Genomic DNA, 43,026 nt, shown 5'->3' with positions numbered 1-43,026 from the left:
CATTACCTTTTGCCGAAAATCATCACTATAAGGTTTAGCCATTGAAATCGGGAGATGCTATGGGAACTCTTATAGTTTACGTCCTAATCTTGATGGCTATAGCTATAACTGTATTGCATGATGAGAATGGTCAATTCAGTGGTTTTGCTAAGGTGACCCGTGATATTACAGAGCGCAAAATAATTGAAGAAGAGCTAAGATTACGCGATCGCGCGATCGCTGCTAGTCAAAATGGTATTGTCATTGCGGATGTTACCAACCCAGAAGGGAGAATTATCTACGTTAATCCTGCCTTTGAGAAAATGACAGGTTACAGCGCACTAACAGCCATCAGCCAAACTTTCCCCTTACTTCCCAACGCTGATATCAATCACGCAGAATTACAAAAACTGCAAACAGCCATGGCAACTGGAAAAGACTGTACAGTTGTTTTCCGCAACTATGGACAAGATGACAGTTTATTTTGGCATGAATTAAACATTTCACCCATGTATGACCAGGATGGCTATCTGACTCACTACATTGGTATACAAACAGATATTACTGAACGCAAACGTGCCGAAACAGCACTACTCATCAGCCAAAACCATCTACAGTATCTAGTCTCCTCTAGTCCCGCTATTATTTATGCCTGTAAACCAGAAGGAGATTATGATGTCATCTTTATCAGTGACAATATTAGTTCTATTATGGGTTACGAAGCTACGGAATTAATCAGTAATCAAGGTTTTTGGGTCAATCATATCCATCCAGAAGATGCTCCCCAGGTTTTAGCCCAATTATCCAATGTCTTAGCACAAGGAAAATACTGTTTAGAATATCGCTTTTTACACCAAGATGGCACTTATCGTTGGGTCTACAATCAAGGAAAGGTAGTCAGAGACGAAACAGGCAATCCTTTAGAATTGATTGGTTATCTAGCAGATATTAGCGATCGCAAACAATTAGAACATGAACTGAGAATAGCACTGGAGAAAGAAAAAGAACTCAACGAACTCAAATCGAGATTTATTTCCATGACTTCCCACGAATTTCGTACCCCCTTGAGTACAATCCTTTCTTCCTCAGAGTTGCTACAACACTACGGCCAGCAATGGACACCTGAAAAACAACTCACCCACCTGCAACGTATTCAAACTGCCGTCAACCGTATGACCGAAATGTTAAATGATATTTTGGTAATTGGTAAAGCGGAGGTGGGAAAACTAGAGTATAAACCAATCCATTTTGATTTAGTGGAATATTGCCGTCAATTAGTGGAAGAAGTACAACTAAATTTAAAAAATCAGCAAGTATTCTCTTTTACCAGCCAATTTCCATCAATATCATGTTACATGGACGATAAATTACTGGGCTATATTCTCAGCAATTTACTCTCTAATGCCTGCAAATATTCACCAGATGGTAGTTCTGTAACTTTTACACTTTATGTACACAATGAACAAGCAGTATTTGAAATTCAAGATCAAGGGATTGGTATTCCCTCAGAGGACTTACCAAGACTGTTTGAATCATTCCATCGCGGTAGTAATGTCGGTAATATTCTCGGAACTGGATTAGGACTAGCTATTGTGAAAAAATGTATAGATATTCAACAAGGTAAAATCGACGTTGAAACCCAAATCGGAGTGGGAACAAAGTTTATTGTTCATATTCCCTTAAATATCAATAATTAAATTTAGACCCAGTAGAGGTGAATTATGCCGAAAATTTTAGTCATCGAAGACGAAGAGTCAGTACGTGAAAATTTATTAGACTTACTCGCTGCGGAAGAATTTGAAACTATTGCTGCTGCTAATGGCAAAATCGGTTTAAATTTGGCATTATCTGAAGCTCCCGATTTAATTTTATGTGACATGATGATGCCAGAAATGGATGGTTTTGGTGTTCTCAAAGCTTTAAGACAAGACCCCTTGACAGTCACCATACCCTTTATTTTTCTCACAGCCAAATCAGCCAAATCTGATTTTCGTCAAGGAATGGACATGGGTGCAGATGATTATCTGACTAAGCCATTTACACGCGCTGAATTATTAAGTGCTATCATGAATAAGCTAGAGAAATATGCGAATTTAAAAAAATATTTATCTGCACAAACAGGAGCGCAGAAATTAACTCCCAGAATGCAGTTAGTAGAAAGGGAACTCCAACTGGCAGTCAAGCAAAAATACTTCGAGGGATTTGAAATTTATTATCAACCAATTATCGATATCAAAACTAATAAAATTATTGGTGCAGAAAGTTTAATTCGCTGGCAAAACTCAGAATTAGGTCCCGTATCACCGGCAGAATTCATTCCTTTAGCTGAATCCAATGGCTTAATTATTGATATTGGACATTGGGTATTAACTCAAGTTTGTGAGCAAATCAATAATTGGCGCAAATCAGGAATTTATCCCTTAACATTTGCTGTTAATTTATCAGCCATTGAATTTAACGAGCCAGAATTAATTAATAAAATCATTCACTTATTAAATTTCTACAACATAGAACCTGGTTGTTTAGAATTAGAACTGACAGAACGCATGATTATGCAAGATGTCCACACAGCAATTTATACCATGAATAAGTTGCGTTCTCTAGGTGTAAAAATTGCTGTGGATGATTTTGGTACTGGTTACTCCGCTCTCATTTATCTCAAACAGTTTCCGATCAATACCTTGAAAATTGACCGCTATTTTGTCCAAGATGTCCCTAATGATTACCAAAAAGCTGCCATTACTACGGCCCTAATTCAAATGGGACATAATCTCAATCTTAAACTGGTGGCTGAAGGGGTAGAAACAGAAGCAGAACTAGCATTTCTACGACAACATAATTGTGATGCCATGCAAGGCTATTTGTTTAGCCGTCCTTTACCTAAGCTAGAATTTGAAAAGTTTTTAGCTTCTAACAAGTCCTTACCTGTGTAACTTCCCAACTAGTGGAGTAATCGATGGATAAATTAACCGGATTAATTAGGCAAATATATGTAAATTTAAACTTAGTCTTTAAAATCAAATAAATTTGTTGTTAATAACTTTCATATTCTGTTTTTGAATCCTTACCAACAATCTACAATCTCCAATCACAACAGGTATTAGAGATGAGTCAAAATCATAATGATAATCAAGATACAATTAATCCGGATTATTCCCATTCAGGTGAACGCTATTGGGGTTATGTAGAAGTCATAGAAGAAGGCGCAAATTACCGCATTAGTCGTGTAGAAATTAAACCTAGACATGGTATTAAACCGCAAATTCATTATCATCGACATGAACATTGGGTAGTAGTATCTGGTGTGGCTAAAGTTACTTGTGGTGATGAAGAGATATTTTTAACTCATAACCAATCAACTTATGTCCCCGCAGCAACACTACATAAAGTAGAAAATCCTGGACAAATTCCGTTAGTAATATTAGAAATTCAAAATGGAGAATATCTAGGTGAAGACGATATAGAACGGCCTTTTGATTTGAATGTGATTTGATTCTGATGGGAATGAAAAACAAACTGGGTTAATCATAGATAATTAAATTGAATTGGCACTCCCCCAACTACCAGACAAGAGAGTGCCAATATATTTATGTAGCAGAGGGAAATTGAGCCTAATATACCGGTAGACAAGGCAGTTAGGACATTAACTACAACTAAAACTTAGACACCCAAGGGTGAGCACTGTCACCTGCTCTAACTACTCAGCTACTGTTGCGGATACACCCTCAGCAGATTGTGGTACACTTGGCAACTCTAAACAGTAACCTGCGCCATATACTGTCTTGATGTAGTGGGGGTGACGAGGATCTGGTTCCAGCTTTGTTCTCAAATGGCGAATATGTACACGAATTGTTTCGATATCATCGTCGGGATCGTAACCCCAGACTTCGCGGAGAATTTCACTAGGGGAAACTGTCTGACCATGACGCTGAAGCAAACAATGTAGCAACTCAAACTCTAAATGAGTTAACTTCACTGTAGTATTAAACCAAATAGCCTCAAATCTTTCTGGAACGAGGGTGAGAGGCCCATAGTTGAGAATTTCACTATGTTTGGCGGCTTGAGGAATGCGGTCAGTGCGCCGTAGTAATGCTCTAACTCGCGCTAACATTTCCTCTACTTCAAAGGGTTTAGTTAGGTAGTCATCTGCACCAGCGTTGAATCCTTCTACCTTATCTTGAGTTTGACTTAAAGCCGTTAGCATTAATACAGGAATTTCCGCTGTGCGTTCATCCCGGCGTAAGCGTTGGCAAACAGTAAACCCATCTACTCTAGGCAACATCAAGTCGAGCATGATTAAGTCTGGTTGTAGCTGGAGGGCCAGCGCCTGACCTTTGATGCCATCTTCGGCTTGACTAACATCATAGCCAGCCATTTCCAAGTTGACGGCAACAAGTTCTGAAATCGCTGGGTCATCGTCTATGACAAGAATCCTCGGCATTCTTAAAAAATTATGACTACTTAATTAAGGATAAATAAGAACCTTTGGCATATACAAAGATTGCTGTACTAATTATAAAAAAGATTTTAAATCTAACATAATTATTAAGATTAAATGATTGTGAAATTCGGCTTAAATAACACAAAATTCAAGCGATGATGGTTGACTCAACCTACAATCCCCCTACTTTTTTGCGAAATGGCATTGCTATGACTGTTTACGCTACTTTGTGGGGGAGACGTTATTGGGAAAGCACCACACCTGATGGAGAACCTCCATATCACAAAGTGGTATTTAATGGTGGGCAAAATGTACCAATTTTTGGTTGGCTGGCCATACCCAAAAATGCCCACAGTACGATAATTGCCACTTATGGTGTGACTGGGGAGTTAGCAGACCAATGGTTTTTGCATTTATTGGGACGCAAGGCATACGCACAGGGATTTGCGGTAGTTTTATTTGATTGGCGTGGACATGGAAAAACGGCAGAGTTATCTCCTGCGATGAGTTCTGATGGTCTGTATGAAGGTGAAGATTTTGTCAAAATTGCTGCTGGTGCTGTAGCCATGGGTTGTCCTTCTAAGTGTTGGCTAGCGGGTTATTCCCTGGGAGGACAGTTGGTTTTGTGGGGAATAAAAGCCTCTGAAGATTTAGAAGTCAGAAATGTAGAGATAGCTGGTGGTGCGGTAATTTGCCCGAATATAGATTCTATGCGATCGCTCAATTATCTAGTCAGTTATCCTTTTGGTAGATATTTAGAGTCTCGCATTACCCAAAAAATACAGCAACAAGCTTGGAAAATACACCAACTGCATCCTGGTGTCCTCAACCCCGAAGCTATCAAACGAGTCAACAGCATTTGGAATTCTGACAAAGAACTGATTATTGAGTCATTAGGTTTTAGCTCAGTTGCAGAATATTATGAAGCAGTCAACGCTTTAAATCTGTTGCCGAATTTATCAAAACCCACCTTAATTATTTATGATATCGATGACCCTTTCTTCGATCCTAGTATTATACCTGACTTAAAAGCTGCGGCAGCGCAAAATTCTACTATAGATTTAATGCTCACTCGCTACGGTGGCCATGTTGGTCATATTAGTAGTAAAAAATGCCAATATCATCATCAAGATAATGACCCTTGGTGGGCTTGGAACCGAGTTTTAAATTGGATACAAACCCAGCAAGATAAAAGCTTCAACAAAATTTATTTCATCAAATAACTTCATTTTCAATTTGGAAATTGCGTGTGAATGTTTGTCATTGGTTAACACCACCCATAGATTTAAATTTACCAACAGAGCATGTGCATATATGGCGCATTCATCTTAATCAGCCAGAATCAATAGTATTGAAGTATCGAGAAACTTTATCTAGTGATGAAATTACTCGCGCTGAAAGATTTTACTTTCCTGAACATCGTCAACAGTTTATTGTTGGGCGTGGTAGCCTCAGAAATATTTTAGGACGCTATTTAGGGGTTAGTCCCTCAGCAGTAGAATTTGATTATCAACCCCGTGGCAAACCATTTTTAGCAGATAAATTTGCAGTTAGTGGCTTACGATTTAATTTATCCCATTCCCAGGATTTAGCATTGTGTGGTGTAAGTTATCAACAACCAATAGGAGTTGATTTAGAATACATGCGTCAATTATCAGATTTAGAAAGTCTCGCTAAAAGGTTTTTCTTACCAGCAGAATATGAATTAGTTGCCTCTCTTCCTCCTGAACAAAAACAACAGGTATTTTTTCGTTACTGGACTTGTAAGGAATCATATTTAAAGGCAACAGGAGATGGTTTAGTGCAGTTAGAACAAGTTGCCATATCTTTAACAAATCTAGATCCGGCTAAATTAGGCGTACCGGGAGAATGGAGTTTAGAAGAATTAGTACCAGCCGATAATTTTGCTGCCGCTGTGGCTGTGGCAGGTCAAATTATCAATTTACAATGTTGGCAGTATGAAAATATTGAGTGATAGAGAAATTATAGCCAAATTTTTCTAAAAACTTTTTCTAGGGACGATTTTCATCCTAAAAATCACAGTTCAACACTTCGTACTTTCATACAGTATAGGCAAGGTGAAATAAATATTATAAATATCCTAAAAGCTGGGTTCATCTGCTTTTTGAGTTTTTAATTTTTAATTTTTAATTCTGCCTTGGAGTCCTCGTTACCTCTATCCGCTACACTCAAAAATGCTGCGTTATTCCTAATCATGTCTGACTCCCAAGTAAGTGCTGCTGTTGCAAAACTCTACGATACTTATCCGTTTCCACCAGAACCCCTCCTTGATGAACCACCTCCTGGTTACAATTGGCGGTGGAATTGGTTAGCGGCTCATAACTTCTGCACAGGGAGAAAACCACAAAGGCAAGATATCCGCATTTTAGATGCTGGCTGTGGTTCAGGTGTGGGGACAGAATATCTAGTACATCTCAACCCCCAAGCGCAGGTAGTAGGGATTGATTTAAGTGCAGGCACACTAGAAGTTGCCAAAGAACGCTGTAAAAGATCCGGTGCTAACCGTGTTGAGTTTCATCAATTGAGTTTATATGATGTGGCTCAATTGTCAGGAGAATTTGATTTAATCAATTGTGTGGGCGTGTTGCATCATTTACCTGACCCTATCCGCGGAATTCAAGCCTTAGCCCAAAAGTTAGCACCTGGTGGCTTGATGCACATTTTTGTGTATGGAGAGTTGGGACGGTGGGAAATTCAACTGATGCAAAAAGCGATCGCCCTCCTCCAAGGTAGCAACCGAGGAGACTACCGTGATGGTGTTCACGTTGGTAGACAAATCTTCGCTTCTTTACCAGAACATAATCGTCTTCTCAAACGCGAAAAAGAGCGTTGGTCTCTGGAAAACAAACGGGATGAATGTTTTGCTGACATGTATGTCCATCCCCAGGAAATTGACTACAACATTGATACACTCTTTGAACTAATTAATGCTTCCGGCTTGGAATTCATTGGTTTTTCTAACCCTAGTTTTTGGAATCTAGATAGACTATTGGGCAAAGCCCCAGAATTAGTAGCCAGAGCCAAAGAGTTAAGCCAAAATCAAGTTTATCGCTTGATAGAATTATTAGATCCAGAAGTTACTCATTACGAATTTTTCCTAAGTCGTCCACCCATCACTAAATCTGAATGGACAGATAATAATCACTTATTAGCCGCAATTCCAGAACTAAATCCCTGCATAGAAGGCTTTCCTAGCTCCTGTGTATTTAATTACGACTATCAACTCGTCAACCTATCCCCAGCAGAAATAGACTTTCTTCAACAGTCCAATGGTCGTGCCACTGTGGCAAATATTTTAGAGCAAGTCGAGTTAAGCTTAGATGGAGTCCGACAACTACTCAAACAACAATTACTTTTATTAACACCCAGCGAGAGGGTATAAATGTTAGGGTGTGGGTTAGAGTAATTCTTTTAAAACTCACTCCTACACCCTCCCTTCTAGACCTGACGAAAACGCTCACACAACTCACTTTCATCCACATCTTCCACCAGGAAATCTCGATATACCCATATTTGAGAAGCATTGTAGAGATCACTGAGAATAGGTTTTAATACACCATTTTTATCCCAAGGTTGAAGATCGGAATCTAATTCACAGAAACCCACCCATGAAAATCCTTGTTGTTGCAAATCCTCAGCCCTAACAAGGATTGCTCCCAATACAGCCATATCATAAGGTTTTAATAAAGTATCCATTGCACCAATAGACACTTGCCTTTCTAACATAGACTCAGAAAGAGGAAAAACCTTCAAATGTAGATGCTGGGCTAATTCTCTCAGTCTTTCTGGAACTTTTGTTAATTCATTTGCAACCAATCCATCAAACTGATCAAAAACTCGAAACGCTGCATTAGCATCTTCTCTAGATATTCTCCCTTCATTCTTTGCCCATCTGACAAATTTACGTAAATCTTCAGAGCGAGAACGAGGAGTAAATCTTCGGGGTATGGTTTCCCGTGCTTCAGTTATACAGATAGCAGGTAGATGTAACTCAAACTCTCCAGCTTCGGCACGTGCAAGCAATTGAGCCGCTTGTGGACTCTGTAAATGTGCAGGTGCAACAATATCTACTACCCAGTTTGTTTCGACAAAAACCGCTTGGGGCTTCATGTTGTAACTTTACTCCACCTTGGTCCTGCTGCCCTGATTTCACCAAGTTGCAGAAGATTGATTATCCAGCCACCAAACAAATTTCTCAAATCATCTGGTAAACTGTCTATACTTGTCTCAAGTTTTAATTTCTCTAGCCATCGCTGAACTCTTGATTCAAACTCAAGGTAAGGATTTTCCTTCCATAGCTCATCTGCTGGTGGTAACAAAAAATTTGGCAGTTTAGCTTCACCAACTACGTGAATTGATGAACCATGAGAGTCATCAAAAGAATCGCGCAAAACAGTAACACGCTCTCCTGCTACCAGTAACCCAAGGGAGCAACCAAATTCAATCATTGAGCGTTTAAGCTGTTCAATAGCATTTTGATTATGGATACTGACATTATTGAGTTTTACTTCAACAATCATCAAATATTCTCCATCTGGGCTAGTGACGATAATATCTGGATGTGATGTTTTCATAGCAATACCGAACTTGTGTTCATGAAAAAATTCCATCGTGCAGCCACATTGGCCAACATTCTAGCCCAAGTCAGGCTAGACTTAAACGAAGTTAAATGACTGCTAAATCAATAAATAGTTTTATTAACAGCCAGCGAGGGGCCTTAAAGAATCGGATAACAGTTGAAGAAGCCAGGGAGCAAAGCAAGAATTGATCAAGGACAAACGAGAAATAAGCATTCCCAAAATAAGTTAATTGTTTTTTTCTAAAGTATTGTTACCAGATCGTGATATGATTCAGCTGACTGAATGTGCAGTCATCATAGTTAGCTGTACTGGTTTCAAGTCCCGTGAGCTTGTCAGACGAATCAATTGACCCCACACCGACAACACGACAAGATGCTCAACCTGGTTTTGAGGACACAGAACCAGTCAAAACTTCTATGCAGGAGTTTTATCAACTCTACCAGAAGCTTTTGGTAATCACACTTGTCTTGACGGGGATTATTTTTATCTCTGTGTGGATTGTTTATTCCTTGAACATAGCTCTTAATTATTTAATTGGGGCGTGTGCTGGTGTGGTTTACTTAAAGATGCTAGCCAAAGACGTTGAGCGGCTCGGTGGTGAGAAAAAGCGTCTGAGCAAAAATCGCTTTGCTCTGTTCATTGGGTTGATTGTTGTAGCAACTCAATGGCACGATCTACAAATTCTGCCCATATTCTTGGGATTTCTAACTTACAAAGCGACGCTCATCGTCTATATGTTGCAAACTGTCTTCATTCCTGATTCGTAAACCGTCAGGCTCACAAAGACAATCCTCCAATCCTCGCTTTTTGGGGAAAATGTTTGAAGAATGCAAATGCTTAGTTTCTTACACGCCTTTAATTCTTTTCCCCTTGCCGAATTGGAAGTAGGTCATCATTTCTACTGGCAATTGGGCAATCTGAAAATACATGGGCAAGTTTTTCTCACCTCATGGTTTGTGATTGCCATTCTAGTTTTGGCTTCACTAGCAGCGACTAAAAGCAGTCAAAGAATCCCCAGCGGCATCCAAAATTTGATGGAATATGCCCTAGAATTTATTCGGGATTTAGCTAAAAACCAGCTGGGTGAGAAAGAGTACCGCCCTTGGGTGCCATTTATCGGCACATTATTTTTGTTCATCTTCGTATCGAATTGGTCAGGCGCTCTGATTCCTTGGAAGCTGATTAAGCTCCCATCTGGCGAATTAGCAGCCCCCACTAACGACATCAATACGACTGTAGCATTGGCCTTGTTAACCTCCTTAGCGTATTTTTACGCAGGGTTTAGCAAGCGGGGGTTAGGTTACTTTAAGAAATATATAGAGCCAACACCTGTATTGTTGCCAATCGCTATTCTGGAAGACTTTACCAAGCCCCTCTCCCTAAGCTTCCGTCTATTCGGGAATATCTTGGCGGATGAATTAGTGGTAGCGGTATTGGTTCTGCTGGTTCCTCTATTTATCCCTCTCCCTGTAATGGCTTTGGGTTTATTCACTAGCGCCATTCAAGCTCTTGTGTTTGCTACCCTAGCCGGGGCATATATTCATGAGGCGATGGAGGGACATGGTGGAGAAGAGCATGAGGAGCATTAAAGCCCTCAGTTGATAGCACAGTTCCGACGAGCATCTTCGCTCACAAAGTCGCAACAGCGATCTGAGAACTCGGTGCAGCGTGAAAAACACGTCTCTAGTAGTTAACGTACAATTGTTCTTTCTGTAGTCAAAGCAAGGAAAATCATCATGGATCCATTAGTTTCTGCTGCTTCAGTTCTAGCTGCTGCTCTGGCAATTGGTTTAGCTGCAATCGGCCCTGGTATCGGTCAAGGTAATGCTGCGGGTCAAGCAGTAGAAGGTATTGCTCGCCAACCCGAAGCAGAAGGAAAAATTCGCGGCACCCTGCTGTTAACCTTAGCGTTCATGGAATCCCTGACAATTTACGGTCTAGTAATTGCTCTGGTATTACTATTTGCTAACCCCTTTTCCTAAGACCTAAAAATATTTGTTAGTGTAGAGACGTGATTGCTTGTCTAGCAGCTTATTGCTAGACATCTGCACGCCTCTACAACTAGCAATTCTTGGCATTTGGAATCGTTGTGAAGTAAGTTGACCCTGGTTGGCTATAGGGTCTCTAAAAATTATGAAGGGCTGGATAATATCGCTAGCCAAGAAAGTTGCTATTCCAGCCAAAGAGGAGAGAAATGTTTGATTTCGATGCTACCTTGCCCTTGATGGCATTGCAGTTCCTGCTATTGGCAGCTTTGTTGAATGTAATTTTCTATAAGCCTCTGACCAAGGTACTGGACGATCGCGATAATTACATCCGAACCAATAGCCTTGAAGCCCGTGAACGCCTGGCTAAAGCTGAACGTTTAGCTCAAGAATATGAGCAGCAACTGGCAGAAGCTCGCAAGCAGTCTCAAGTGCTGATGGAAAAGGCTCAGGTTGAAGCTAAGAAAATTACATCTGAGAAAATTGCCGAAGCACAAAAGGAAGCTCAAACTCAAAGAGAACAAGCTGCTCGGGAAATTGAGCAGCAAAAGCGTCAAGCAATGCAGTCCCTAGAGCAAGAAGTTGATAGCCTCAGCCGGCAAATTCTTGAGAAACTATTGGGGCTAGCTTTGGTTAAATAGAGCAACCTCATTAGTTAGCTCTACAAATTGTTTCACTCAAAGCATCAACGTCAAAAGGCATCAGCCTGGGAGCGTTGAAGGCACATTTTCCCATGTTGGGAAAAATTAACGTATTACCAAGCGAGCAGCGCACTTGTAGATGGGTATCATGGGCAACTTCTTATTACTTGCCGCAGAAGCGAACGCTGTTCACTCTGAATTGGCAGAAGGCGCAGCAGAAGGTGGTTTTGGTCTAAACCTAGACATTTTAGAAACCAATCTCATTAACCTGGCGATTCTGATTGGCATACTATTCTACTTTGGACGTAAAGTTTTAACTAACATCCTGAACGAGCGCCGCTCAAACATTGAAAGCGCCATTCAGGACGCAGAAGGTCGCTTGCGAGAGGCACAGGTAGCCTTGAATCAAGCCCAGGAGCAGCTGACCCAAGCTCAAGCAGAGGCACAGAGAATTCGCCAAGCTGCTGAAGAAAATGCCCAAGCAGCAAAAGAAGCAATTTTGGCGAAGGCGACTGCGGATGTAGAACGCTTGAAAGAAACAGCTGCTGCTGATCTAAATAACGAAAGAGAGCGAGCGATCGCCCAACTGCGGGAGCAGGTAGTAGCACTGGCATTGCAAAAAGTGGAGTCCCAACTTCAAACAGGCATTGCCGATGATGCTCAACAAATACTAATTGATCGCAGCATCGCGCAGCTGGTGGGAGGAAGCTAATGAAAAGCGACATGGCAACAGCCGAAGTAGCCCAGCCTTATGCACAGGCACTAATGTCTATCGCGCAATCCCACAACTTGACAGAAGAGTTTGGTGAGGATGCGCGGTCTTTGCTGAGTTTGCTCTCAGAAAACAGCCAATTCCAGAACTTTATCAGCAACCCCTTTATTCAGGCTGATAACAAAAAAGCAGTTATCAGACAAATACTGGGTGAAAGTTCTAACCCCTACCTACGCAATTTTCTGCTGTTGCTAGTAGACAGAAGGCGGATTGTGTTTCTGGAATCAATCTTGCAGCAGTACTTAGCCCTATTGCGGCAACTGAATCAAACCGTATTGGCAGAAGTAATTTCTGCTGTTCCCCTAACACAAGAGCAACAGCAGTCAGTCATCCAGAAGGTCATCGCACTCACCAAAGCTCGTCAGGTAGAACTAGACACAAAGATCGACCGCGAACTCATTGGTGGGGTGATTATTAAAGTAGGTTCGCAGGTAATTGATGCCAGTTTACGGGGTCAACTGCGTCGCCTTTCCTTGCGCTTAACTAGTGGCTAAAAATTTAGGAGTTAGGAGCTAGAAGTTAGGAGTTAGAAGTTAGAAGTTAAGCACAAAGTAAATTTATTTTGATTTTTAACTTTTGCATTTCTAACTGCATCATTCTTAACTTTGAATTCGTAACTCAGACCTCTTAACTCCTAACTAAATTACTCTCTTCTTCGGACTCGCAAGAAACAAGATAGACACATGAGCATTTCAATTAGACCTGACGAAATCAGCAGCATTATCCAACAACAAATCGAGCAATATGACCAACAAGTCAAAGTTGCTAACGTTGGTACTGTTTTGCAAGTAGGTGACGGTATTGCCCGGATCTATGGTCTGGAAAAGGCTATGGCTGGGGAATTGCTAGAATTTGAAGACGGTACAATCGGCATCGCCCAAAACTTGGAAGAAGACAACGTTGGTGCGGTGTTAATGGGTGAAGGCCGTGATATTCAAGAAGGTAGCAGCGTTACCGCTACCGGCAGAATCGCCCAAATTGGTGTAGGTGAAGCCCTCATCGGTCGGGTTGTGGATGCTTTAGGCCGGGCCATTGATGGTAAAGGCGAAATCAAAACCACAGAAACCCGTTTGATTGAATCCCCCGCACCTGGGATTATCGCTCGTCGGTCTGTCCATGAACCTATGCAGACTGGTATCACCGCGATTGACTCCATGATTCCCATTGGCCGTGGTCAACGGGAATTGATCATTGGTGACCGTCAAACTGGTAAGACCGCGATCGCCATCGACACCATCATCAACCAAAAAGGTGAAGATGTAGTCTGCGTCTACGTTGCCGTTGGTCAAAAAGCATCCACCGTTGCTAACGTAGTCCAAACATTACAAGAAAAAGGCGCACTGGATTACACCGTTGTCGTTGCTGCTAACGCCAGTGACCCCGCCACCTTACAATTCCTCGCTCCCTACACAGGTGCAGCTATTGCTGAATACTTCATGTACAAAGGCAAAGCTACCTTAGTAGTTTATGATGACTTGTCCAAGCAAGCACAAGCTTATCGTCAGATGTCCTTGTTGCTGCGTCGTCCACCCGGACGGGAAGCTTATCCCGGAGACGTATTCTACATCCACTCTCGTTTATTAGAACGGGCAGCTAAGTTAAGCGATGAATTGGGTAAAGGGAGCATGACTGCTCTACCTATCATCGAAACCCAAGCTGGTGACGTTTCCGCTTACATTCCTACCAACGTTATCTCCATTACCGACGGTCAGATATTCTTGTCCTCTGACCTGTTTAACTCTGGTATTCGTCCCGCTGTAAACCCCGGTATCTCTGTATCCCGTGTAGGTTCTGCGGCGCAAACCAAGGCCATGAAGAAAGTTGCAGGTAAGATTAAACTGGAACTGGCCCAATTTGACGACCTACAAGCCTTCGCTCAATTTGCTTCTGACTTAGACAAAGCCACCCAAGACCAATTGGCACGCGGTCAGCGTCTGCGGGAACTGTTGAAACAGCCCCAAAATGACCCCCTCTCTGTTGCTGAACAAGTAGCGATTCTTTACGCTGGTATTAACGGTTATTTAGACGACATTGCTGTTAACCAAGTAACTAGCTTTGTCAAAGGTCTGCGTGATTACTTAAAGACCGGCAAGAACTCCTACTACCAAGCAGTACAAGGTAGCAAAGTTCTTGGTGATGCAGAAGAAGCAGCCCTGAAAGAAGCTTTAGCTGATTTCAAGAAGACCTTCCTCGCTACAGCGTAACAATTTTGGATTTTGGATTTTGGATTTTGGAGAGGCAGGGCGGTTTTGGGGTTTTCACGCCACTTGCTGAAAGTCCGCCTCAGGCAATGGTTCTCCATCCGCAACTGCCAAACCCGAAGGGATTAAATCTAAAATCCGAAATTCCAAATCTAAAATCTAAAATCTAAAATCTGAAATCGGATCATGCCTAATCTCAAAGCAATACGCGATCGCATTCAGTCGGTCAAAAATACCAAAAAAATCACCGAAGCCATGCGGCTGGTGGCAGCAGCTAGAGTACGTCGCGCCCAAGAACAGGTAATTGCTACCCGCCCCTTTGCTGACCGCTTGGCACAAGTATTGTATGGTCTACAAACCCGTCTGCGGTTTGAAGAAGCCAACCTGCCTCTGTTGAAAAAGCGGGAAGTTAAGTCTGTAGGGCTGCTGGTAATTTCAGGCGATCGCGGTCTGTGTGGTGGTTACAACAGTAACGTCATCCGTCGCGCCGAAAACCGTGCGAAGGAATTACAAGCAGAAGGTGTAGACTACACCTTTGTCATCGTTGGACGCAAAGCCACTCAATACTTCCAACGTCGCAACCAACCTATTGATGCTACTTATAGCGGCTTAGAACAAATCCCCACCGCAGCTGAAGCAACTCAAATTGCTGACGAACTACTTTCCCTCTTCCTCTCGGAAAAAGTAGACAGAATCGAATTAATCTACACTCGATTTGTCTCTTTGGTAAGTTCTCGTCCAGTGGTACAAACTTTGCTGCCCCTTGACCCCCAAGGATTAGAATCATCTGACGATGAAATTTTCCGCCTGACAACTCGTGGTGGTCAATTCCAAGTAGAACGGGAAAAAGTGGTTAGCCAAGTTCGTCCTTTACCCCGTGACATGATTTTTGAGCAAGATCCAGTACAAATCCTGGATTCTTTATTGCCCTTGTATCTGAGCAATCAGCTGCTACGTGCCCTGCAAGAATCAGCTGCTAGTGAACTAGCAGCACGGATGACTGCAATGAGCAACGCCAGCGATAACGCCGGAGAATTGATTAAAAACCTATCATTGTCATACAACAAAGCTCGTCAAGCCGCAATTACCCAAGAACTCTTGGAAGTTGTTGGTGGTGCCGAAGCACTCAATTAAAGTGGTAGTTGGTGATTGGTAATGGCAGATTCGCAAATACACCATAGCCAATCATCAATTACTAAGGTTTAAGCTATAAATAATCTCTTAGCCAGCTAAATTTTATCATTCCCATCTAATTAGGATTTGCTGAAGACAGGGAATTGTAGACAGGGAAAAGTTTCAGCAGATTCAAAGGTAAGCTCATTTGCAGCAAAAACTCTAAAAAATCATACATTGCCAATTTTTAATTGTTTATCAGCCTCTAGAAGAGGCTTTTTTGTTGCTAATTTCCTCATGATTGTTGTAAATTGATCATTGATATTAGTTATTGAGAAATAATTGCAAATTGTTAATGACAATCGCTGTTGAAATATGACGACAACTATCCTGACAGAAGCACAAATTAATCAACTTGAACAGGATACACTGCAAAACTTTGAGGTTTTGGACAACCATCAGGGTTTTGACAGAATTGAGAGAATTCGCAATCAATTATATGAAAGTTATTATCAAGTAATTGAATTTCGTCCGGGATTAGTTCTCGAAATTTTTGATAGCCATTACTACCAGCAAGTTAACAGTAAAATCAATCACTATGGTGGTTACGCACTGACATCTAAGTTTTATTTAGCAGGTAATCATAGTGTAATTTGTCCTGGTGTTCCTGGAGTTCAGGAACAGTATCAGGAAAAAGTAGGAAATCATTACTTATTTTACTTGCCAGATATTGAAGAAATAGAACAATATTTTGCAGGCGATCGCATCTATCTCATAAGAATTTGTATAGAATTAGACTTTCTCAAATCCTTCATTCACGGAATAGACAATCTACCAACGCAGTTACAGCCTTTTTTAGCAACTGACTCTCCGCCTCTATTCCATCATCTAGTGGGGAAGATTACTATACCAATGCAGACGGTGTTACAGCAAATTATCAATGCACCATATCAAGGGATGATACAAAGAATGTATCTCGAAAGCAAGGTATTAGAATTACTAGCTTTGCAATTTGTTCAACTGATAGAAGCTGACGAAGACAAACAACCCTTAATTCATCTCAAAGCTGATGATGTAGAGAAAATTTATCAAGCTAAGGAGATTTTAACCAACAACTATGATCATCCACCCTCGTTAATAGACTTAGCAAAACAAGTTGGTATTAATGACAACAAACTCAAGTATGGTTTTCGCGAAGTATTTGGTACTACAGTATTTGGATATTTGCGTGACTATCGCTTAGAAATAGCTCGAAAGTTGTTACAGCAACAGAAACAGAATGTCAGAACTGTAGTCAATATGGTTGGTTATGCAAACCAAAGTCATTTTGCTGCTGCATTTAAACGCAAGTTTGGTATCACTCCCCAAGATTGTCGTTTAGGACGAAAATCAGTGTAATAAAAATATTTATCATTTATTCTTTGAGATTTGATTAAATTTGAGATTATTTCACTAAAATCTAGCAAGGATAAGCCCTGATGAAATTGGTTTCGTCACCTTATTTAGCTGTTATTTGCTGCTTTTTTGCAGGTCTGGCGTGCAATTCTCCGGCTATGGGTTAAAATTCTCCGCCTACTATATAGACTTTTACCGCTTAAATTACATAAACTCTTTCCACAATTAATTGCAAATATTTTGCAATATATAGCTGTTTTGTAGAGAGAAGTATGGAATTTCAATTATATGACAGAAATTTTGTCAACTCAGGACTCATCTGAGAACTCACCAACAGTGAAATTATGGTCATTAATTTGAATATTAATAGCAAATTAATAACTAATGCCAATTTTAAAAAAGAATGTGACACATAGATATCCCCTTATCCAGGGGAGTCTAGCATCAAGTGGGCTTATCTATCGTCAACATTATTTAAATTTGTATAAACTGCTGATTGTTTTACTAAATAATTTATCAAGACATAATGATTAATATATTCTCCAATAGATACATTAAATTATTTTTAATCGTGACCTTAGTTGTCATTTGTTTTCATATTTATTCTATTGTTTCATCACCAAAAATATCCTATCTAAATCAAAAAAAAATAGACTCAGAGTGTCGCATAGTTAAACATACATTAGGAGAAAGTTGTATTCCCTTTTATCCCCAGCGTATTATTGTATCTGATCAAGAAAGTTTAGAAATATTAGTAGCTTTAGGCTTAAAACCGATTGCAGCAACATCGGCAAACAGAGTAGGCAATAAGAGTCATATATTGAGAGATAAGGTAGATGGAATTATTGATTTAGGAAAGGAAAGTCAAATAAATTTTGAAAAAATTATTAAATTGAAACCAGATTTGATTTTAGGCTTTTTATGCAGCTCTTCTGATTATCAATTACTATCAAAAATAGCCCCAATTGTTTGTTTTACTTATACAGAAAAAGATTGGAAACAAACTTTAAAGGAAGTTGCTCAAGTAGTTGGTAAAGAAAAACAAGCAGAGGAATTACTGGAAAATTACCAACGAAGGATTGAAGATTTGCGATTGCAGTTTGCTCAAAAAAATCACAAACAAGAAATTGCTGTAATGAGATTTTATACAAGTATTCAATTTACACAATTTTTGAACAAATTATCTTTCCCCGTCAGTATTTTAGAAGAGTTACAACTATCTATACCTCTAGCACAACATCAGATTAGTAGTGGTACAAATATCAGTTTTTATAATGTTAGTTTAGAGCGAGTAGATTTGCTAGAGTCGGATGTGATGTTTATTGCACTAGATCCAGGTGCAGAAGAAAACTTCCAAAAATATCAACATAGTCCTTTATGGCAAACACTGAATGTAGTGAAAAATAAACGGGTATATACTGTTGATTCAAGTTACTGGATTTTTGGTAATGTCCTTTCTGCTCATGCTGTTCTCGATGACTTAGTTAAATATCTATTACCAGATTCCTGAAATTTTCTGAAATTACGTTGTCAATAATAGGATTTCCATAACAGAAAATAGAATTTTGATAATTAAAGATAAAAATATTTTCTCTGAATACAGTTGCAATTATTTTCAATAATTAAATTCAGCAATAGTAATAAAAAATACTATTAGCCAACGTTGATTAATCAAATGTCAAGACAATTACATCTTTACAGATTTATCAGAAGATGTAATGAAATTCGTTAAAAGCCAAAAGAGAATTTAATGAAAGCAACCTGTTTAAATACCTAATGAAATTTTTATGATCATTCATCAAAATAGAGACATAATTTCTCAACAAGCCACTAAAAAAATTGTGTTGAATTTCTTAGAAGAGATATTTCATCTTGCTCAAAGTGAGTTAGATCGTTTCTATACAGAACAGATAATTTTGACTCAGCCACCTGAAGACGCTGAAGTGATTTCATTAATTAATTATCTCCAACCCTATAGACTTGTTTCTCATTGGCGATTGAGGGAGGAATACCAAAAAACTCAAGATATTCGCATTGCTGCTTCTATCTGGAACAAAATATATAGTTGGACAACATTACCAGGGATTTTAGCTTTGATGACTTGGGCCGGTTTAGGTCTGGATACAAGGCTGGAAAATGTGAGTTTTGTCGTGGAAAACGGAGAACCCAAAGCGTTATGGATTCATGATTTAAGTGGTACTGTTATTTATCCTCAGCGAGTCCCTATTCCCATTCCTCAAGACTACCCAGGCAAAATTGTCAATACTGTAGAAGCTTTACATCAAACTGTCTTTACAGGTTTATTTCAGCATAATCTAGCACCAATGATAAACCGCGTGCATTGCTTAACCAAACTATCTAAAAAGACCATGTGGGGTAATGCGGTAAATGCTTCGGAAGGACAGTTTGCTGAACTTAGTAAATATACAAATTCAGAAGCTATCTACACAGATTATTCTGCATTGTATAAACAACCATACAGTTCAGTTATGCCAGGAAAAAACCCACTTTACAACTTAGTGCGTACTGAACAAATCAACGAACCTGGGTTACCAACTAATACCACAGTTCGTCTCACTTGTTGTTTATATGCTTTCATTCCTCCATGCAATCAACAATGTCCAAATTGTCCTTTATTAAAACCACAGGAAAGAATCGCCTTGATGAAGGAAGAAATGGCAGAAAGTAATTAAATAAATACTCAATGCTCATATTCAAAGGTTTTTAACTATACTCTTCATTTGCCGCACCATAACTCAAGATGTCACAACCAACAAATCCAGCCAGTATGCGTAGTTTTCTCATAGTTTGGCTTGGTCAATTAGTATCTACCATTGGTAGCGGCATGACCGCTTTTGCAATTGAAATTTGGGCATGGGAAATCACAGGTAAAGCAACAACTATAACTCTAGTAGGTTTTTTTAGCTTACTACCCAGTATTTTGATTACCCCCATCAGTGGTGTAATTGTAGATAAATTTAATCGTAAACTTTTAATGATGCTGGGGGATACAGTTGCGGTGATCAGCACCATTATTATTTTGTTATTGCATCTCACTAATAATTTACAAATTTGGCATTTTTATCTGACAGGGGCGATTGTTGGTACTTTTAATCAGTTTCAATATTTGGCTTCTTCTTCATCGGTATCACTGATGATTCCTAAGCAACACTACACTCGTGCTAGTAGTTTAGAATTTCTATCTGGTTACGGCAGTCAAATTATTGCACCTGCTTTGGCAGGATATCTCTATACAGTTATTGGTTTTGTTGGCATTTGGTTGATTGATATCTCTACTTTTGCAATTGCTATTACTAGTTTAGTATTGGTCAAAATTCCTCAACCAATACCAAAAGAAAAAACGGAAAATTTAGCCAATATAGGGCAGGATTTAGCATTAGGTTGGCATTATATTAATCATCACAAAAGTTTACTAGCGTTGTTATTCATAAATTTATTATTTTGGCTACCCCATGACATTGGTAATTCTCTATATACACCAATGATTTTATCTCGCACTAATAACGATACTGTATTGCTGGGAAGTTTGGCTGCTGCGGCTGGTTTTGGTGGAGTAATAGGGGCAATAATTGTCAGTAGTTGGGGTGGGTTTAGACAGAAAATTAAAGGTGTTTTATGGGGGATGATAGGTGCTGGTATTAGTAAAATTATATTTGGTTTAGGGAGAACACCTTGGGTGTGGATTCCAGCACAGTTTTGCTCTTCTTTAAATTTTCCTTTGAATGGCAGTTCAGATAATGCAATTTGGCTAGCGAAAGTACCTCCTGATGTGCAGGGGAGAGTCTTTGCCACGCGATCGCTATTATTACAGATTGCTTCCGCGCTAGGCCATTTAATTGCCGGCCCCTTGGCAGATCAGGTGTTTACACCAGCTTTGCAATCAAGCAGTGTTTTGGTGGCTATTTTTGGCGGATTATTTGGGACTGGTACCGGTGCAGGGATAGGATTGTTATATGTGATTTGCTCATTGTGTATGCTGCTAGCAGGTTGGCTAGGCTTTTCTATCCCCGTGCTGCGAAAAGTAGAAACGATTATACCTGACTATGATGCAGAATCTTGACAATTCCATGATTAATTTATGTTGTTTGTAATAGATACTTAAATAAATCATCAACTATGGCATTAGCGGAGAGAATACTACCAAAAATCCAGTAACTAGAATCAACACTATAAACTCGTTGATTTTGCACCACATTCAGAGTTTGCCAAAGACGAGTATGTTGATATTTTTGAAATAAATCTTTAGCACCAGGGTCTACCGCTACAAATAAAACATCAGCATCCAATAAGTCTATACGCTCTAAATTTAAAATTACCAAAGTATCATCAGGATTTTTAATTAATTTGCTTTGATTATCTGGCAGTGAAAGACCAATTTCTTGTAAAATACTACCAGGAAAGGAAAATTGAGAACGAAACTCTGGCAGTTTTACACCACCATGAAAACGGCTAACAGACACTTTTACTTTATTGCTTTTATTTTTAATTAAATCCCCCAATTTCGCTAATTTTTGTTTGTATTCATCCAGTAATTTTTCTGCTTGTTTAGTTTTATTGACAACTGTAGAAATTTGTCGAAAAGAGTTTTGCCATTCAGCATGAATATATCTAAATTTAACCGTAGGTGCTATGCGAGAAAGTAACTGATAGTTGGTTGAACTCATTCCATATAAACTAATAATTAAATCTGGCTTTAAATCTAAAATCTTTTCTAAATTAAACTGGTCTTCCTTGCCAATGTAAGGTATATCAGCTATTTGGTTTTTGAGAAAACTAGATTTACTAGCTACGTAAGTAGTGTCAGGCATTCCTATAGGTTTTAATCCTAAGGCTATAACATTTTCCAAGGCAACTTGATCTGTCACAATGATTCGCTGTGGATTTAGAGGTACACAAGTTTCCCCTAGATCATGCTTAATTAATCGACATTCAGAATTTGAGGATATTTGATCTGGTAAAATACTATGACAAGCAATGCTTGTAAAACATGAAAAAAATACTACTAAAAATAGCTGCAAGCAGTAACAAATTTTTTTCATATTATTTCTTTCATTCTCATTTATTAATTAGACAGTATATTGACCTTGCCTTTACGTCCTATAGGTACACACATTGGTGTTCCCACAACTGGGTCAGATACAATACGACAATCTAAGTCAAAAACTTCTTTGACCATTTCCTCTGTCATGACCTCCTGAGGTTCTCCAGCAGTGAAAATTCTGCCTTGTTTGACAGCAACCAAATAATCTGCATAACGACAAGCCTGATTTAAATCGTGCAGCACCATGACAATAGTTCGTTCTTGATGCTGATTCAATTCATATAACAAATCTAAAACTTCTATTTGATGGGCTAAATCTAAAAAAGTAGTTGGTTCATCTAATAATAAAATATCTGTATCTTGAGCCAATGCCATAGCAATCCAAGCACGTTGTCTTTGTCCACCAGATAAAGTATCTAATGCTCTATTTGCCAAGGCTAACAAATCTGTAATTTCTAATGCTTGTTGGACAATTATTTCATCTTGTTCTGACCACTGCTGCAACCAATTTTGATAAGGATAACGTCCTTGTCCTACCAAGTCTTTGACTGTTAATCCTTCTGGTGCCACTGGATTTTGAGGTAATATTCCTAGTTGTTGTGCGACTTGTTTAGTAGAAAGATTAAAAATAGATTGTCCATCTAGATAAATAGCACCACCATAGGGTTTAAGTAATCTGGCTAAACCTCGTAATAAAGTAGATTTACCACAACCATTGGCACCGACTAAAGCACTAATTTTTCCGGGAGGAACTGCTAAATTGAGGTCTCGGATAATTGACACACCATCGTAAGCTAAAGATAGACCTTTGGTTGATAATCCTTTCATATTTATTCCCATTTTAAATGTTGATTGTTGACTGTTGTACGGGCGGGTTTAACTGACATATTTGTTTTCTGTGTGAAAATCTCACAGAACCTGCCTCTATGTACGGGCGGGTATAACTGATATATTTGTTTTCTGTGTGAAAATCTCACAGAACCCGCCCCTACTTCTTCCGATTACGAATGAGTAAATAGAGAAAATAAGGGGCACCGACGGCAGCGGTCACCACCCCACAAGGAATTTCGATAGGTGCAAACAGAGTTCTACCCAGGAAGTCTGCCACCACAACTAGCATTCCTCCTAATAATGCAGAGGTAGGAATCAATCCTTGATGATTTGTCCCTACTAACTGTCTGCCTAAGTGGGGTGCAATTAATCCTACAAAACCAATCATGCCCGCAGTGGCGACTCCTGAACCTGCTAAGGCTACACCCACTAGCACCAGTAAACCCCGTTGCCATTCCACAGGAGTGCCTAAACTTTTGGCTACATCATCTCCCAAATTTAAGGCGTTCAAATGTCTAGCTAATAGCAAAGCCATGGGTAAAAAAATGATTAACCAAGGTAAAAAGGAAAAGACTTGTTCCCAGGTACGTCCGTAGACACTACCAGCTAACCACACCAAAGCATCACTCACACTATATATATCGCCAAAGGTAATCATCAAATTGGTGAAAGCACCAGCGATCGCAGATAACCCCACACCCATTAAAATAAACAAAACAGGGGAACTACCATTGTTCCAAGCTAAGGAGTAAATTAACCCAGCCATCAATAGAGCACCGACAAAGGCTGACACAGGCACAGTGTAAATGGGTGCTAATGGAAAGAAAACAATGACTGAAACTGCTGCTAGACTTGCTCCTGCATTGATGCCGATAATCGCAGGATCAGCTAATGGGTTGCGTGTGATGCCTTGAAATATAGTCCCAGAAACAGCCAGTGCCATTCCCACCATAAAAGCAACCAGGGTGCGGGGTAGACGCAGGTTATAAATGACAAAAGCATGGTCTGGGTTGCCTGTATTTATACCCAATACGGTTTTGACGATATCTAAAGGAGAAATCGGATATTCACCTCGACCTAAATTCATCACCATCGCTACTGCCACTGTCACCGCCAAACATAGCAGTATTGGTGGCACACGGCGGTCAATCCGCAAAGATATGTTCTCGGAACGGATTACAAGCCAATCAGCCTTCATTTTTTTACCTTTGATTTAGCCAAGTAAATAAAAAATGGTGCGCCAATTAATGCTGTCATCACTCCCACAGGTAATTCCTGGGGTTTGAGTAAGACACGTGCTGCCACATCTGCAACTAACAGTAAAGTTGCACCGACAACCGCAGAGTAAGGCAAAATCCAACGATAATCAGCTTTGATAAAAAATCTCACGAGATGGGGAACTACTAAGCCAATAAAGCCGATTGGCCCAGCTAATGAGACGGAACTTCCTGCTAGCAAAACCACGCTAATAGCTGTTGTAATTTTGACCCAAGCTGTCTGTTGACCCAAGCCTTTAGCCACATCTTCACCCAGACTCATAGTTGTGATTTGTCTACCCAAGACAAAGGCGACGACTAAACCAACAACCACAAAAGGTAATACTGGCAATAAAATGTGGAAATCCCTTCCAGCTAAAGAACCAGCTAACCAAAATCTAATATCTTCTAAGGTGCGTTGGCTGACAATGAGAATAGCTGTAGTTAGAGAAGAAATAAGCGCAGTTAAGGCTGCACCTGCAACTGTCAAATTCAGTGGGGTTGCTCCTCCTTTTCCCAGAGAACCAAGGAGATAAACTGACATAGCTGTTGCGCCTGCACCTACAAAAGCTACTGCGGTTAGCACACCTAAGGAAGAGTTACCAAATACAAAAATTGTTGTAACTACAGCTAATGCTGCTCCTGATTCAATACCTAAAATGCCTGGATCTGCTAAGGGATTGCGTGTCAAACCTTGCATTAATGAGCCAGAAACTGCCAAGCATGAGCCTACGAGTAGAGCAATGAGCGATCGCGGTAATCTCACTGTCTGGATGACTAAATGTTCATAAGCACCATCAAAGTTGATAAAGGATTCCAGAATCTTGTCTAACGGTATATCTGCTGCACCTAAGGTAATACTATACACAAAGCAAGTTAGCAAAATCAGTGTACCTAGAATCAAACCCGCTAATGGCGATATTTTGGGTATATTCCAGTTCCTTGGTGATGCTGTGGTTGCTTTTGTCATGCTCTGCTCATCAATTGAAAAATATAATCATTTAGCTAAGGTAGTTTTAGCTTGTAAGGTTCACTGGTGGAACATATTAGTTGAGAATATTTATAAGTCAAGATAGGATTGACTTACAGGAACATTCCACGATAATTTCAGGACTAGAGTCTGATATTGGCTGAAAAGCTACAAGATTATACTTTATCCTTATTAGTAAATATTTTCAACTTACTGATAAATTTTTCACGAAGGAAAAGAAATTTTTAGCAAAATAGCTAAAATCAGTGGTTAGTTGCTACTTTTATGACAAAACCTGAAGAATAAGTAAAAGTTGTAACACATCATTCTGTGTTGCCCTACTTGCTACAGCAATATTGGAACCGACTTGTAGACCATCTCCATCTGTAAAAGGGTAGAGTCATGAAGTTTGCGATCGCGCTTCTGGATAAGCTGAAAATTCTATAATTTATGCTATGATTATGGACAGCTATGCTTTTTAGTTGTCACTGCCAAAACAGGGCACTATAATAGAAGTATGAACCACATGGGTCCGTAACGGTTTCGACAGGTTGGCGAACGCTACTCTGTGATTCAGGTCGAGAGTGAGTCGTCTCTCGGAAATACAAGGCTCGAAAAAAAAGTAAATGCGAACAATATCGTAAAATTTGCTCGTAAGGAAGCCCTAGTTGCTGCCTAATAGCCTCTTATAGGTCCGAGCGCTTCTAGTCTGACTCCGTTAAAGGCTAGAGGCTAACCCCAACGGATGCTCTAACAAGTATTCTCTGGTTGACTTGTTAGCTAAGACTTAATCAGAGCATCCTACGTTCGGGACAATGAACGATTCCCGCCTTGAGGGTCAGAAAGGCTAAACCTGTGAATGAGCGGGGGGTCAATACCCAATTTGGACAGCAGTTCGACTCTGCTCGGATCCACTAAAAATAACTCCAAAAATCCACTTACAGTAATTGCTGTAAGTGGATTTTTAGTTTCCAACACCCTCTTAGTCCCTCTTTTCTTCATCACCTAACATTTTTAATAATTTTCTCGCCACTAAAACACCCACAACTCCAGCACCCACTAATTCCACCGCTTGCACCACTTTGTCACTAACATCGTGAGAATCGATATGGTGATGAAAAATTTCTTCATCTAGCCATTCCGTTGCAGCTTTAAAGTCATGAATTGGTGTTGGTAATAATGTTAAATATGTGCCTTGACGAATTAAATGTGCAGTTTCACCAGTAACCTCAAAAACATTAAATAAGTTAGCAGCCGCATCATTTAAACCCAGTTTTAAGAGAGTCCCTCGAATATTTACTTTAGTTGGTTTGGGGTCTTCTCCGAGAGCAAGTGTTTTCAAATTTTGAGCAATATTCGCTCCTTGTTGATAGGCAACTTGGGCGGTAGGTGGTAGGGAAGTATCTTGAACATCTGCACAATCGCCACCTGCAAATACTTCTGGAAAGTCGAGCAATTGCATTGTGGGAGTTACTAAGAGACGACCATGATGATCTCGATTTTCTTGGGAAATTGGTAAGTTTTTGATTAAAGGATGGGTAGAAGTACCAGCAGCCCAAATTGTTGTGTGTGTTGGTAAGATTTTAACTTCATTATTGTGTTTATATTCAATAGCGATCGCCTGAACAGCAGTAGCTTCTGCCCCTGTAATAATTTCAATTTTTACACTACGTTTTTGTAGTTCCTGTTCAGCAATTTGGCGCAGTAAATCGTTAATATCGCCTTCTAAAATTTCTTGACCATGATTGAGGAGAATCACTCTAATTTCAGCCGGATTTCCTCCTAAAGCTGTATACCAATGGGGGAGAAAGTCTGCTAGTGTAGCAGCCATTTCTACACCACTAGGTCCACCACCAACTACGACTACAGTTAATAGCTTTCGGCGTTGTTCTATATCTTCCGTTTGGACTGCTTGGTGTAAACACTCGCGTAAGTGTTTATCGAGTGCGATCGCATCAGCTTGTGTCCAAAAAGGAAAGGCGTTTTCTTTTGCACCTTTAACATGATGATAGCCAGTAACACTACCCAGGGCTAATACTAAATTACTGTATTGGTAGGCATCACCAGAACCTAATTTTACTTGCTTTTGATACAGGTCTATAGATTGCACTGTATCTTGGACAAAAATCACGCCACTACCGTGAAGTAATTCTGCAAAGCGCGGTACTACTTGAAAGCTATCCATTTCGCCATCAAAATATTCATAAAGTAATGGTTTAAAACAGAAGCGTTCATTTTTATCAATCAAAATTACTGAGCGGAGATAGTGTGCATGAGCTAAATGTAATGCTGTAAATAATCCGGTAAAACCACCACCGACAATTACAGTTTGATAAACTGGACTGTTCATAAAAACTCTATTGATTATTGGGGACTAGAGAATGAGTAACTTGTTATATAAATAAAAAGAAAGCAATAAGAATTGCACTAATAAAAAAGGCAAAGATAATCGCATATTCAACTCGGCGACTCAACAAACCTACAGCAGCAATCAAGGCGATCGCTAGCCCAAAAATGCCAATGTACTGCTCTTTTTGTAACCCACGTGCAATCAGTTGATCTTGGTTTTTGCCTGGCGCTGGAGCTTCTTCCATTGACCGCGGAGATGGTAATTCTTGCGTTAGTAAATTCATCAAATTATTCCTATTATTCCTAAAATTTATTTTTTTAATCTTTTTATGCTGTCCACAAGTAAAGCAGTGAAAACAGAAAAACCCAAACTATATCAACAAAATGCCAAAACAAAGTGGTCGCGCTTGCACCAAAATGACCTTTATCGTAATTACCTGGAATGAAAGAACGAATCAGCATAATTACCTGGAGAATTACACCAGCAAGAACGTGTAAACCGTGGAAACCTGTTAAGAGGTAGAATGTAGAACCTACTAATCCGGTACTTAACCCAAAATCTAACTTACTCCATTCAATTCCTTGACTGATTAAGAAGAAAGTTCCCATACAAATTGTTATCAACCACAGCCAGCGAAATTTATTTAATCTGCCACGCTGAAGAGCATTTTCAGCCGGTTGAATTACAAAGCTACTCGATAGTAAAACTACCGAGTTAACAATCACAAGGGTAGATAATTCCGGACTGGAAATACCAGGTGGTAGCCAATTTCCTGAGTGTGTTAATCGCAAAGCAATGTATGTAAAGATAAAACTCAAAAAAATGATGCTTTCCGATAGTAGAAATACGACAAATCCGAAAATTGCTTTGCCATGATGGTCTTCAGCTTTACCACCACTACTAGGCAAGAATCGCTTGAGCCAAGTCGGTAAATATTTCCGCCACTTTTCAAAACGGATAGGACTTTCATCTATGTAAATAGTTCGACGGTTCATATATCAGTTATTGAGTATTAATGGTGATTATCTCTCCCATATTTCTCTACGCCTTTCTTCTTCTGACTCATTAGGTTCTATGACTGAATATTTAGGATCGCCGTAGTCGTAAGGTGGTCTTTTCACTACGGGAATCTCTGCAAAATTCTCCCGTGGTGGTGGAGAAGTTGTTGTCCATTCCAGTCCGGTAGCGTGCCAGGGATTATTAACTGCTCTCTGTCCGTATAATAAAGACCCCACCATGTTGCCAATAAAGGGCAGTGTAGATACTCCCAGTAAAAATGCACCTAAACTAGCAACAATATTCCATCCTTGATACTCTGGTTCATAGGAGGAAATTCGGCGTACCATTCCCTGTAAACCGAGGGGAAGCATGGGGAAGAATGTCAGGTTCGCACCAATAAAGGTTAACCAAAAATGTAATTTTCCCCAACCTTCGGCGTACATCCGTCCGGTAATTTTGGGAAACCAGAAGTAAATGGCGGCAAAGATTGCCATTGTGATGGTATTAAAGACAATGTAGTGGAAGTGTCCCACTATAAAGTAAGTATTGTGGACGTGAATATCAAACGGTACAGCTGCCAGCATCACACCAGTGACACCACCAAGCAGAAACATGGCTGCACCTCCCAAGGCGAACAGCATGGGTGTCTCCAAGTGCAGCTTACTCTTCCAAACTGTAGCCGTCCAACCAAATGCCTTTACACCAGTGGGTACAGCAACCAACATGGAAGTAAACATAAATAATATCCGCATCCAGCTAGGGGTAGCACTGGTAAACATATGATGCACCCATACGAAAATGCTAACGATGGCGATGCCTAAAGAAGCAACAGCCAATGAGCGATAGCCAAATAAAGGATTGCGGGAAAATGCTGGCAGAACTTCGGCAAAAATACCAAATGCTGGTAATGCCATGATGTATACTGCGGGGTGGGAGTAGAACCAGAAGAGATGCTGGTAAATGATGGGGTCGCCATTCTCTAAGGGTTTAAAGAATTGTGTGCCGAAATTGAGATCAAATAACAGCAATATCAATGCACCAGTGAGAGAAGGTAAATTCACTAGCTGCAACAACTGGGCGCTGAAAACTGACCAAACAAAAACAGGCATTCGGAAGAAGGTCATACCTGGGGCGCGCATCCAAAAAATGGTAGAGACAAAGTTAACAGCCCCCATAATGGATGAGATGCCGATAATGACTAAACTCAGAATCCAAATAAATTCACCGTTAATTGGCTGACCAGGCGGAATTTGCAGACTAATTGGCGGATAAGACCACCAGCCTGATTGTGCTGTACCATTGGGAAGAAAGAAGCTAGATAGTAATAAAACACCCGCTGGTGGAATCATCCAAAAAGAGATAGCGTTGACCAGAGGAAACGCCATATCCCGCGCTCCCAACATCAATGGTACTAAGTAGTTAGCAAGACCTGCATTAAAGGGGATAATCCATAGAAAAATCATGATTGTCCCGTGCAGGGTGAATAAGCCGTTATACAGAGGACGATCTAGCAAATTTGATGGCGGTGTAATCAATTCAGCGCGGATGAGCATCGCCAAAAGTCCACCAATCAAGAAGAAAATGAAAGTCGTTACCATGTACTGCACACCGATCACCTTATGATCAGTGTTGAAGCCGAAGTAGTTTTTCCAGTTATTTTCTGGCTCGGTTTGAGGTGTTGTTTCTAAAGAGTCATGTGTCATTAGTAACTTTCCTTTGGCGGGCAATAACCTCTTGATTGGGCGCGATAGTATACCAACCACTCTTAAATAGTGTTTTTGGCGGTTGATTATATTCAGCAATTGCTTGATTTTGAATAGTTGGAGGTTCTTGTTCCGCTTGGGCAAGCCACTGGTGATATTGTTCTAGAGATTCAACCTGTACATTCGCATCCATCAAAGCAAAGTAAGTGCCGCTAAATAGAGCATCTTTGAGTGTGTATTTACCTATACGAATGGGTGTCACTACAATCTCAATGTCACGTCCAGGGACAACATACTGCTGTAAGCGAAAATCAGGGACGTAAAAACTATGAAGTACATCTTGCGCGTGCAGATTTAGGCGAGTGCGAAAATTGACAGGTAAGTGTAATTCAGGACTGATAACATTATTGGCATAGCGAAAAGACCAATCCCACTGCTTGACGAACACATCTACGGTTTCTGCCGCAGGTTTAGGTGGTTCATCAATTGATACAGCTGATACGGCATAAGCTGGTTGAGATTCCCAAGGTGTAAGCAAATGCACAATTTGTTGTAAACCCAAAATATTTAATTGCTGATAAATATTGAGTCCTTGGAAAGCTAGCCACAACACTAATACAGTTGGCGCAGCCGTCCATAAAATTTCTAACTTGATATCTCCTCTAGATGGATGTCCTTCACTGTAATCATTAGCAGGTGCGCGAAAGAATAATATTGAAAATAGCATCATCCCCACAAGCCCAAGTATAATAAACGCACCAATTGAGACTAAGAAGCTAAATAAAGCATCTACTTTTTGCGCTTCTTCTGTAGCTTCAATAGGCATCCAAGCGTAAGCCTGCTGACCAATCCAATGACTAACAACGAGCAGTACAGCAATAAAACCAGCTATTAACAAATATTCTAAAAATTTAGACATAAAATTTGCTAAATTTTCCTTTATTTAGGTAATAAATTTGGATTGGCACTATCTTGGATTAACTGAGCAGCAGTCACATGAATACCAAATTCTCCGCCTAATTGCCCTCCTAAAGTTCCGTGAATATACAAAATACCCAGCATAGCAATGCCTACCAACAAGTAGCCCCGCTGCACCTGTATGACAGTATCTTTACGCCAGTGGTAGCGTTGCAAACCTCGCCACACCGTCATAGCGACAATCGCCCCCAACAACACCACACCACCCAAGCCATGTAACAGCATTGTCCAAGAGGCATTTAAGCCCCAATCACTCTTTTGATTAATTGGTGGGTTGGCTAGTAGTAACTCGAAAAAACCAAATCCAACGGTGAAAAAAGTCACAACAGCAGCCCCTAGTAGGTTGTACCAGCCAACATCAAAGAAGCCAGAACGAATGGCAGTTAAACCCAAGAATTTAAAGATGGGTTTCTCTATGGGAAAAATAGCTCCTGCTATGTCAAATAAGATGGCAATGATAAATAAGCCTAATGTTAGATGCACCAATTTTGGGTGCATAGGGATTTCGTAGGGCAATCCATTAACGCCTAATCTCAGTCTTAATTGCTCAATTAGTTGGGAGTTCATGGTGATATGCCTTGCCTCATAGCTTCCACAACAGGCTCAACGTGCAATCCGTAGACCCAAAACAGCTTACTTCCTAGATATACTTGCAATAAAACTAGACAAACTAAGAATGTGGCAACGCCGAGGTATGCGGGAGACAGTTTGAGGGGGTTGCGATCGCGTTTCGACCGCAGTAGGCGATCGCGAATGACAAATCGCCAAGCAGTAATTGCTGCCACCATCGCTCCCAAAGACCAACCCATAACAGTGTGAAAATTCAATGTAGGCTGGACGGCTGGGTAAATGTTCGCCAGACCGGCTTCCAACTGCCCAAAAATGATCGCCACAAAAATAGCGATCGCTGCCACAAACATATTCCAAAAACCAACCTCTAACAAACGCACATTGTGAGCAAAATAACCCACTACATCACAAAAAAAAGAAAACAACACCATTGCAATTACAAAATGCACAATGATGGGATGAATTGGGTCAGGATATGGCAGATTCTCACTATTTAACTGTAGAGCCAGCATGAAGCTCTCCTAATAATAGGATTTCTTTAGGAATAAGCTAAAAGTTATAGAAAAAATCACAAACATACAAAAATACAAATTGCATGATGATTACTGGTAACTAATAAATACAAAATTAGCTATATAAAACACATCTTTCTCAAGATTGAGATTAAAATTTAGGGGTTACGCGCAAGTTACGAAATAATAAACCACGAAGGAAAGGAAGGAAAGAGAGTTTCAGAAATATTTTGCGTAAGTCCTGAAATTGTAATTACTTAGATTTATAAATATTAATAAAAATCTCGTGTTTTTTCTTAAGGAGGCGATTTGAAAACTAGACTTTACATAAACTATCAGAACTATTTAATATTGCCGCAACACAAGACTGGGGCAATACCCAGGCTAAAGCAGACATCATTGTAGGAGAAACTACCCTTTTACGCGATGTGCCTGTATCTTATCTGTTATTCTTGGAAAAACAATTGCAAGATATTAAGACTTTTATCCAAGCTTTACCTGTGCAAGATATTACAGAGGTTTGGATAGAGAATAATCAACTGGATTGTTATTCTACAGAAGCTAAATACACAACCAAAACTAAGCGAATTACTAAACCAGTTGTGTTATATGAAGCAACCAAAGAACATCCAGCACAGGTTAAGGAAGTCTCGGAAGATATCCCGGAAGGTCAGTGGAAAACTGTAAAATTCACTGGAGCTATTACACGCTCCCAGCAAAATGAATTGCTGAAAAAAGTGGATAAATTGAATCGTGCTATTATCTTTGCCCGTGAAACTGCTAACTCAATTGAAGTGGAGAAAAAAGACGTAGCAACTCCTATTTTTTCTTATCTTTTTGATATATAATGGTTTTGAATTGAGTTTAAAAACAGCGTTAAGTGTGCGGTTCAAGTCCCACCTCTCCGCTCAATAGTTACGGAGAGTAGCCCAACTGGAAGAGGCACGCTATTAGTCTAATTTTTAGCTTTAGACTATCATTCAAGCTCAAGCTAAAATAATTGCGGCTAATGTCAATCGCTTGCATCAGGACTTTGTTGCGTGGGTTCAAATCCCACTTCCGGGGCTTATCCCGGAGTCGTCTAGCGGAAGGACAACTGGTCTAAATGTGAATGTAAGCAACAGGAAATCAAAAAATTAGTTGGCAGTTTTTACCTAATTGGTAAAGATATAATACCCAGGAGATCGGCAATTTCTCCTGGGTTTAACATTGGCGTTGTATAATCAAAATATTAATTAGAGTGAAGTTAGTGGATTAAAGGTAATGGGTGAAGAGTGACCAATGACAGTGTAGCCTTTTATTGTCTCAGGATGGAAACTATCCCCTGTTTGTCAATACCCCTCACCTGAATCCTTACCCTACCCTAATATCTATGTGCAGTAATTTTCAGTTGTTTAAGCTGTGGTTGTGAAGTTTACTTGGACGATGAGGTCATTAAAATCTTTATCACCACCATTCATCATGTCTTCAAAAGCAAAGATATTATCACCCAGCATCCGCACATGATCTATACCATCAGAATTAGCTCCTAAAAATGGGAAGAATACAGCCGGATCATTATTAGGATTGTTATCAAAAAGGGCTTCAGGTTGGCTATTCACAACGATAAAGGGGACATAAATAAACCCACCTTGTAAGGTAGTGCTTAAAGACATACTACTTTGGTTGTTGACCGTTAAGTTAATATCTGCAAGACGTGAACCCACTGCTGCTTGCATATAGCCAGCTTGTCCCGGTAGCAGGTCAACTTGCCCATCATTATTAGTATCTATTCCACCTTGGGCATTGAGTACCCGATAAAATCCACCAAAATTGTTATATGAAGCTTCCCGGCTAAATGTAAATTCAGCGTTAATCTCTCCTGAAGTATTACGTAAATCAATCACTTCTCCTTCTGACTGAGTTTGCAAACCTGTTCCCAGCGGAGAAGTTTGATCAGTGGGTTCAATATTAATAGCGATATCTTGAAAATCAATATCTTGGTCAGAATTATCATCCCAAGATAGGGAAAATCCACCATTTTCTAGCTGGTTGATTTGTAGATTAGAAATGCTGGGGAAAAGGACATTGCTAATATCAATCAGTTGAGATTCTAGCGCATCTAGAGAACTACCAGGAATTAAATAAAATCTCACATAAGTGTTGGGATTAAATGCCAAGATGCGACAGAAATTTTCTAGGCTAAATCCATTAGGAACATTATTGATGGCAGAAAAAATAATTTGGGCACGTTCTAATGCTGCTTCTGCATAACCTTCTGCACCAGGAGCCATGCCATTAATATTACCATTTTGATCATCAACTATAAATAAACCAAATTCACTGACTTGATTAGAATTATTACCGGTGAGGCTAATTTTCACGGTGGCTTTATCACTACCACCGCGAATGTTAAAGACATCATTGCTGGTATTGCTGACTTGTACAGGAAATACACTATTATTTAATAGTACAGAAACGTTGTTACTGTCACCGTTAGCTGTTGCTAGGTCTGGCTTGCCATCGTCGTTAAAGTCGCCGACGGTTAAGGAATTAGCACCATTACCAATAGCAAAGTTAGCAGCATCAGCAAAATTGCCAGCACCATCACCAATTAAGACAGAGACGTTATTGCTATCGAAGTTTGTTGTTGCTAAATCAAGATTACCGTCACCATTGAAGTCACCAGTGACAATGAGGGTGGGACTAGTACCAACATTAAAATTCTTTTTAACAAAACCTGTACCTTCAGCTATGAGGACGGAAACGTTATCACTTTCACTGTTGGCTGTGGCTAAATCTAATAGTCCATCATTGTTGAAGTCACCGGCAACTACAGAGTTGGGACCAGTTTCCACGTCAAAGACAATTTCGTCGCCAAAATTTCCAGTGCCATCTCCTAGCAGAATAGAAACATCATTGCTTTCGCTGTTGGCTGTAACTATATCCAAATTGCCATCACCATCCAGGTCGGCAAGAGTGACAGATGCAGGTAAATCTCCCACAAAAAAGGCATTGGGAGGGCTAAATAAACCTGTGCCATTACCAAGTAGGACGGAAACATCACCACTGACATAGTTGGCTACTACTACATCTAGGTTGCCGTCTTTATTTAAGTCGGCTATTGCTAAGGATGAAGGTGCAACAGAAGGGTCAACATTGCCACCCAATAAAGTAAAGGTGGTAGGTAGACCAAAACTACCAGTACCATCTCCTAGTAGCAGGGTAATGCTGTTGCTATTGAAGTTAGTGACGATTAAGTCAAGGATGCCATCTTCATTGAAGTCTCCTTTAGCAATGGCTGAGGGAGTAATACCTGCGATGAAGTTGGAGGGGGAACTGAAGTTGCCTGTGCGATCGCCCAACAATATACTGATGTTATTACTACCACTGTTGGCTACGGCTAAATCTTGTTTGCCATCACCATTAAAATCACCAGCTACGACGGAAAAAGGCTTAATATCAGCGATGAAGTTTTTGACTTCGCTGAAGGAGACTAAAAGTCCCGGATAGGTGGCTTGGACAGACTCAGTGATAGCTAAAGTGCTGGAAGGAGAGCCAATTTTGGTTTCTAATTCCCAGTGACCTTGACCAATTTTGCGGGCAGAAGCAGCAATATGGGCTTTGGTGATTTGGTGTAGTTGTTGTAAAAATCCTTGACCGCGCTCTCCTAAAGCGACTTCACAACCATAAATGAGAATATCTGTGGTTTGCCACTGTTGTAGTTGCTGGCTATAGGTGTGGAGATTTTCTAAATTGAGCGTGGTGCTACCCAGTTTTAAGCTGCCGGAACTACCATGAGCAATTAACTGAATGCTACTGACAGCACGATTTTTGAGAATTTCACTAATTTGAGTAATGCCATCTTCTTGGGGATGGAGAGCGATCGCTTCTGCTGTAGGTAAAATCCCCTCTACTAGTAAATTATAGTCCTCAATTCCTGCATCGATAAATACAAGGATTTGTCCATTTGCTGTTGTAGCTGTTTCTGGCTGTAAAAGTGAGTCAAGTATAATAGTCATCGTTATTCAGGAATATTCCCTGAGGTGAAAGGTTGACAATTAATCACTGCCTTGGTAAATAGCAATATGACTCTCACTTAGCCAGCACAAATTGACTGCATTATTGAAACATGCAGTTCAACCACAGATGTGCAACGGCCGTTACAGCATTCTTATATTTCTTTCCCAAGCCTGAGACCCGTAATTTTGTTCATTCAGAACAAAATTGATTAACTCCTAACCAGAGACACCCCTAATTTGTTTGCCATCTTGGATGAGGTAAACAAACGACAACAATGAAGTGAGAGTAATGTGCCGTTACATCGGCAGCAGTAGAGGCTATGTTAACCTGACCACCCCCACTAGGTGTATGCCATTTTGGCAAATTGTTTTTTAAACTGCACTGAGCAGATGGGAAAATGGAGCTACCGAGATGGATAAATAATTAGTCCATAAAGATTATAGATATAACCTTAGTGAGCCTCAAAGTCTTAAACATCAAAGGTTCAACCCAAATTGACAGGTTAGTCTATTAAATACAGTAAGGGTTTCCATATCATTTACATTTATGAACAGCATTACTACCACTCCCAAGCGGATATTATTCTTACACCCCAACTTTCCCGCCCAATTTCGCCACCTAGCTACGGTTTTAGGGAATGATCCTAACTTTCAGGTGGTGTTTGCTACTAACCGTAATGATGTAGAAATTCCTGGCGTTTTTAAAGCTATTTATAATCCTGCCCGCGCAGCATCACCGCAAACACATCACTATATTCGCAATTTAGAAAATGCCGTTCTCACTGGACAAGCAATTTATCGCATCTGTCAAGAACTAAAAGCCAAGGGTTTCATTCCCGATATCGTTTATGGGCATTCTGGATGGGGCCCCACCTTATTTATTAAAGATATTTTCCCCACAGCCGAATTAATCTGTTATTTTGAATGGTTTTACCATGCCCACGGCACAGATGCCGACTTTGACCCCAGCGACCCGATGACACCTAATGATGAATGTCGCATTCGGATCAAAAATGCACCCATCTTAATTGATTTATACAGTTGCGATCGCGGTTTGGCTCCTACCTACTGGCAGCGTCAACAATTTCCCCCAGAATTACAAAGCAAAATCAATGTTATCCATGATGGAGTTGATACTAATTTCTTTATCCCCAAACCAGGAGCAAAATTAGTTTTACCCCGCATCAATCTTGACCTTTCCCATGTTTCCGAATTAGTCACCTATGTGGGACGAGGAATGGAACCTTACCGTGGTTTTCCTCAGTTTATGGAATCTGTAGCCCTCATTCAGCAACGCCGACCTAACTGTCATGTCGTGGTAGTTGGAGACGATAGAGTTGCCTACGGTAAACAACTACCAGAAGGTCAAACCTATAAGAAATTAATGTTAGAAAAACTATCTTTAGATTTATCGAGATTACATTTTACAGGCAGTCTACCCTACATTGAATATCTGCAAGTTTTGCAAGCTTCTTCTGCCCATATTTATTTAACCCGTCCCTTTGTTTTATCTTGGTCAATGTTAGAATCTATGGCGGCTGGATGTTTATTAATCGCTTCCAAAACAGACCCTGTATTAGAAGTAATTCAAGACGGTGTTAATGGCTTATTAGTTGATTTCTTTTCACCTGAAGAAATTGCCAAACGAGTAGACGAAGCCTTAAATTACCCAGAACAAATGCAGAAAATCAGAAATAAAGCCAGGGAAACTATTTTGCAGAATTATGATTTAGCAAAACTTTTACCGCAGCATTTGGAATGGATGTTAAATGGTAAAGAAACAGAAAGCCAGAAGAAGCGGACTAAATCAAAAGGTTTTGCTGGCAATAAAGAATGGATGAATTTGTAAAAATGTAAAAAACGGTGTGTGAGTATGCCTTAATTAATCCAGGCGATTTATAGATGATCTGGAATTGATGACTAAGATTTTGGCATTGCTGATCAACATAATGAATGATGGAAATCAACATCCAAAAAAACACAAACGCTAATTTTATAACGTCTGCAAAAATATCAATTCATTTTCTCATTCAGCAATGCCAACATTGACTTAACCATAAACCCGGATTTTATAACTTTTGTCCAGCATAAATAGAGCGTACCTCTCCATTGCGCCGGATAATAGCTTCTCCCTTACTTACCTCCACTAATGTCCAACCACTGGCACCAATGCTTTCCCCTAAGTTAATTCGACGAGTCACCCCGTCAATTTTAAATAAGGCCGCAGATTTTTGCCCCAATTCCAACAAACCCTCCAACTCAGCTGAATACTTGGGTAGGGTAGGTTGTACAGCCGTTGTCGGTGGTAATGGTGCCGCAGTGGGCATTTTGGGTTGTCCTATGGGTAAAGGCTGGGACTTGATAGCAGCTGGTTTCACCATTGCCAAAGGATTTTTACCCACACCTACATTTTCTACTTTAGGTTTGTTTTGTACTGGCTGATTCTTCACAGGTTGGGGTAATGGCAACGTTGAAGATATGGAAGCAGGTAGGGCAGGTACGGGTGGGATAGGATAGCGCATTGGTGGTGGCGCTTGATAGACAGGAATATAAATCCGCTCTACCACGTTTGTAGACTGTCCAGGAATGGGAATTGTATTGTTAGCAGTTAGGGGTGGTGGCAGAGTCCCTAGTGATTGAGTAGTTGGTAAAGCTAGGGCATTCTTTTGATGGAGATTCACATCAGGAAATCCAGTTTTTCCAGATGTTTGATGATTACTGCTTCCTGGTTGGTCTATCACCTCCAAAGCTGCCAGCATATAATTAACCAGTTCTGCATTGGGGTTAGGCTGATTAACTGCTGCTCTTTGGGTTTCTGGTGCTAGAAGAGTTTGATTACTCCAGTTAGCAGAGATGTTAGTAAGTGACCCCGACTCTGTTAGATAAAGCATCCCCGCCATAGCCACAGTAATGCTGGCTCCCAGAATCAGCAGTTTACCCAAACCACTATTTTTTGGCTCAGCGGCTCTTGTAATTGCTGTGACGGTAGCAGGTTGTACTACCAGGGCCATGGATGGAGAATCAGTGGCTGATGAAACTTGCTGGACAGAAACTGTTTTGAGGCTGCCATTAACGGTAGTTGGTAATACAACTTCTGGAAATTGTACAGAAGCGGCGGATTTACGTACAGTTCTGGTTGCGGGTTGAGTAGAATGTTTGACTCGCCCCTCAAGAATATTGTCAATATCAACAAAGAGTTCATCCATTAAGCCTTCGGCATAAGTTTCTATTGACCAAGGCTCGTTGGCGCTCAACTCTTCTGATACTTCCGAAACGATAAGATTGCTGCTGGCTTCTGGTATCATAGGCGTTCTGGGTTGTGGCTGCAAGAATGGGGAAACTACACCCCTACTGCCTGGAAATCAAAAAGTAGATGTAAAAACAAATAACCAATCACCCATTCCCAAGGGAATGAGTTGATGCAACAGTGGTATTAAATTCTACTCTGATTTGGAAAGGGTTGATGATGTTAGTTTAAAAAACTATGTCATCGATCATACCGATCCCATTATTTTATAGTAAACTCAACCAGATTGAGATGGAGTAGTTGCTAAGGCTGGAAAGTCTTGCTGGCTTTGGTTTTTACGAATTTCCAAATAAATCAACAAGGCGTTAATATCCGCAGGGTTGACACCACCAATGCGGGCTGCTTGGCCTATAGTTAAGGGTTTGACTTTGGAGAGTTTTTCCCTGGCTTCTTTAGAGAGGGTATCAATGGCGGTGTAATCTAAATCTGCTGGTAGGCTGCGGTTAGCTTGACGAGCAACTTGTTCGATTTGATTTTGTTGTCTGGCTAAATAACCAGAGTATTTAATGTCAATTTCTGCACCTTCTCTTTCGGCTTGGCTGAGGGTAGGATTACCTAGTCCATAGCGGTTGAGGTCAAGGTAATGGAAACCAGGCCGACGTAGTAAGTCTGCAAGGGTGATTGAACCTTTGATTGCTTGTTGAGTATCATGAGCGATCGCTCGGCCAATTTCGTCATGTTCTTTAATTCTGGTAGCATAGAGCCGTTCTTTCTCTGCGGCAATTTGCTCTTGTTTACTAGTAAATAAATGCCAGCGGCGATCGTCTATTAAACCAATTTCTCGACCCAAAGGTGTCATTCTTTGGTCAGCATTATCAGAACGCAGTAGTAACCGATACTCAGAGCGACTCGTGAGCATCCGGTAAGGTTCCCGCAAATCCTTAGTACACAGGTCATCCACTAAAGTACCAATGTAACTTTGCTCACGGGGGAAAATAATCATTTCTTGCCCACGCACAAACCGCGCAGCATTAATACCCGCCACTATCCCTTGGGCAGCAGCTTCCTCATAACCGGTGGTGCCATTAATTTGTCCAGCACAGAATAACCCTTCCACCTTCTTTGTCATCAATGTGGGGTAACACTGGGTAGCAGGTAAATAATCATATTCCACCGCATAGGCAGGACGCAGCATCACACAGTTTTCTAAACCAGGCAGACTCCGCAACATGAGTAATTGCAGAGTTTCTGGTAATCCAGTAGAAAACCCTTGGATATACAACTCAGGAATATCCCGCCCTTCTGGTTCAATAAAAATTTGATGACTGTCCTTATCAGCAAATCGAACAATCTTATCTTCAATACTCGGACAATAACGCGGCCCCTTAGCTTCCACCCAACCACCATAAACAGGGGACAGGTGTAAATTCTCCTGAATTAAACGGTGGGTTTCCTTGGTTGTCCTGGTCATGTAACAGGGGATTTGTTCTCTTTCTACCCACGCTTCTGGGTCGAAACTAAACCAGCGTACTTCTTCATCCCCTGGTTGAATTTCCATCTTGGAGTAATCAACAGACCGCTTATCTACCCTTGCCGGTGTACCAGTCTTTAATCTGCCGGTTTCAAAACCCAAACGGTTGAGGGTTTCTGTCAAACCCACCGCTGCAAATTCACCTGCCCTACCTGCGGCCATTGACTTATTACCCACCCAGATTTTGCCACCTAAGAAGGTACCTGTGGTGATGATTACCGCTTTGCATTGGAAGGCTACACCAAAGTAAGTTTCTACGCCAATCACTTCATCATTAGCGCCTAAGACCAAATCTGTCACCATGCCTTCGCGAATTGTCAAGTTGTCTTGATTCTCGACAATTCCCTTCATGATGGCTGCATATTCACGCTTGTCTGTTTGCGCCCGTAATGCCCAGACAGCTGGGCCCCGTGAGGAATTGAGGATGCGTTTTTGTAAAAAAGTGCGATCGGCCATTTTGCCAATTTCTCCACCCAAAGCATCTATTTCATGGGTTAACTGAGATTTGGCAGGGCCACCCACAGCAGGGTTACAAGGTTGCCAAGCGATTTTATCTAAATTAAGTGTCAATAACAAAGTCCGACAACCGAGACGAGCAGTAGCTAAAGCCGCTTCACAACCTGAGTGGCCAGCACCGACAACAATTACATCATAAGCATCTTGAAATTCAACAGAATTGTGCATAGTGATAAGCAATTAAAAATAAAGAATTAAAACTTTAAACAGCTAGTAGCAGTTAGTATTTTAGCTGATGTGAGTATGGAATGTAACTTTTCAGTCTCTTATCTACAGAAGAACTGATTGAGGCTTACTTGCCGATTGTAGCGGATATCTGTATTGGCGTTGCCTGAACACATTTTGAATCACTATCTCAGCCGTTACAGCTTGCAATTGCATAATTCAATTCAAACCATAATATTGATTGGCATATTTGTGATGCAAGCTAGATGCAGCTATCCTATCACTTTCTCGAGTGTGCTTAAAAACTAGTGCTAAATCTTAGTTATTTTTCCTGTTTATACATTTTGGTAATGTGGATATACAAAAATGATATCCTGTAGGCAATAAATTTATATTCAAAATCAGAATCTTTGAAATATTTATCCTGTAGAAAATAAATATTATTGTTTCATGCTCAATACATGCTTTCTCTCTATAGCAAATAAGTAAATTTATATCATGTATTTTTCAGAAAAAATATTGACTTTAACCAGAGTCGTATAATTCTTGATTTAGCAAAGAAATGTGCACAAATTGAAAATGACTTATCTATTGAACTTCCCTTATCTTATTAAACAAGCAGGCAGTTGAGTCGCTAACACAGCAATCAACAAGCCGCGATTAACTAAATTCCCACGAAAACAACGATGAATTTAAACATGTCATCTTCATTGTTTACTGAATTGTCTGTTTCAGAACAAGAAGTTATCGCTGGTGGACTTTCTCAAACGATTAATGCTAGTAACTTTCTGAGTTCCTTTGAAGGTTTTAGCTCTACCACTAACTCTAATGCTCATGGTACTTCTACACAAACTACTGGTGTAAGAGATCAGAGATTCTCATCTGGAGTTAGTGCTGTGACTTTCGGTGCAATTCTTGGGATTCCCATTTTACCTTTCCCAACTTTTGCATAAATTTCTGCGCTGAAGTTAGCAGGTGGTATTTATCTGGATAACTTAACATCAATAATTAAGTATTAAGTAGGCAATAGATGTAGGGTTTTATCTTAAATTAACTCTAATTAAAATCAAAATATTTGCTTAACTTAGGCTTAATTATTGATATGTTATTCCTCCACCTGCTGAATATCACAACAAAAAACCTACCTGAAAATATCAAGGAATTTAATCATGTCATCTCAATTGTTTACCGAAGTATCCGTTGCTGA

36 protein-coding genes, 1 other RNA gene and 2 pseudogenes are annotated in these 43,026 nt (G+C 40.2%); 22 read left to right on the top strand and 17 right to left on the bottom strand.

Annotated features, from left to right (window positions below; genetic code table 11):
- Positions 1 to 83 precede the first annotated feature (83 nt).
- The 3 genes and pseudogenes from H6G73_RS21510 to H6G73_RS21500 all read left to right on the top strand — a co-directional run.
- Positions 84 to 1,676 (top strand): annotated as a pseudogene (locus tag H6G73_RS21510) (PAS domain S-box protein); the annotation flags it as partial.
- A 24-nt stretch (positions 1,677 to 1,700) separates the two neighbouring features.
- Positions 1,701 to 2,912 (top strand): EAL domain-containing response regulator, encoded by a 1,212-nt coding sequence (locus tag H6G73_RS21505; RefSeq protein WP_190608165.1) that lies wholly within the window; start codon positions 1,701 to 1,703, stop codon positions 2,910 to 2,912.
- A gap of 173 nt (positions 2,913 to 3,085) precedes the next feature.
- On the top strand, positions 3,086 to 3,472 hold the full coding sequence (locus H6G73_RS21500) for a phosphomannose isomerase type II C-terminal cupin domain (protein ID WP_190608163.1): 387 nt from the start codon (positions 3,086 to 3,088) through the stop codon (positions 3,470 to 3,472).
- A 204-nt stretch (positions 3,473 to 3,676) separates the two neighbouring features.
- On the opposite strand, the gene H6G73_RS21495 is transcribed toward H6G73_RS21500, so the two are convergent.
- Positions 3,677 to 4,420 (bottom strand): response regulator transcription factor, encoded by a 744-nt coding sequence (locus H6G73_RS21495; protein ID WP_190608161.1) that lies wholly within the window; start codon positions 4,418 to 4,420, stop codon positions 3,677 to 3,679.
- Positions 4,421 to 4,575: 155 nt separating this feature from the next.
- On the opposite strand from H6G73_RS21495, the gene H6G73_RS21490 reads away from it, so the two are divergent.
- The 3 genes from H6G73_RS21490 to H6G73_RS21480 all read left to right on the top strand — a co-directional run bounded on the left by H6G73_RS21490 (position 4,576) and on the right by H6G73_RS21480 (position 7,823).
- Entirely contained in the window at positions 4,576 to 5,643 is a 1,068-nt protein-coding gene (locus H6G73_RS21490) for a YheT family hydrolase (protein WP_190608160.1), read from the top strand.
- A 26-nt stretch (positions 5,644 to 5,669) separates the two neighbouring features.
- Entirely contained in the window at positions 5,670 to 6,395 is a 726-nt protein-coding gene (gene hetI, locus H6G73_RS21485; RefSeq protein ID WP_190608158.1) for a 4'-phosphopantetheinyl transferase HetI, read from the top strand.
- A gap of 240 nt (positions 6,396 to 6,635) precedes the next feature.
- Positions 6,636 to 7,823 (top strand): class I SAM-dependent methyltransferase, encoded by a 1,188-nt coding sequence (locus tag H6G73_RS21480; protein WP_190608156.1) that lies wholly within the window; start codon positions 6,636 to 6,638, stop codon positions 7,821 to 7,823.
- A 56-nt stretch (positions 7,824 to 7,879) separates the two neighbouring features.
- Here H6G73_RS21480 and H6G73_RS21475 read toward each other — a convergent pair whose 3' ends face one another.
- Entirely contained in the window at positions 7,880 to 8,551 is a 672-nt protein-coding gene (locus tag H6G73_RS21475; protein WP_190608143.1) for a hypothetical protein, read from the bottom strand.
- Positions 8,548 to 9,051, bottom strand: coding sequence for a type I restriction enzyme HsdR N-terminal domain-containing protein (locus tag H6G73_RS21470; RefSeq protein ID WP_199317812.1), 504 nt, complete (start codon positions 9,049 to 9,051; stop codon positions 8,548 to 8,550). Before H6G73_RS21470 ends, H6G73_RS21475 begins: the two co-directional genes overlap by 4 nt.
- A gap of 293 nt (positions 9,052 to 9,344) precedes the next feature.
- Here H6G73_RS21470 and H6G73_RS21465 point away from each other — a divergent pair, with 293 nt between their 5' ends.
- From H6G73_RS21465 to H6G73_RS21410, 12 genes are all read left to right on the top strand, one after another.
- Positions 9,345 to 9,788 (top strand): ATP synthase subunit I, encoded by a 444-nt coding sequence (locus H6G73_RS21465; RefSeq protein ID WP_190608142.1) that lies wholly within the window; start codon positions 9,345 to 9,347, stop codon positions 9,786 to 9,788.
- A 60-nt stretch (positions 9,789 to 9,848) separates the two neighbouring features.
- Positions 9,849 to 10,610: a F0F1 ATP synthase subunit A gene (gene atpB / locus H6G73_RS21460; RefSeq protein WP_190608140.1), complete on the top strand. Its 762-nt coding sequence runs from the start codon at positions 9,849 to 9,851 to the stop codon at positions 10,608 to 10,610.
- A 147-nt stretch (positions 10,611 to 10,757) separates the two neighbouring features.
- Positions 10,758 to 11,003, top strand: a complete 246-nt coding sequence (atpE, locus tag H6G73_RS21455) for an ATP synthase F0 subunit C (protein WP_008233924.1) — start codon at positions 10,758 to 10,760, stop codon at positions 11,001 to 11,003.
- 212 nt (positions 11,004 to 11,215) lie between these two features.
- On the top strand, positions 11,216 to 11,647 hold the full coding sequence (locus H6G73_RS21450; RefSeq protein WP_190608138.1) for a F0F1 ATP synthase subunit B': 432 nt from the start codon (positions 11,216 to 11,218) through the stop codon (positions 11,645 to 11,647).
- A gap of 139 nt (positions 11,648 to 11,786) precedes the next feature.
- Positions 11,787 to 12,359: a F0F1 ATP synthase subunit B gene (locus tag H6G73_RS21445; protein ID WP_190608136.1), complete on the top strand. Its 573-nt coding sequence runs from the start codon at positions 11,787 to 11,789 to the stop codon at positions 12,357 to 12,359.
- The gene (gene atpH / locus H6G73_RS21440; RefSeq protein ID WP_190608135.1) at positions 12,359 to 12,913 is read left to right on the top strand and encodes an ATP synthase F1 subunit delta; all 555 of its coding nucleotides are present in this window, start codon (positions 12,359 to 12,361) and stop codon (positions 12,911 to 12,913) included. The genes H6G73_RS21445 and atpH overlap by 1 nt, the downstream gene beginning before the upstream one ends.
- Before the next feature lie 189 nt (positions 12,914 to 13,102).
- Positions 13,103 to 14,623 (top strand): F0F1 ATP synthase subunit alpha, encoded by a 1,521-nt coding sequence (gene atpA, locus H6G73_RS21435; RefSeq protein ID WP_190608133.1) that lies wholly within the window; start codon positions 13,103 to 13,105, stop codon positions 14,621 to 14,623.
- A 183-nt stretch (positions 14,624 to 14,806) separates the two neighbouring features.
- Positions 14,807 to 15,754, top strand: coding sequence for a F0F1 ATP synthase subunit gamma (locus tag H6G73_RS21430; RefSeq protein WP_190608131.1), 948 nt, complete (start codon positions 14,807 to 14,809; stop codon positions 15,752 to 15,754).
- Positions 15,755 to 16,108: 354 nt separating this feature from the next.
- On the top strand, positions 16,109 to 17,131 hold the full coding sequence (locus tag H6G73_RS21425; protein ID WP_190608130.1) for a helix-turn-helix transcriptional regulator: 1,023 nt from the start codon (positions 16,109 to 16,111) through the stop codon (positions 17,129 to 17,131).
- 523 nt (positions 17,132 to 17,654) lie between these two features.
- On the top strand, positions 17,655 to 18,638 hold the full coding sequence (locus H6G73_RS21420) for an iron-siderophore ABC transporter substrate-binding protein (RefSeq protein ID WP_190608128.1): 984 nt from the start codon (positions 17,655 to 17,657) through the stop codon (positions 18,636 to 18,638).
- 277 nt (positions 18,639 to 18,915) lie between these two features.
- Positions 18,916 to 19,821, top strand: coding sequence for a ferric iron reductase (locus H6G73_RS21415; protein ID WP_190608126.1), 906 nt, complete (start codon positions 18,916 to 18,918; stop codon positions 19,819 to 19,821).
- Between the two features lie 68 nt (positions 19,822 to 19,889).
- Entirely contained in the window at positions 19,890 to 21,209 is a 1,320-nt protein-coding gene (locus tag H6G73_RS21410; RefSeq protein ID WP_242034272.1) for an MFS transporter, read from the top strand.
- Positions 21,210 to 21,225: 16 nt separating this feature from the next.
- On the opposite strand, the gene H6G73_RS21405 is transcribed toward H6G73_RS21410, so the two are convergent.
- The 4 genes from H6G73_RS21405 to H6G73_RS21390 form a co-directional block, all read right to left on the bottom strand.
- On the bottom strand, positions 21,226 to 22,014 hold the full coding sequence (locus tag H6G73_RS21405) for an iron-siderophore ABC transporter substrate-binding protein (protein WP_244997450.1): 789 nt from the start codon (positions 22,012 to 22,014) through the stop codon (positions 21,226 to 21,228).
- Between the two features lie 197 nt (positions 22,015 to 22,211).
- Positions 22,212 to 23,018, bottom strand: coding sequence for an ABC transporter ATP-binding protein (locus tag H6G73_RS21400; RefSeq protein ID WP_190608123.1), 807 nt, complete (start codon positions 23,016 to 23,018; stop codon positions 22,212 to 22,214).
- Positions 23,019 to 23,178: 160 nt separating this feature from the next.
- Entirely contained in the window at positions 23,179 to 24,219 is a 1,041-nt protein-coding gene (locus H6G73_RS21395) for a FecCD family ABC transporter permease (RefSeq protein WP_190608122.1), read from the bottom strand.
- On the bottom strand, positions 24,216 to 25,247 hold the full coding sequence (locus H6G73_RS21390) for a FecCD family ABC transporter permease (protein WP_190608120.1): 1,032 nt from the start codon (positions 25,245 to 25,247) through the stop codon (positions 24,216 to 24,218). Before H6G73_RS21390 ends, H6G73_RS21395 begins: the two co-directional genes overlap by 4 nt.
- A 528-nt stretch (positions 25,248 to 25,775) precedes the next feature.
- Between H6G73_RS21390 and ssrA the strand changes: the two genes are divergently transcribed.
- Positions 25,776 to 26,164, top strand: a transfer-messenger RNA (tmRNA) gene (ssrA, locus tag H6G73_RS21385).
- Between the two features lie 65 nt (positions 26,165 to 26,229).
- Here the strand turns inward: ssrA and H6G73_RS21380 are convergent.
- Genes H6G73_RS21380 through H6G73_RS21350 form a run of 7 tightly spaced genes read right to left on the bottom strand, consistent with a single transcriptional unit; the run spans position 26,230 to position 32,359 of the window.
- Complete coding sequence (locus tag H6G73_RS21380; RefSeq protein WP_190608118.1) at positions 26,230 to 27,597, bottom strand: NAD(P)/FAD-dependent oxidoreductase; 1,368 nt, start codon at positions 27,595 to 27,597, stop codon at positions 26,230 to 26,232.
- A gap of 43 nt (positions 27,598 to 27,640) precedes the next feature.
- Positions 27,641 to 27,880: a hypothetical protein gene (locus H6G73_RS21375; RefSeq protein ID WP_190608116.1), complete on the bottom strand. Its 240-nt coding sequence runs from the start codon at positions 27,878 to 27,880 to the stop codon at positions 27,641 to 27,643.
- Between the two features lie 43 nt (positions 27,881 to 27,923).
- Positions 27,924 to 28,592 carry a cytochrome c oxidase subunit 3 gene (locus H6G73_RS21370; protein WP_190608114.1) on the bottom strand — a complete coding sequence of 223 codons (669 nt, stop codon included), beginning with the start codon at positions 28,590 to 28,592 and terminating at the stop codon, positions 27,924 to 27,926.
- Between the two features lie 27 nt (positions 28,593 to 28,619).
- Complete coding sequence (locus H6G73_RS21365; RefSeq protein WP_190608112.1) at positions 28,620 to 30,299, bottom strand: cytochrome c oxidase subunit I; 1,680 nt, start codon at positions 30,297 to 30,299, stop codon at positions 28,620 to 28,622.
- Complete coding sequence (locus H6G73_RS21360) at positions 30,289 to 31,218, bottom strand: cytochrome c oxidase subunit II (protein WP_190608110.1); 930 nt, start codon at positions 31,216 to 31,218, stop codon at positions 30,289 to 30,291. The genes H6G73_RS21365 and H6G73_RS21360 overlap by 11 nt, the downstream gene beginning before the upstream one ends.
- A gap of 20 nt (positions 31,219 to 31,238) precedes the next feature.
- Positions 31,239 to 31,844 carry a DUF2231 domain-containing protein gene (locus H6G73_RS21355; RefSeq protein ID WP_190608109.1) on the bottom strand — a complete coding sequence of 202 codons (606 nt, stop codon included), beginning with the start codon at positions 31,842 to 31,844 and terminating at the stop codon, positions 31,239 to 31,241.
- The gene (locus H6G73_RS21350; protein ID WP_190608107.1) at positions 31,841 to 32,359 is read right to left on the bottom strand and encodes a DUF2231 domain-containing protein; all 519 of its coding nucleotides are present in this window, start codon (positions 32,357 to 32,359) and stop codon (positions 31,841 to 31,843) included. Before H6G73_RS21350 ends, H6G73_RS21355 begins: the two co-directional genes overlap by 4 nt.
- A 338-nt stretch (positions 32,360 to 32,697) precedes the next feature.
- On the opposite strand from H6G73_RS21350, the pseudogene H6G73_RS21345 reads away from it, so the two are divergent.
- Positions 32,698 to 33,207, top strand: a pseudogene (locus H6G73_RS21345) (DUF7873 family protein); the annotation flags it as partial.
- Positions 33,208 to 33,753: 546 nt separating this feature from the next.
- Here H6G73_RS21345 and H6G73_RS21340 read toward each other — a convergent pair.
- The gene (locus tag H6G73_RS21340) at positions 33,754 to 36,360 is read right to left on the bottom strand and encodes an FG-GAP-like repeat-containing protein (protein WP_190608105.1); all 2,607 of its coding nucleotides are present in this window, start codon (positions 36,358 to 36,360) and stop codon (positions 33,754 to 33,756) included.
- Between the two features lie 547 nt (positions 36,361 to 36,907).
- On the opposite strand from H6G73_RS21340, the gene H6G73_RS21335 reads away from it, so the two are divergent.
- Positions 36,908 to 38,209, top strand: coding sequence for a glycosyltransferase family 4 protein (locus H6G73_RS21335; protein ID WP_190608104.1), 1,302 nt, complete (start codon positions 36,908 to 36,910; stop codon positions 38,207 to 38,209).
- A gap of 220 nt (positions 38,210 to 38,429) precedes the next feature.
- Here H6G73_RS21335 and H6G73_RS21330 read toward each other — a convergent pair whose 3' ends face one another.
- Positions 38,430 to 39,665 (bottom strand): hypothetical protein, encoded by a 1,236-nt coding sequence (locus H6G73_RS21330; RefSeq protein WP_190608103.1) that lies wholly within the window; start codon positions 39,663 to 39,665, stop codon positions 38,430 to 38,432.
- A 219-nt stretch (positions 39,666 to 39,884) separates the two neighbouring features.
- Positions 39,885 to 41,828: a tRNA uridine-5-carboxymethylaminomethyl(34) synthesis enzyme MnmG gene (gene mnmG / locus H6G73_RS21325; RefSeq protein ID WP_269468939.1), complete on the bottom strand. Its 1,944-nt coding sequence runs from the start codon at positions 41,826 to 41,828 to the stop codon at positions 39,885 to 39,887.
- 677 nt (positions 41,829 to 42,505) lie between these two features.
- Here mnmG and H6G73_RS21320 point away from each other — a divergent pair.
- On the top strand, positions 42,506 to 42,772 hold the full coding sequence (locus tag H6G73_RS21320) for a CTB family bacteriocin (RefSeq protein ID WP_206756243.1): 267 nt from the start codon (positions 42,506 to 42,508) through the stop codon (positions 42,770 to 42,772).
- The last annotated feature ends 254 nt before the right edge of the window (positions 42,773 to 43,026 follow it).

It is taken from the genome of Richelia sinica FACHB-800, from assembly GCF_014698825.1.
Lineage (GTDB): Bacteria > Cyanobacteriota > Cyanobacteriia > Cyanobacteriales > Nostocaceae > FACHB-800.
Note: the sequence above shows the minus strand (reverse complement) of the source record. Positions and strands in the feature narration are given on the sequence as shown.

Coding starts and splice junctions, on each gene's coding strand:
- H6G73_RS21505 (WP_190608165.1), top strand. CDS start 1,701: ATGCCGAAAATTTTAGTCATCGAAGACGAAGAGTCAGTACGTGAAAAT.
- H6G73_RS21500 (WP_190608163.1), top strand. CDS start 3,086: ATGAGTCAAAATCATAATGATAATCAAGATACAATTAATCCGGATTAT.
- H6G73_RS21495 (WP_190608161.1), bottom strand. CDS start 4,420: ATGCCGAGGATTCTTGTCATAGACGATGACCCAGCGATTTCAGAACTT.
- H6G73_RS21490 (WP_190608160.1), top strand. CDS start 4,576: ATGATGGTTGACTCAACCTACAATCCCCCTACTTTTTTGCGAAATGGC.
- H6G73_RS21480 (WP_190608156.1), top strand. CDS start 6,636: ATGTCTGACTCCCAAGTAAGTGCTGCTGTTGCAAAACTCTACGATACT.
- H6G73_RS21475 (WP_190608143.1), bottom strand. CDS start 8,551: ATGAAGCCCCAAGCGGTTTTTGTCGAAACAAACTGGGTAGTAGATATT.
- H6G73_RS21470 (WP_199317812.1), bottom strand. CDS start 9,051: ATGGAATTTTTTCATGAACACAAGTTCGGTATTGCTATGAAAACATCA.
- atpB (WP_190608140.1), top strand. CDS start 9,849: ATGCAAATGCTTAGTTTCTTACACGCCTTTAATTCTTTTCCCCTTGCC.
- atpE (WP_008233924.1), top strand. CDS start 10,758: ATGGATCCATTAGTTTCTGCTGCTTCAGTTCTAGCTGCTGCTCTGGCA.
- H6G73_RS21450 (WP_190608138.1), top strand. CDS start 11,216: ATGTTTGATTTCGATGCTACCTTGCCCTTGATGGCATTGCAGTTCCTG.
- H6G73_RS21445 (WP_190608136.1), top strand. CDS start 11,787: ATGGGTATCATGGGCAACTTCTTATTACTTGCCGCAGAAGCGAACGCT.
- atpH (WP_190608135.1), top strand. CDS start 12,359: ATGAAAAGCGACATGGCAACAGCCGAAGTAGCCCAGCCTTATGCACAG.
- atpA (WP_190608133.1), top strand. CDS start 13,103: ATGAGCATTTCAATTAGACCTGACGAAATCAGCAGCATTATCCAACAA.
- H6G73_RS21430 (WP_190608131.1), top strand. CDS start 14,807: ATGCCTAATCTCAAAGCAATACGCGATCGCATTCAGTCGGTCAAAAAT.
- H6G73_RS21425 (WP_190608130.1), top strand. CDS start 16,109: ATGACGACAACTATCCTGACAGAAGCACAAATTAATCAACTTGAACAG.
- H6G73_RS21420 (WP_190608128.1), top strand. CDS start 17,655: ATGATTAATATATTCTCCAATAGATACATTAAATTATTTTTAATCGTG.
- H6G73_RS21415 (WP_190608126.1), top strand. CDS start 18,916: ATGATCATTCATCAAAATAGAGACATAATTTCTCAACAAGCCACTAAA.
- H6G73_RS21410 (WP_242034272.1), top strand. CDS start 19,890: ATGTCACAACCAACAAATCCAGCCAGTATGCGTAGTTTTCTCATAGTT.
- H6G73_RS21400 (WP_190608123.1), bottom strand. CDS start 23,018: ATGAAAGGATTATCAACCAAAGGTCTATCTTTAGCTTACGATGGTGTG.
- H6G73_RS21395 (WP_190608122.1), bottom strand. CDS start 24,219: ATGAAGGCTGATTGGCTTGTAATCCGTTCCGAGAACATATCTTTGCGG.
- H6G73_RS21390 (WP_190608120.1), bottom strand. CDS start 25,247: ATGACAAAAGCAACCACAGCATCACCAAGGAACTGGAATATACCCAAA.
- H6G73_RS21380 (WP_190608118.1), bottom strand. CDS start 27,597: ATGAACAGTCCAGTTTATCAAACTGTAATTGTCGGTGGTGGTTTTACC.
- H6G73_RS21375 (WP_190608116.1), bottom strand. CDS start 27,880: ATGAATTTACTAACGCAAGAATTACCATCTCCGCGGTCAATGGAAGAA.
- H6G73_RS21370 (WP_190608114.1), bottom strand. CDS start 28,592: ATGAACCGTCGAACTATTTACATAGATGAAAGTCCTATCCGTTTTGAA.
- H6G73_RS21365 (WP_190608112.1), bottom strand. CDS start 30,299: ATGACACATGACTCTTTAGAAACAACACCTCAAACCGAGCCAGAAAAT.
- H6G73_RS21360 (WP_190608110.1), bottom strand. CDS start 31,218: ATGTCTAAATTTTTAGAATATTTGTTAATAGCTGGTTTTATTGCTGTA.
- H6G73_RS21355 (WP_190608109.1), bottom strand. CDS start 31,844: ATGAACTCCCAACTAATTGAGCAATTAAGACTGAGATTAGGCGTTAAT.
- H6G73_RS21350 (WP_190608107.1), bottom strand. CDS start 32,359: ATGCTGGCTCTACAGTTAAATAGTGAGAATCTGCCATATCCTGACCCA.
- H6G73_RS21340 (WP_190608105.1), bottom strand. CDS start 36,360: ATGACTATTATACTTGACTCACTTTTACAGCCAGAAACAGCTACAACA.
- H6G73_RS21335 (WP_190608104.1), top strand. CDS start 36,908: ATGAACAGCATTACTACCACTCCCAAGCGGATATTATTCTTACACCCC.
- H6G73_RS21330 (WP_190608103.1), bottom strand. CDS start 39,665: ATGATACCAGAAGCCAGCAGCAATCTTATCGTTTCGGAAGTATCAGAA.
- H6G73_RS21320 (WP_206756243.1), top strand. CDS start 42,506: ATGAATTTAAACATGTCATCTTCATTGTTTACTGAATTGTCTGTTTCA.